This is a genomic window from Micromonospora sp. DH13 (assembly GCF_020873825.1).
GTDB lineage: Bacteria > Actinomycetota > Actinomycetes > Mycobacteriales > Micromonosporaceae > Micromonospora > Micromonospora haikouensis.
This window is the reverse complement of the sequence record NZ_JAHWGR010000021.1, coordinates 1-57,421: the sequence shown is the minus strand read 5'-3', so window position 1 is coordinate 57,421 and position 57,421 is coordinate 1. Positions and strand designations below refer to the sequence as shown.

The following is a 57,421-nucleotide window of genomic DNA, read 5'->3' as shown; positions in this document are numbered from 1 at the left end:
TCGGCGTCCTGTGCCAGAAATGGTTTCACCTCATGGGGAGGGGTACGACGCGGTGTTCGATTACGACGGCCGGACCGGCTACGAACCGATCAGCGACACCGACCGCAAGGAGTTCCACGAGCAGGGCTTCCTCCTGCTGCGGAACGTGCTGACGGAGGACCACCGGGCCGCCCTGGAGGAGGCCGTCGACCGCGTGTACGCGGAGGAGAAGGCCAAGGGCAACACCACCAAGGACGGCACCCTGCACCTGCTGGGCTTCCTGGAGCGCGACGAGCTCTTCGGCCAGCTGCTGACCCACCCGATCGCCTTCCCGTACATGTGGGGGCTGGCCGGCTGGAACATCTACACCCACCACAACCACCTCGACGTCACCCCGCCGGCGCTGGAGCCGGAGAAGCCGTACTGGGGGTGGCACCAGGACGGGTACCGGCAGAACTCCGACCCGGAGACGATGGACCCGAACCTGCCCCGGCCGATGTTCTCGCTGAAGGTGGCGTACGTGCTCTCCGACCTGTCGGAGACCGGCCGCGGCGCGACCAAGGTGATCCCGGGCAGCCACCTGTGGAACTCGCTGCCCCGGCCGGCGGACCTCACGGTGCACAACCCGGACCCGGAGGGCACGGTGGAGATCACCGCGAACCCGGGCGACGCGTTCATCTTCGACCGCCGCCAGTGGCACTCCCGGTCGACGAACCTGTCGAACATCACCCGCAAGATGCTCTTCGTCGGCTACACCTACCGGTGGATCCGGCCGCTGGACGAGCTGCACATCGACACCGACGGCGAGTGGTGGGCCAACCGGACGCCGGTGCAGCGCCAGCTCTGCGGCGAGGGCACCCACACGGCCAACTACTGGGGCATCAACTGGAACGGGTACATCGACGACGAGATCCCGCTGCGCAAGGAGCTCAAGGAGCGCGGCCTGCTCGACCGCAGCATCCCCTGGCTCCGCTGACGGTGTAAGGAAGGGCCCCCTGTTAACGCATTCCGCATAGCAGGGGGCCCTTGTTAACGCCTGGGCACGGCGCGCGGCGCTCTGGCGCGGCGCTCGGCGCCTGGGGCGCGGGCCCTGGGGCCGCCGGGGCGGTCAGGCGTCGGGCGTGGCGAGCCGGCGCGCGACCTTCCGCCGCAGCGCCTCGGGCAGCTCGGGGACGTCGAGCAGCCGGGGCAGCAGCTCCGGTTCGAGGGTGCTCGCCCGGAACACCTCGCCGACGGTCACGCCGTGCGCCGGCCGCTCCACCACCTCCACCGGGTCGCCCGCGCCGACCTCGCCCTCCCGCAGCACCCGCAGGTACGCCCCCGGGGCGGCGCGCACCGTGAACCGCCTGATCAGGTCCGGTACGCCCCAGAACCCGGCGAACGTCCGGCACGGCGTGCGCGGCTTGGTGACCTCCAGCAGGGCCGTCCCGATCTGCCACCGCTCGCCGACGACCGCCCCGGTCACGTCCACCGCGTACGTGGTCAGGTTCTCACCGAAGGCACCCGGCCGGATGTCGCGGCCCAGCTCGGCCGCCCACCACGCGGCGTCCTCCTCGGCGTACGCGTAGACGATCTGGTCGGGGCCCCCGTGGTGGGCCCGTTCGCCGATGAAGTCGCCGGCCACCCCGTCGACGCGCAGCAGCACCGGCCCGTCCACCGGCCGCTTGTCGATCCCGCTGCGGCCGCTCGCGTCGCCCGCCCACTCCGCCTCGGTCACCACGCCGAGGTTCACCGTCACCAGCCTGCCCGTCATGGCGACAGCCTACGGCGGCATCGCGGCCCGCCGATGCCCCGCCCGACGCCGCCCGTCTGCCCGACGGGGTGTGAGAAGGGGGCCCTTCTCGACAGAATGCGTTAACAAGGGGCCCTTCCTTGCACCTCAGCCCTTGACGGCGCCCGCCACCAGGCCGGAGACCATCCGACGCTGCACCAGCAGGAAGAAGACGATCACCGGCAGGGTGAACAGCGTCGAGGCGGCCATCACCGGCCCCCAGGCGGTGTCGTCGCGGCCGAAGAAGAACGTCATCGCCACCGGCAGGGTGTAGCGGTCCTGGTCGTTGACGAAGGTGAGGGCGAAGATCAACTCGTTCCAGGCGGTGATGAAGGAGAAGATGCTCGTGGCCACCAGGCCCGGCGCGACCAGCGGGAACAGGACGCGGCGGAAGGTCTGGGCGCGGCTCGCGCCGTCGATCGCCGCGGCCTCCTCCAACTCCTTGGGCACGGCGGCCACGAAGCCGCGCAGCATCCAGACCGCGAACGGCAGCGAGAAGCCGAGGTACGTCAGGACCAGGCTGGGCAGCGTGTTGTAGAGGCCCAGCCGCTGGATCATCAGGAACAGCGGGATGACCAGCGCCTCCAGCGGGATCATCTGCACCACCAGCAGCATGATCAGGAAGCTGGTGCGCAGCTTGAACCGGAACCGGGCCACCGCCGTCGCGGCGAGCAGCGCGACGAGGCCGCTGAGCACCACGGTCGACACCGCCACGAGCACGGAGTTGAGGAAGAAGTCCAGGAACGTGACGCCGGGGATGAGGTTGCCGGTGAGGATCTCCCGGTAGTGCTCCAGCGTCGGCGCGGTCGGCACCGGCCGGGGCGTGGCCGAGAAGATCTCCCGGTTCGGCTTGAGCGACGTCGCGATCATCCAGTAGACGGGGAACGCCGCGAAGAGCGCCACCAGCAGGCCCGCCCCGTTGAGGGCGACCCGCTTCACCACCGCGCCGCGCTTCACGCGTCCTCCTCCTGCTTGAGCACCATCCGCACGTAGAGGCCGGTCACCACCAGCAGGATCAGCGTGAGGATGACGGCGATCGCCGCGCCCAGGCCGTACTTGGGGGGCGGGGAGAACGCCTCGGCGTACGAGTAGATCGACAGCATGAACGTCGGCCGGTCCTGGGTGCCGCCGGCCAGCACGAACTGCTGGGTGAACACCTTGAAGTCCCAGATCGTGGAGAGCACCACGAGGATGCCGAAGACGGGCCGCAGCAGCGGGAAGGTGATCTTCCAGAAGACCTTCCACGGGCCGGCCCCGTCGACCCGGGCCGCCTCGTGCAGCTCGCTCGGCACGCTCTTCAGCCCCGCCAGCACGCTCACCGCGATGAACGGGAACGAGTGCCAGACCACCACGAGGGTGAGGATCGAGAAGAACATCAGCGGCGAGTTGAACCAGCCGTACCCGGTCCAGTCGGCGCGGCCGAACAGGGCGTTCGACAGCCCGTCGGGCAGGGTGTTGAACAGCCAGGTCACCAGGCCCGAGGTGTCGTCGAACAGCCACTTCCACACGATGGTGCCGGTCAGCGCCGGGGTGGCCCAGGCCAGCATCACGCAGCTCGCGACGAAGGTGGCCATCCGCTTGCCGAGCCGGTTGAGCAGCAGCCCGACCAGCGTGCCGAGGATCATCGTGAGGGCGACGTTGGCCACGGCGAAGAGCACCGTGTTGCGCAGCACCGTGCGGAAGAACGGGTCGCCGAGGATCTCGGCGTAGTTGCCGAGCCCGACCCACGGCCAGTCCCGGTCGCCGCGCAGTTGCCGGACGTTGTCGAGCCGGAAGAAGGACATCGCCACGACCTGGCCGAGCGGCCACAGCAGCAGCACGCCGATGATCGCCAGGCAGGGCAGGAGCAGCAGGTAGGGCAGGCGGTCGACCCGGCGACGCCGCCGCGCGGGGGTCTCCCGCGCGGCAGGCGTCTCCGGTGCCTGGGTCAGCATGGTCACTTCGCGTTGAGGATGCTTTCCATCTCGGCGGCCGCGTCGGCGGTGGCCTGCTCGACCGTCTTCTGACCCTTGATGACCGAGCTGTTCATAGCCTGGGTCACCGTCTTGGTGCGGCTGACCTCGACCCACTTCGGGGTGAGCGGGGTCAGCCTGGTGTTCTGCAACGAGGTGGCGAACGCGGCCATGATCTTGTCGTTGGCGTACTCGCCGCCGCCGACGAGGTCGGAGTAGACCGGGAAGAAGCCGAGGCTGCTGGCGAACTCCTTGTCCTTCTGCTTGCTCAGCAGCACGGTCAGGTAGTCCCAGGCGAGGTCCTGCTTCTTGCTGTCCTGCCACAGGGCGATGTCCGAGCCGCCGGCGAAGGCCGGGGCCGGCTTGCCGTCCGGGCCGGGGATGGGGAAGGTGCCCCAGACCTTCTCGATCTCGGGGTTGTCCTTCTTGATGGCGCCGGCCTGCCAACTGCCGGCGAAGGCCATCGCCGCCTTGCCGGTGGCGAACTGGGTGCGGGCGTCGATCTCGTTCCACCCGGCGGCGGCGGGCGGGGCGACCTTGTGCACGGTGACGAGGTCGGTCCAGAACTTGACCGCCTGCTGGGCCTGCGGGCTGGTGTAGCCGGACTTCCAGGTGTCCCCCTGCTGGGTGGCGATCTCGCCGCCCGCGCCCCAGAGGAAGGAGTAGAAGGGCAGCTCCGAGTTGCCCGGCAGCGCGATGCCGTAGGTGCCCGGCTTCTTGGCCTGCACGGCCTTGGCGGCGGCGACCAGCTCGTCCCAGTTCGTCGGCGGCTTGACGCCGGCCTCGGCGAACCAGTCGGTGCGGTAGTAGAGGGCGCGGACGCCGGCGTACCACGGCACGCCGTACTGCTTGCCGTCGAGCTGGGCGTTTCGGACGAGGTCGGGCAGGATGTCCTTGCCCTCGGGCCAGGCGGCGAACTTGGCGGTGACGTCGGCGAGCGCCTCCTGGGCGGCCCAGCCCTGGGTCTCGGTGTTGCCGAGCTCGGTCACGTCGGGGCCTTCGCCACCGGCGAGGGCCGCCTGGAACTTCTTCGGTGCCTCAAGCCAGGGGATGTACTGGACGACGACGTCGGTGTCGGGGTGCTTCTTCTTGAACTCGGCCTCGACGCCGTCGAGGAACGCGGTCTGCGCCTCGCTGCCCTCGCCCATCATCCAGACGGTCAGCTTGCTGTTGTCGGCGGCCTCGTCGTCGCCCGAGCCGCCGCAGCCGGCGAGCACCATCGCGGCCGACGCCACCACGGCGGTGACCGGGGCCAGCCGTTTCCACCTGTTCACGCCACATCTCCCTCGCGCCGTCCTGGCACTAACCTTCTCTGCCGCACCCTAGTAGGAAAAATTCCTTTACGACAGGGGGCGGGCGGGGGCGAGGCGACCGTACCGCAGGCGAGGAACCCGGGGGCAGCCCGACTTCGGGGCAAAACCGGGCGTACGCGCGCGAACGGGCGCCCGGCCGCGGAGGCCGGACGCCCGTTCGTGCGTGCGGGGTGCTTACCGGTGGGTGACGCTGCGGCGACCGCCCACGCCCGCCACGATCGCCACCGCGATGGCGGCGACCACGACCTGGACGAGCAGCTCGGCCCAGTCGATGCCGGAGGTCTCGGTGGCGATGCCCACCGCCCGGGCGAGCACCGTGCCGAGCAGGGCCGCGCCCACGCCGATCAGCATGTGCAGCCAGATCGGCATGTTCTGCCGGCCCGGGACGACCAGGCGGCCCAGAGCGCCGACGATCAGACCGACGATGAGCGCGGTGATGATTCCGACAACGGTCATGGTCGTTCTCCTCAGAAAGCTTAAAAGGTTTGTTCACTGTCGCGACCATCAAGTTCCCGGGCCGCCGGAAATTCAAACCCGTCATCGCGGCATGCGGTCAGAAAGCTGCCGCCGGGACACGTCCCCGCAGGCCAGGAGCGCCGGACAAAATGCGAACGGGCGCCCGACCGCAATGGTCGGACGCCCGTCGAGCCAGCGATGTGTCGTTACCGGTGGGTGACGCTGCGGCGGCGGCCCACACCGGCGACCAGGGCCACGGCGATGGCGGCCAGCACGACCTGGACCAGCAGCTCGCCCCAGTCCACGCCGGCGGTCTCGGTGGCGATGCCCATGGCCCGGGCGAGCACGGTGCCGAGCAGGGCCGCGCCGATGCCGATCAGCATGTGCAGCCAGATCGGCATGTTCTGCCGACCCGGGACGACCAGGCGGCCCAGAGCGCCGACGATGAGACCAACGACGATGGCGGTGATGATGCCCCAAACGGTGAGCTCCACGGTCGCCCTCCTCCTCAAGAAGTGTCACAACGGTGTGTTGAAGCTGTCGTGACCGCTAAGTTCCCGAGGGCCCGAAATTCCAAACCCGGCCGGGGCGTCGCGCCCGGCCGGGTTCGTGTCACACCACCGAGGACACCCTCACTTCTTGCCGGCGGCCTTGCCGTCGCCGGAGTCGGACGAGAGGGCGGCGATGAAGGCCTCCTGGGGGACCTCGACCCGGCCCACCATCTTCATCCGCTTCTTGCCCTCCTTCTGCTTCTCCAGCAGCTTGCGCTTGCGGCTGATGTCACCGCCGTAGCACTTGGCGAGCACGTCCTTGCGGATCGCCCGGATGGTCTCGCGGGCGATCACCCGGCTGCCGATGGCCGCCTGGATCGGCACCTCGAACTGCTGGCGCGGGATCAGGTTGCGCAGCTTCGCGGCGATGGTGACGCCGTAGTTGTACGCCTTGTCCTTGTGCACGATGGCGCTGAACGCGTCCACCGGCTCGCCGTGCAGCAGGATGTCCACCTTCACCAGGTCGGACGCCTGCTCGCCGGAGGGCTCGTAGTCCAGGGAGGCGTACCCCTTGGTGCGGCTCTTGAGCTGGTCGAAGAAGTCGAAGATGATCTCGGCCAGGGGCAGGGTGTACCGCAGCTCGACGCGGTCCGCCGAGAGGTAGTCCATGCCGAGCAGGCTGCCCCGGCGGCCCTGGCACAGCTCCATGACCGCGCCGACGTAGTCGTTCGGGGTCAGGACGGTGGCCCGCACCACCGGCTCGTACACCTCGGCGATCTTGCCGGTGGGGTACTCGCTCGGGTTGGTCACCACCAGTTCCTGGCCGTCCTCCGTGATGGCCCGGTAGACCACGTTCGGGGCGGTGGAGATCAGATCGAGGTTGTACTCCCGCTCCAGCCGCTCCCGGATGATCTCCAGGTGCAGCAGGCCGAGGAAGCCGCAGCGGAAACCGAACCCGAGCGCGCCCGAGGTCTCCGGCTCGTAGTCGAGCGCGGCGTCGTTGAGCTTGAGCTTGTCCAGCGCCTCGCGCAGGTTGGGGTAGTCGGACCCGTCGATCGGGTAGAGGCCGGAGTAGACCATCGGCTTCGGGTCCTTGTAGCCGCCCAGGGCCTGGGTCGCGGGCCGACTGTTGATGGTGACGGTGTCACCGACCCGGGACTGGCGGACGTCCTTCACGCCGGTGATCAGGTAACCCACCTCGCCGACGCCCAGCGCGTCGGCCTTCACCATCTCCGGGGAGATGACGCCGATCTCCAGCAGCTCGTGGACCGCGCCGGTGGACATCATCTTGATCCGGTCCCGGGCGCTGATCCGGCCGTCGATCACCCGGACGTAGGTGACCACGCCCCGGTAGACGTCGTACACCGAGTCGAAGATCATCGCGCGGGCGGGCGCGGCGGCGTCGCCGACCGGCGCGGCGAACTGCCGGACGATCTCGTCGAGCAGGTGCGGCACGCCGATGCCGGTCTTGCCGGAGACCCGGATGCAGTCCGCCGGGTCGCCGCCGATCAGGTGGGCCAGCTCCTCGGCGTACTTCTCGGGCTGGGCGGCCGGCAGGTCGATCTTGTTGAGCACCGGGATGATCCGCATGTCGTTCTCGAGCGCCAGGTAGAGGTTCGCCAGGGTCTGCGCCTCGATGCCCTGGGCGGCGTCGACCAGCAGCAGCGCGCCCTCGCAGGCGGCCAACGACCGGGACACCTCGTACGTGAAGTCGACGTGCCCCGGGGTGTCGATCATGTTGAGGACGGCCTGCTCGCCGGCCCGGTCGCCCTCCCGGATCGTCCACGGCATCCGCACGGCCTGGCTCTTGATGGTGATGCCGCGCTCGCGCTCGATGTCCATCCGGTCCAGGTATTGCGCGCGCATCTGCCGGGGGTCGACCACGCCGGTGAGCTGCAACATCCGGTCGGCCAGGGTCGACTTCCCGTGGTCGATGTGGGCGATGATGCAGAAGTTCCGGATGCGCGCCGGGTCGGTGGCACCAGGAGCGTTCGCGCCGGAATCGAGCGTCGGTGGCACAGCGGTCCGTTCTGGTCGGCTGACGTGAGCGGGCCGGCGCGGACGCCAGCCCCCTCTATGCTCCCACGTCGCCCCCGGGGCGGTCGGATCACTCCTCCCGGCGTCCCACCGGGCCGCCGGGCCCGCCCCGGCCCGTCACTCCGGCTCACCCCCGCCGGCCCCGGCTCACCCCCGCAGGCAGGGCTCACTCCCGCGCAGCACGGCTCACTCCTGCAGGACGCGGCTCACTCCTGCGGGGCCTCGACGAACAGGGCGGCGAGCTTCGGCAACTGGCGGCGGGCCTCGTCCTCGTCGTCGAAGTCCCAGAACTCGCCCAGCTCCGGGTAGGGAACCTCCTCCACCGGCGGCAACTCGGCGGCGGTCGCCTTCCGGTACGCCTCCTCCGCGACCGTCAGCATCGCCTCCGCCTCGAACTCCTCGCCGGTGAGCGCCGCCTGACGGATCTTCGGCAGCTCGGCCAGCGAGTCCGGGTCGGCCACGGCACGGGCGAAGACCTGCCGACCCTGGGTCATCAGCCAGCCCCGGAAGTATTCGAACCCGTCGTCCGACGCGCCGCCGTTGATCAGGTAGGCCGCACCCCAGAGCTCGGCCCGGTGGGACGCCGCCATCACCCGGCGCTGGTGCCGCGCGTACCCGATGATGTCGGCGGCGTCGCGCTCGGCCAGCAGCGCGACCGCCCGGGCGGCGACCGCGCCGGCCGCGCCGCCCCCGCCGGCCCGGGCCTGGTCGATCAACTGCCAGAAGTCGTCGGTCCTCATGGTCTGGCAGTCTGGCAGAGCCGTCCGACGCCGGCGGGCGACACGGTACGGCGGGAGTGGGCGGGGTGGGGCAGCATGGGCGGGTGACCCCGATCGCGCTCCCCCCGGTGTCGTACGACGCGACCGCCCACCGCCCCTCCTGGGCGGAACTGCCGGCGGGGCTGCGGGCGGCGGTGACCGCCCGGCTGGGCGCGCCCGTGTCGGAGGTGAAGGTGGCCGGCGCCGGGTTCACCCGGGGCTTCGCCGCCCTGGTGGCGGGTGCCGACGGCCGGCGCGTGTTCGTCAAGGCGGCGTCGCTGACCGAGCAGCGTCACCTCGTCGACTGGTACGCCCGGGAGGCCGCCGTGCTCGACCGGCTCCCCGCCGGCCTGCCGGTCCCCCGCCCGCGCTGGACGGTCTCGGCGGCCGGCTGGTACGCCCTCGGCCTGGACGCCATCGACGGCCGGACGCCCACGCTGCCCTGGGCCCGCGCCGACCTCGACGCCACCCTGGCCGGGTACGCCGAGGTGGCGGCGGCCCTGGCCGACCCGCCGCCCGAACTGGTCGCGCTCGGCCTGCCCCGGCTGGCCGACCTGGCCCGGGAGGACATCCTCTGGTGGGGCGAGGTGGCCGCCGGCCGGGAGCCGGCCCCGGACCTGCCGCCCGGGGCGCGGCGGCGGCTGCCCGACCTGGTCACGCTGGAGTCCCGCCTCCCCGGGTACGCCGAACGCGGCGGGCTCGCCCACGGCGACCTGCGCCTGGACAACGTGCTCGTCGACCCGGCCGGGCGGGCCTGGTTCTGCGACTGGAACTGGCTCTGCCACGGGCCGGCCTGGTTCGACCTGGTCAGCCTGCTGATCACCGCCCACGCCAGCGGACTGGACGCCGACGCGCTCTTCGCGGGGCACCCGGCGACCGCCGGGGCACCCACGGACGCCCTCGACGTGACACTCGCCGCGCTCTCGGGGTACCTGCTCACCTCGGCGGCCTCCGGCCCGACGGACGCGTCCCCGCACCTGCGGGCCCACCAGCGCTGGAGCGGTGAGCAGGCCCTCGGCTGGCTCGCCGCCCGACAGGGCTGGGACCTCGCCGCCTGACGCCGTGGGGCTCGCTCGCCGCCCGACCGCGTGGGGCTTCGCCGCCCGACCGCGTGAGGCTCGCCGTCAGGCGGGGGTGGGGCTTCGCCGCCCGCCCGCGTGGGCTTCGGTGCCTGGCCGCGTGAGGCTTGGTGCCGCACGGGGCTGGGCCGCGTCACCCGGCGGGGCCCGGCCTGCCGTGCCCTGCGGACACTGTCCGGCCTGCAGTGCCGGGCCTACGGTGCCCGGCCTGCGGTGACCGGTCCGGTGGAGGCCCGGCCGGCGGGGGCGCGAAGGGCTGTTTTGGCTCGTCCCGACGGACCTGGTAACCTGGCTCTTCGCGCAGCGATGACGCATGCTCGTCGCGCGCACAAGCAGACCAACCCGAGCTATCAAGACGAGGCTGTCGCGTGGCGAACATCAAGTCCCAGATCAAGCGCAACCGGCAGAACGAGAAGCGCCGGCTGCGTAACAAGTCGGTCAAGTCGTCGCTGAAGACCGCCATCCGGAAGTTCCACGAGGCCGCTGAGGCCGGTGACGCCGAGAAGGCCGCCGTTCTCATGCGGGACGCCTCGCGCAAGCTGGACAAGGCGGTCAGCAAGGGCGTGATCCACTCCAACCAGGCGGCCAACCGCAAGTCGGCGATCGCCAAGCGCGTGGTCTCGCTCTCCGCCTGACGCGGCGAACACAGACCTGAGCCGGAAGCCCCGGGACCACCGGGGCTTCCGGCTTTCCGCGCGCCTGCCCGCCCGGCGCTGGGCCTTCCGGCAACGCAGGCGCTGCCATGTCGGCGACATGGGGCCTTCCGGCGGCGCTGATACCACCATGTCGGCGACATGGAGTCGATCACTTCAGTCCGCCACCGGCCCGCGAGGATCGCGCGTCCTGGAGGATCGCCCCGTCCCCAAGGATCGCCGTCCCGAAGGATCGTCCCGTGCCGAAGGATCGTCCTGTCCCGGAGGATCCCGCTTCCCGGGCCGGCAGTCGGATCACCGGTCGGGTCGGGTCTCCTCCACCCAAGGCGCCGGGCCGAACCCGGCGAACTCGGAGCCGACGAACCGAGGGTCGGCGAACTCGGAGCCCACGAGGCGGGGATCGACGAACCGGGGATCGGCGAACCCGGGGCCGACCGATTCGGAGTCGACGAGAGCGTCGGGGCCCACGCCCGGAGCCACGGACGGTCCGCCAGACCGCACGCTGCTGATGGCGACCCGGCCCCGTGCGCCAGCCGCACCGGCTGCGCCAGCCGCGCTGGCGTGGCCGCCGGCACCGGGCACAGTGGCGCCGACGTTCCGGGCCGAGGCACCAGGGTTCCCAAACGGGACACCGGCACCGCCGAACGGGGCGGCCGCACTCCGCACCGAGGCGCGGCCGACGACGGGCTCCAACTGCCGGCGGAAGCGGTCCCGCTCCTGCTCGGGCACCAGGGCGGCCGTCCGGACCACCAGCTCCGCCACCATGTCGTTGAGCTTGACCATCACGGCCACGGCGGCGGGCAGGACGAGCACCGCCCACCAGGTCACCAGCTCGGCCAGGGCGAGCAGGGCGGCCAGCGAGACGGCCCCCTCGAAGAAGAGGAAGCAGAGCACCCCCCCGGGGTTGACGAACCGCAGGCCGAGGGCCCGGGCGTAGAGGGGGCGGTACCGCTCCTCCTCGGTGGGCACGGTCGCCCACGACGCCCGGACCGGCCGGTTCACCGGGCGCCGCCCTGCCGGGCCGCCGCAACCGAGAAGACCGCCCGCTCCAGGGCGTACGCCCGGTCGTCCGAGCCGCCCTTGACCGCCGCGTTGCACTCGGCGGCCGCCTGCATCGCCCGCACCAGTCCCTCCGGCGTCCAGCCCCGGGCCCGCTGCTGGGCGCTCTTGACCTTCCACGCCGGCATGCCGAGGCTGCTGGCCAGCTGGTACGGGTCGCCCCGCCCCGCCGCTGCGACCCGGGCGACGGTACGTACGCCGTCGGCCAGCGCGTCGGCGATCGGGACCGGGTCGACGCCGACGTGCAGCGCCCAACGCAGCGCCTCCAGCGCCGCCGGGATGTCGCCGACCATGGTGGCGTCCGCGACGGTGAAGCCGGTCACCTCCACCCGCCCCTTGTAGTAGCGGGCCACGGTGTCGGCACCGATCCGGCCGTCGGTGTCGGCGACCAGTTGGGAGCAGGCGGCGGCCAGCTCGCGCAGGTCGGTGCCGACCGCCGCGATGAGCGCCTCCGCCGCGTCGTCGGTGCATCTGCCGCCGGCCCGGCGCACCTCGTCGCGGACGAAGGCCACCCGCTCGCGGTGCCCCTTGAGCTTCGCCGCGGGCACCACGGTCGCGCCGGCCGCCCGCAGCCCGTCCGCGAACGCCTTGCCCTTGGCCGCCCCGAGGTGCAGCACCACGAGGTGGACCTCGGGGTCGGGGTTCTTCGCGTACGCCAGCAGGGCGGCGACCAGGTCCTTGCGGGCGTCCTGACCGGAGCGCAGGACCAGCACCCGCCGGCCGCCGAACAGCGACGGGCTGAGCATCTCGGCGATCTCGCCGACGGCCAGTGCTCCGGCCTGGTATTCCCGGACGTCCACGCCCGCGTCGACGGCGCGGACCCGGGCCACCGCTTCGGTCACCGCGCGCGTGGCGAGCAACTCCTCGTCGCCGAGGACCAGCAGAATGGGGGCGAGGTCGGGCGCGGTCACGCCGCCCATGTTCGCACGTCCCCTCCGCCGCGCGTGCCTGCTCGTCGAGCCCCGTGACGCCAGACCCCGCACTCAACGCAAATCTAGACATTCAACTCTCTACACCATCAATGCCGCCAATGCCCTGGGGTCTCACGGGCGTTGTCCGGGCGGCACGCCCCTGACCACCACGGCCATGCCGTCGCCGCCACTGCGGACCACCGCCACGTCCCCGTCGGTGTCGGTGCGCAGCACCCGGGCACCGCCGCGCACCAGCCGGGCGAGAACGGCGGCGTTCGGGTGCCCGTACGAGTTGCCGGCGCCGACCGGCACCAGCGCGACGCTCGGCCGGACGGCGTCCAGGAACGCCGGGTCCTGGTACGCCGACCCGTGGTGGGCGACCTTCAGCACGTCGGCCCGTACGCCGCCGGACGGCATCCGGTCGAGCAGAGCCCGCTGCTCCTCCGTCTCGGCGTCCCCGGCGAGCAGGATCCGCACCCCGGCGACCGTGGCCCGCAGCACCAGCGAGTTGTTGTTCGGATCGGACCGGGTGCCCCGCAGCGGATACGGCGGCCCGAGCACGACCAGTTCCACCCCGCCGGCCCGGTACGCCCACCCGGCCGGGGCCGGAGCCAGCACCGCCCCGCCCGCCGCCGCGGCGGCCCGCACCAGGTCCCGCCCGGCGGCGGGCTCGGGCCACTGCGGGGTGCGTACCGCCGCGACCCGGCGCCCCCGGAACACCCCGGCGACCCCGCCGGTGTGGTCGACGTGGAAGTGGCTGAACAGCAGCAGCGGCACCTCCCGTACGCCGAGCCGCCGCAGGCAGCCGTCCACCGCCGCCGGGTCCGGACCGGCGTCGACCACCACCGCCCGGCCGACGGCCACCGGCAGCACCAGCGCGTCGCCCTGGCCCACCGCGCACGCCACCGCCACCCAGCGGTCGGGCGGCCAGCCGCCGGCGACGAGGCGGACCGGCAGGGTGCCGGCGACCACCGCGACGGCGACCACCACCACCAGCCGGCGCACCACCGGCCGCCGGGTGGCGACCAGCAGCGCCACGGTCAGCCCGGCCAGCAGCAGCGCGCCCGGCACCCCGTCCGGCCAGGGCAGCGTGCCGGCGGGCAGCCGGGCACCGTACCGGGCGACCGTGACGAGCCACCAGGCCGGCCAGCTCGCCAGCCACGCCGCCAGCTCCGCACCGGGGGACCAGACCGGGGACAGCACCGCCGCCGCGACGCCGAGCACCGTGGCGGGCGCGATCGCCGGGACGGCCAGCAGGTTCGCCGGGACCGCCACCAGGCTCACCGTGCCGGAGATCCCGGCGACCACCGGGCCGCAGGCGAGCTGCGCGGCGGCCGGCACGGCCAGCGCCTCGGCGAACCCGGGCGGCACACCCCGCCGGCGCAGCCCGTCGCGCCACCCGGGGGCGAGCAGCAACAGCCCTGCCGTGGCCAGCACGGACAGGGCGAACCCCGGGTCGCCGGCCAGTTCCGGGTCGAACAGCACCAGCGCCGCCACCGCCGCGGCCAGCGCCGGCAGGGCGGCCCGGGGCCGGCCGGCGGCCAGCGCCGCCAACCCGATCGCGCCCATGGTGGCGGCGCGCACCACGCTCGGCGAGGGGCGGACCAGGATGACGAAGCCGACCAGGGCCAGTACGCACAGCCCGGCGGCCACCCGTGGACCGGCCCTGGCCCACCGGGCCAGCAGGAGCACCGCGCCGACGACGATCGCCACGTTGGAGCCCGAGACGGCGTTCAGGTGGGTCATGCCCGTCGTGCGGAAGTCCTCCTCCACGGCCGGCAGCAGTCGACTGGTGTCGCCGACCACGAGGCCGGGCAGCAGCCCGCCCTGCTCGTCGGGCAGCGGCTCGCAGACGCGTTGCAGACCCGCCCGGAGGGTGCCGGCGGCCCGCTGCGACCACGGGGGCGGTCCGTGCGGCGTCGGCGCGCCGCGCACGGTGAGCACCGCGGCGGTCAGGTCACCGCCGCGCGGCGCGCCGAGTCGCCCCTCGGTGGTCAGCCGCTGCCCGGGCAGCAACGCCCGCCACGCCGGGTCGGTGGCGAGCAGCAGGACCCGCAGGGACGCGACGACCCGCACGCCGTCGGGGCCGGTCAGGGCGACCGACTCGGCCCGCACCAGCAGGGTCGCGGGGCGGCCCGCGACGCCCCGGAGCGGGCGCGGGTCGGCCCGTACGACCAGGTCGGCGGTGACCGTGGCCCGGTCGTCGACGAGCGCGCGGACGGCGGGGGCGTCCCGGACGCCGAGCCGGGCGGCCGTCGCCGTCGCCCCGCACACCACGCCGAGCAGCACGGCCACGGCGATCCACCCGTGCCGCCGGACGGGGCCCGCAGGGCGTCCCAACCAGCCGAGCAGGTGCGCCGCGACGAGCGCGGCCAGCCCGGCCGCCCCGGCGGCGAGCAGCGCCGCCGACCGGGCGCTCAGGTGCAGGCTCGCCAACGCGGCCAGCCAGGCGGCCACGGCCAGCCCGGCCAGCCGCAGGTCGGGCCCGTCCCCGGCACCGGCGACCCGCTCGGCCGGCGGATCGCCCGCTGTCCCGACCCCGGCCAGCAGAGCCCCGGGTGCGGTGACGACCGCGCCGCCGTGGCCTGCCGACGCATCCGCCGCCGGCGCCCCCGCGCTCCCGCTCACACCGTCACCAGTTCCTTGAGCTGCTCGTACCGGGAGTCGCCGATGCCCTCCACCTGGCGCAGGTCGCCCACCGAACGGAACCCCCCGGTGCGGTCGCGGTGGTCGAGGATGCGCTGGGCCAGCACCGGTCCCACCCCGGGCAGCGTGTCGAGCTGGGCGAGGGTGGCCGTGTTCAGGTTGATCAACCCGGCCGGGGCCGCCCCACCCCCGGCGGCCGGCTGCCCAGGTGCGGCCGGGGCGGCACCCGGCTGACCCGGCGGGGCGGTGACACCGACCAGGATCAGCTCGCCGTCGACGACTTTGCGGGCCGGGTTGAGCAATGCCACGTCGACGCCGGGCAATGCGCCGCCGGCGGCCTGCACCGCGTCGCCGACCCGCGCGCCCGCCGGCACCCGGACCAGCCCGGGGCGGCGTACTTTGCCGGCGACGGCCACCACCAGCTCACCGCCCGGCGTCGGGGCGGCGACCGGCGCTTCCGCCCCCGGTGTCGCGTCGAAGCCGGCGGCGGCGGACGGCTCGGCCCGGACGGGTTCGGCCTGCGGGCGGGAGCGCCACGCCCAGAAGCCGGCGGCGAGCACCACCGCGACAGCTACCGCCGCCAGCGCACGCACGCCCCGCCGGCCGGGGTCGAACGCGCCGGGCCCCGGCAGCCGCGACGACCACGACGCGGACGCCGGTTCGCCGTCGGGGCCGAGCGTCGACTCGCCGGAACGCCCCGAATCGTCGCCGCCGAGCAGGCCGCCGCGCCCCAGACCACCGCCCCCGGGTGAACCGGCGCGCCCCAGACCGTCGTCTCCGGCCGAGCCGGACCGGCCCAGGCCACCGCCCCCGAACGAGCCGGACCGACCCAGAGCGTCACCCCCGAGCGAGCCGGACAGGCCCAGAGCGTCACCCCCGAGCGGGTCCCGGACGGGAGACGACGCGCGGGCGATCCGTCGGCCCGAGCCGGGGTGCCGTTCCCCCGGCCAGGGCACCGGCCGCTCGATCATCGACCCGTCGGCGAGCGGCCACCGGTCCTCCGGCGGCACCACGACGGCCCGCCCCACAGCAGGCCCACCCGTCGGTCCCGGTGCCGGCGGCCGTCCGGCCGCCTCGGGCCGCCCGCCCGCCGGTGGCGCGACCGGCTCCGCCGGCACGGCCGGGCGTACTGCGGGTGTAGCCGGCGACGGGTCGCCCGCCAGCCATCGCAGTCGCCGCCGTACGACCGTCTCCTCGTCGTCTGACACGGCGCGAGGTTAGGCCGGCACAAGGCCCCTCCGAGGCCCACCGACCACCGCCTGTGGACAACGAAGGCCCTTGTGGACAACCGCCTGATCATGCCCACCATGTGCTAAGGCAGCGAAACCCCACCCCACCCGGCAGCCCGCGCCCCCAGCCACCCGGTGATCAAGAAGTTTGCGTCACCGTCGAGATCAATCCTGACGCTTTTCTCTTGATCGACGGGTCGGGGGTGCCGGGGGTGGTCGGTGATGTCGTATTCGACTCAGCTCCCTATGCAGCAGGGGAAGCACTCCCGCACCGACGGTCCCCGCCACCTGGTCCGGGACCAGTGGCCGGACCTACCACCGGGACGGCAGGCGACAGCGCTCGGCGGCGGGATCTGCGGTCAGTGGGCCTCGGGGTCCAGGCCGAGCGCGGCCCGACCGCCGTCGACCGGCAGGGTGACGCCGTTGACGAAGCTCGCCTGCGGCGAGAGCAGGTACGCCACCGCCTCCGCCACCTCGTCCGGGCGGCCGATGCGGCCCACCGGGTGCAGCCGGCCGAGTTCCGCCTCGACCCGCGCCGCATCGGCCGGCGGGAGGCCGGCGAGGAACGTCTCGTGCCGCTCGGTCACCACCGAGCCCAGCGCGACGGCGTTAGTCCGGATGCCGTGCCGGCCGTGGTCGACGGCCAGCGCCCGGGTCAGCCCCTCCACGGCGGCCTTCGCCACGGAGTACGGCAGTGCGCCGGGGACTGCCCGACGGGCCTGGTGGGAGGAGACGTTGACGATCGCCCCACCACGCCCGGCGGCCCGGAACCGACGGACGGCCGTCGCGGCGCCGACCACGGCCGGCCGTACGTTGAGCCCGATCAGCTCGTACAGCTCGGCGGGGTCGGTGGAGTCGGCCACGCCATCACGGAACACCGCCGCGTTGTTGACCCAGCCGGCCAGCGGTGCGGCGCGTTCGGCGAGGTCCGCCGCGCGGGCGGCGTCGTCCGCGTCACCGGCGTCGCCGACGACGGCGCGCACCCGGTCCCCGGCGGGGTGCGTCCGGGTCCACTCCGTCGTCGCCGGGTCGCGTTCCAGCACCACCACCGTGTCACCGGGGGCGAGCAGCCGCTCGACGATCGCCCGGCCGATCCCCCGGCCCCCGCCCGTCACCACGAAGGAGCCACCCATCAGCGTGCCTCCACCTCTCCGTCAGGCCCCGAGCCGACCGGCCCCGAATCGACCGAACCCGCACCGGCCGGGCCCGAGCCGGATTCCCGCCCGCCCAGGCCGGGACGGCGGTGCACGACGACGCAGGCCAGCCCCGGGCCGGCGTGCGCGGCGACCACCGCGCCGGCCTCCGTGACGTACGTCGAACGGACCCGGCCGCCGAGCCGCTCGGTGAGCGCGGCGAGGAGCTGCTCGGCGCGTTGCGGGGCGGCGAGGTGGTGCACGGCGAGGTCGACGTCGGCGTCGCCGGCCGCCTCGACGGCGAGGTCGACCAGGCGGGCCACGCCCCGGCTGGCGGTGCGCACCTTGTCCTTGAGCACGATCGCCCCGTCCGGCATGTGCATGATCGGCTTGACCGACAGGGCGGTGCCGAGCAGCGCCTCGGCGGCCCCGATCCGGCCGCCCCGGCGCAGGAACTCCAGGGTGTCGACATAGAAGTAGATCGTGGTGCGGTCGATCGCGTCGGCCGCCGCGCGGCGTACCCCCGGAAGGTCGGCGCCCACGGCGGCGGCCTCGGCGGCCGCGAGCGCCGGGAAGCCGAGGCCCATGCCGGTGGAGCGGCTGTCGACGACCGCGACCCGGTCGCCGCCGACCTGCGCGGCGGCGAGCCGGGCGGCCTCGACGGTGCCGGACAGCTCGGCGGACAGGTGCACCGAGACCACCGCGTCGGCACCGGCGTCGAGCAGGTCGCGGTACGTCCGCGCGAACTGCTCCGGTGCCGGGCGGGAGGTGCTGACCGAGACCCGCCGGCCGCCGAGCGCCCGGGTGGCGTCGTCGGGGAACGTCTCGACGCCCTCCAGCCCCTCCGCGCCGTTGAGCACCACGGTCAGCGGCACGACGGTGAGCCCGCGCTGGCGCACCAGCTCGGGCGGGAGGTAGGCGGTGGAGTCGGTGACGACCGCGACGGGCATTCCGGCACCGTAGCCGATCCGGGCCCAGGCCGCCGGGGCCACCTGGCCCGCCCGCCCGGGAACAGTGGCCCGGGACGCCGCCGGGTCAGACCGCCTCGGCTGCCGCCGTGGTGGTCAGCACGCCGACGTTGTGCGCCCGCAGGTGCCAGCCCCGCGTGCCACTGTCGCGCAGCTCGGTCCAGTGGCAGTTGCGCAGGGCACCGATCGCCCGCAGCACCGCGTGGTCCCAGCCGAGCAGGTGCCCGCAGCCCTGCCGGGCCGCGCCACCGTGGGTGGCGATCACGATCGTCGCGCCGGGCGCGGCGTCGGCCGCGTCCTGCAGGGCGCCGCCGACCCGCTTGCCGAGGTCGTCGAGGCTCTCGATGTCGGCGCCCGGGTCGGGGTGGCCGGCCCGCCAGCGGGCGTGCTCGTCGGGGTAGCGCTGCTCCGCCTCGGCGAGCTCCAGCCCCTGCCACCGCCCGAAGTACCGCTCGCGCAGCCGGGGGTCGGCACGCACCGGCAGGCCGGTGAGCGCGGCGAGGGCGGCGGCGGTGTCGGCGGCGCGGCGCAGGTCGCTGGCCACGATCGCGTCGGGGCGCAGGGCCGCGAGCAGCGGCGCGGCGGCGGCGGCCTGCTCGCGGCCGAGGTCGTTGAGGGGTATGTCGGTCTGGCCCTGCACCCGGCTCGCGGCGTTCCAGTCAGTGTTGCCGTGCCGCCAGACGATCAGTCGGGTCATTCGGCCGGTGCGGTGCCGGCGGCGGCGTCGGCCTCGACCAGGTCCCGGTCGACGAACGGGATCTGCGGGCAGTCCTTCCAGAGCCGGTCGAGGGCGTAGAACTCGCGCTCCTCGGTGTGCTGGACATGGACCACCATGTCGACGTAGTCGAGCAGCACCCAGCGCCCGCCCCGCTCGCCCTCGCGCCGGACCGGCTTGGCCTTCTCCGGCAGCTCCAGCAGCCGCTCCTCGATGGCGTCGACGATGGCCAGCACCTGACGCTCGTTGGGGGCGGCGGCGAGCAGGAACGCGTCGGTGATGGCGAGCTGGTCACCCACGTCGATGATGACGATGTCCTGCGCCTTCTTGTCGGCCGCGGCCTGGGCGGCGGCCATCGCCAGCTCGTGAGCGCGTTCGGAAACTGTCACCGTTCTCCTTCGATCAACCGTGCGACCCTCCAAGCGTCTCACACCCGTCGGCGTGACGACCTGTCGGTTCTGGCCGGTTTCGGGGACGAACGACCGCATATCCGGCGCGATCACTGCTGATAGAGGCGCCGTTTCGCGATGTACTGCACCACACCGTCGGGCACCAGATACCAGACCGGTTCGCCCCGGGCCACCCGGGCGCGGCAGTCCGTCGACGAGATGGCCATCGCGGGCACCTGCACCAGGCTCACCGTGTCGGCGGGCACGTGCTCGTCGGTCAGCTCGAACCCGGGGCGGGTGACGCCGATGAAGTGGGCCAGCGCGAAGATCTCGTCGAGATCCTTCCAGGACAGGATCCGCTCCAGCGCGTCCGCGCCGGTGATGAAGTAGAGCTGCACCTTCGGCCCGTACTCGGCGTGCAGGTCGCGCAGCGTGTCGACGGTGTACGTCGGCCCACCCCGGTCGATGTCGACCCGGCTGACCTGGAACCGGGGGTTGGACGCGGTGGCGATGACGGTCATCAGGTAGCGGTCCTCGGCCGGGGTGACCGGCTGGTCCGCCTTCTGCCACGGCTGCCCGGTCGGCACGAAGACGACCTCGTCCAGCCCGAACCGGTCGGCCACCTCGCTGGCCGCGACCAGGTGACCGTGGTGGATCGGGTCGAACGTGCCGCCCATGATCCCGACCCGCCGGATGTCTTCCCGCACCCGCAGATCGTATGCGGGCCGCGCGCGGCGGTGCCCCCGACCCGGTTCTCGACCCCTCCCCGACCCGGGCCGCGGGCGCGGCCGGGGCCAGGGGAAGGCCGAAGACGGGACGGAACAGGGCGTTACGGTCCCCGGGCCGCGGCGGATCAGGCCGAGGCGGCGGCCACGGCGGTGCGGGCCACCAGGGCGCGGCGCAGGTCGTCGTCGGCGTCGGTGACCACCCGGCGCAGGCCGGGCGTGACGTCGTCGCGGGCCAGCAGCGCCGCGGCCAGTTCCCGGGTGGGCTGTGCCACGGCGTAGCGGGGGTAGGCGTCGGCCGCGACCTGGTCGGCGACCCAGGGGGTACGCCTGCGCGCCGCCGCCGGCATGTCGGCGAAGTACCGCTCGACGTACGGCCCGGTCAGCTCGGCCTGCTCGGGCTGCCAGAACCCCTGCGCGGCCGCCTCGACCAGCCGGTTGGACAGCTCGGTGTTGCGCACCACGATCTCCCACGCCGCCGCCTTCGCGGCCGGGTCGGGCAGCGCGGCCCGGCACCGGGCGGCTCGCTCGGCGCCGGTGGCGCTCGGGTCGGCCACCCTTTCGGCGGCGATCTCGGCCTCCCCGGCCGCGCCGAGCACCACGAGCCGGCCCAGCAGCGCCCAGCGCAGCTCGGCGTCCACGGCCAGCCCGGCGGGGACGCCGTCGCCGGCCAGCCAGCCGGCGAGCAGGTCGGCGTCGGTGCTGGCCCCGATCAGGGCCCGGGCGGCGGCGAGCTGCCGCGACCCGCCCGGCTCGGCGGCGGCGAGCAGGCGCTGGCCGGCACCGGCGAGCCGGAGCAGCGCCGCGTCCCGGGCGAGGGGGTCGAGATAGCGGTCGACCAGCGGCCGGACGGTGCGCAGCACGTCCTCCACGATGATCACCTCGGTCTCGCCGGGGAGGGCCGCGGCGACCAGCTCCACCAGGGCGGCGACGGGCCGCTCGCCGTCGGTGGCCGCGTCCAGCGCCTCGCCCCACAGCAGGGCCCGGGCCAGCGGGTCGGCCAGGGTCGGCAGCACCAGCGGCACCGCGTCGACGGAGGCGGGGTCGAGGCGGATCTTGGCGAAGGTGAGGTCACCGGCGTTGGGCAACAGCAGCTGGGCGGCCGGCTGCCCGCGTAGCCCGGCGAGGACCGTCCGGCCGCCGTCGGAATCCGGGTCGAGGTCGACCTCGTCGCGGGTGACGGTGCCGTCGGCGGCGTACCGGGCGACGCCGACGCGGTGCGGGCGCAGCACCGGGTGGCCGGCCGGGGCGGTCTGCACGATCGCCGCGTCCGCGTACCGGCCGTCGGCGTCGAGCGTCACGTCGGCCCGCAGGGTGTTGACCTGGGCCCGGCGCAGCCAGCGCTCGGCCCAGCCCGACAGGTCCCGCCCGGCGGCGGTGGAGAGCGCGCCGAGCAGGTCGGTGAGGGTGGCGTTGCCGAACCGGTGCGCCGCGAAGTGGGCGTTCAGCCCGGCCAGGAACGCGTCGTCGCCGAGCCAGGCGACGAGCTGGCGCAGCACGCTGGCGCCCTTGGCGTACGAGATGCCGTCGAAGTTGAGCAGCGCCAGGGCGGCGTCGGCGACCTCCTCCGGCGCGACGGGATGGGTGGAGGGACGCTGGTCGGCCGCGTACCCCCAGCCCTTGCGGCGCAGGGCGAACGTCGTCCACGCCCGGTCGAACCGGGTCGCCTCGGCGGTGACCCGGGTGCCCAGGTACTCCGCGAACGACTCGTTGAGCCACAGGTCGTCCCACCAGCGCATGGTGACCAGGTCGCCGAACCACATGTGGGCCATCTCGTGGGCGATGGTGGTGGCCCGCAGCTCGCGCTGGGTGTCGGTGACCGCCGAGCGGAACACGAGGTCGTCGCGGAAGGTGACCAGGCCCGGGTTCTCCATCGCGCCGGCGTTGAACTCCGGCACGAACGCCTGGTCGTACTTGCCGAAGGGGTAGCGCTCGGCGAACAGCTCGTGGAACCGGTCCAGGCACTGGCGGGTGACGGTGAGGATCTCCTCGACGTCGGCGTCCAGGTGGGCGGCGAGCGAACGCCGGCACCAGACGCCCAGCGGGATGCCGTCGTGCTCGGCGCGGCGCACGTGCCAGGGCCCGGCGATCAGCGTGACGAAGTACGGCGCCAGCGGGGCCGTGGGGGCGAACTCCCAGCGCCCCGGCCGGGGCGTCGCGGCCAGCGCGCCGTTGGCGGCGACCGTCCACTGCGGCGGCGCGGTGACGGCGAGCCGGACCGGGGCCTTCAGGTCGGGCTGGTCGAAGGCGGCGAAGATGCGCTGCGCGTTGTCCAGGAAGGACATGGCGTAGAGGTAGGTCTCGCCGTCGGCGGGGTCGACGAACCGGTGCAGCCCCTCGCCGGTGTTCGAGTAGGCCATCTCGGCCTCGACGACCAGCGTGTTGGCCTCGGCGAGGCCGGTCAGCGGCAGCCGGTTGCCGGCGAGCGTCGCCGGGTCGAGGGGCCGCCCGTTCAGGCGTGCCCCCAGCAGTTGCGCGGGCAGCACCTCGACGAAGGTCTCCGCGCCGGGGGTCGCCCGGAAGCGGATGGTGGCGTGCGAGCGGAACCGCTCGTCGCCTGCGGTCAGGTCGAGGTCCACGTGGTAGGACTCGACGGTAATCAACGCGCCACGCGCGGTCGCCTCTACACGGCTCAGGCTCGGCATCCGCTTATCCTGCCCGATGGGGAACCACACTCGTTTCCCGTCACGGCATGCGATGGAGGAAGCAACAATGGGTCAGCACCCCAAGGGCGACTTCGACCTGTCCCGGGCGGTCTGGCAGCGGGCCGAGGGGGACACCTCGGAAGGCGCGGTCGAGGTGGCCTTCGTCGACGACCTGATCGGCATGCGCAACTCCGCCGAGCCGGACGGCCCGGTGCTCGTCTTCACCCAGGCCGAGTGGGACGCGTTCGTCGCCGGCGCCCAGGACGGCGAGTTCGACCTGGACTGAACCGGGCCGCCGGGCCGCGACCGCCTGTAGCCCGCGGGGACGGCACGCCGACGTGCGTCCCCGGGAGCGGCAGCCGGTCACGGCCCGGCCCCAAACCTCCCAAATCGCCCGAAACGCCCGTCAGTCGCCGTCGCCCCAGCCGAGGCCGCCGGGGCCCGGGGCGTGATGGAAGCCGGGGTGACCGGCCACGTCGGCGCAGCGCTCCCCGTCGGGGCCGATCGCCCCGCAGAACAGCCGCTCGGCCCGGTGCCAGGCGTCGGCCGGGGACAGCGCGGCGGCCCCGAGGGCCAGCTCGGGGCGGAGCACGCTCAGCCCTTCGGCGTACGTCACGGCCAGCTCGCGGGCCAGGTCGGGCCCGGCGGCGGCGAAGCCGAGATGCACGGTGAACCAGCGCGGTGGGCGCTGCTCCCGGCGGGGCCGGGCGAGCAGCGGGCCCACCGGCTCCCCGCCGCCGGCCCGGCCCGCGCCCAGCGCGTCGACCGCCCGCCGCTGTCGCCAGTATCGCGACGCGTTCTCCCGCATGTGTCCTCCCCGTCGTGACTGCCCGGACGCTCCCGCCACCGGCGGCCCGAGCGCCCCGGACCGACCGGTCGCCGGCCCGTGCGCTCCAGATAACCAGGTTCCCGGCGCCCTGGGAGGGGCCAGCCGGCGCCCGCCGCGCGGACCGCCGTCGCGCCGTCGGCCTCCGCAAGCCTCGACCGGGCTCGGCCGGGCTGCGGGGATTCGGCCGCCGCGACGTGGGTAGACGAACCCCCACCGCGCGGTGCCACCGGGCGGGGAACGTCAGGAGGGGTCCGATGGCCAGCATGCCGGCCGACCGCAGCCCGGACAGCACCCTGGCCCTGCTGCGGGAGGGCTACCGGTTCATCGGCGACCGCTGCGACCGGTACGGCACCGACATCTTCCAGACCAGGCTGCTGCTCGAACCGACCATCTGCCTGCGCGGCCGACCGGCGGCGGCGATCTTCTACGACCCCGAGCGCTTCGTCCGGGCGGGCGCGGCGCCGAAGCGGATGCAGCGGACCCTCACCGGCGTGGGCGGGGTGCAGGGCCTCGACGGGGCAGCCCACCACGACCGCAAGGCCATGTTCATGTCGATCATGACGCCGTCGGCGGTCCGGCAGCTCGGCCAGCTCTTCGACGACGAGTGGCGGGCCCGGGTGCCGGCCTGGGAGCGTGCCGGCCGGGTGGTGCTGCACGACGAGGTGGCCCCGCTGCTCACCCGGGCCGTCTGCGCCTGGGCCGGTGTGCCGCTGGCCGACACCGAGGTGGCCCGGCGCACCGCCGTCATGCGGTCGATGATCGAGGGGCCCACCGCGTTCGGCCCCCGGCACTGGCGGGGCCGGGTCGGCCGCCGCCGCGGCGAGCGGTGGCTCGGGGAGGTCGTCGAACGCGCCCGGGTGGGCGTCCTGCCGGCCCCGCCGGGCAGCGCGCTGCGGGCGATCGCCGAGCACCGGGACGGCCGGGGGCAGCTGCTGCCCCGCCGGATCGCCGCCGTGGAGCTGCTCAACGTGCTGCGACCCACCGTCGCTGTCGACCGTTTCGTGGTCTTCGCCGCGCTCGCCCTGCACGACCACCCGCAGTGGCGCGACCAGGTGCGCGGCGACGACGACGCCACCGAGTGCTTCGTACAGGAGGTACGCCGCTACTACCCGTTCTTCCCCGTCGCCGCCGCCCGGGTGCGGCGCTCCTTCGACTGGCAGGGGCACCACTTCCCGCAGGGCCGGCGGGTGCTGCTCGACCTGTACGGCACCAACCACCACGAGGCGCTCTGGCCCGAGCCGGAACGGTTCCGCCCGGAGCGCTTCGCCGGCTGGCGCGGCGACCCGTACGCGCTGGTGCCGCAGGGCGGCGGCGAGCACCTGACCGGCCACCGCTGCGCCGGCGAGTGGATCACCATCGAGCTGCTGAAGCGGGCCGTCACCAACCTGACCACGACCATGCGCTACGAGGTCCCGCCGCAGGACCTCGCGATCGACCTACGGCGGATGCCCGCCCTGCCGCCGAGCGGCCTCGTCATCGCCGACGTGCGCCGCACCGCCTGACCCCGGTGCAAGGAAGGGCCCCCTGTTAACGCATTCTGTTGTACAGGGGACCCTTCCCAACCCGGGGCCGCGAGCTGCGGCGGGATCTCCTCCGTCAGTACCGCACCTGGTCGCGGGACTGCTGCGCGTGGTCCTTCACGTCGTGGGCGGCCGACCGGGTGTCGTCGCGAACGGCGTGCACGGCGTCCTGGGCGGTGGCCTTCACCGACTCGCCCGCGTGCTGCGCCGGCTCGCGCAGCTCCTCCCTCAGCTCGCCGGCGACCTCGCCGAGCTTCTCCTTCACCGCGCCGGCGTGCGCGCCGGCCCGCTCCTTGACCTGGGCGGCCACCTGCTGCTCGCGGCGGCTCGCCGGGATCAGGGAGGAGACCAGCATGCCGACGCCGAAGGCGATCAGGCCGGCGGCCAGCGGGTTGCCCTCGGACTTCTCCCGCAGCACCTGCGGCGCCCGCTGGGCGGCGTCGCCGACGGTGGAGGCCGCCGAGTGCGCCTTGTCGCTCACCGTGGACGCGGCCGACGACGCCCGGTCGGCCACCGCGTGGGCGGCGTGTCCGGTGCTGTGGCCGTAGTCGGAAGCGGTGCCCATGACCTTGTCCCTCACATTCTGCAGCGCGTTGCGCGCCCGCTGCTTGCGGTCGTCGACGATGCGGCCCGGGCTGACCTTGTACGCCAGGGCGTCCACGTCGGTGCTGAGGCTGTTGCGGGTGGCCTCGATCTCCCGGCGGATCTGGTCGGGATCGGTGCTCATCGGGTGACTCCCTCCGGGTGGGGCTTGAGCGCGTCGGGAATGCGCTGCACGCTGTCGTTGGTCTGCCTGAGGCCGCGTACGCGCTGGGCGTGCTTCTTGGCCAGGGAGTAGAGGACGGCGGCGATCGCGCCCCACAGCACGGCGACGATCAACGCGGCCCAGCCGGCGTCCAGCACGTTGGACAGCCCGGCCCAGAGCGCGATCGACAGGAACAGCGCCACCATGTACCCGCCGAAGCCGGCGCCGCCGAACAGTCCGGCGGCCTTGCCTGCCTTCCTGCCCTCCTGGCGGATCTCGGCCTTGGCCAGCTCCACCTCCTGGCGCATCAGCGTGGACAGGTCGGTGCTCACCTGGCGCAGCAGCTCACCGATCGAGCTGCTCCTGACCTCGTCCGCGGTGTGCGGGGCACCCGCGGGGTGGTACCCGGAGTCGAGTCCGGGGTCCTGCGTCGGCGCGGTCATGCCGTTTCCTCCCTTCGGCTGGCTCGACGGCTCACGGGCGGGAAGCGCCGCTGGACGGCACGCCCGGCAGCGGGTCGGTCTGGGTCACCGGGGGCAGCGGCGTCCCGGTGCCGTCCGCCGGGTCGGCGTAGCCGGTGGTGGTGCCCGGGTCGGGGTAGGCCGCGCCCTGGCCGGTGTGGCCGGCCTCGGGGGTCGGATCGAGGTAGCCGCCCGGGGGGATCTGGTCCGGCACGGCACGCTGGGCCGGCGGCGTCGGGATGACGGCGGTGCGCTCCGGGTCGTACGCCGGGGTCGAGCCGCCGCCGGGGCCGTCGGACGCCGCGGACAGCCCCCTGGTCAGCCGGCCGGCGAGCACGCCGAGCACGGCGGCGCCGACGAGGAAGGTGCCCGGGTTACGGCGGGCGTAGTCCTTGACCTCGGTGAGGATGTCGCCGGGCTGCCGCTCCTCCAGCCAGCCGGCCACGCCGTTGACGCGCTCGGCGGCCTGGTGGGCCAGCTCGGTCACCGGGCCGGACTGGCCGCTGTTCTGCGCCATCGTGCGCATCTCGTCGGCCAGCGAACGCAGCCCGCCGGCCGCCCGGCGCTGCTGCTCCCCGGCCTGCCCGGCGAACTGGTCGCGGGCCTCGCCATAGAGGTTGCGGGCCTGCCGCGCGGCCTCGCCGACGACCTCCCGGCCCTGCTCCCTGGCGGTCTGCGCCACCGCACCGCCCGCGTGCACGGCCTCCGAGCCCACCTGGCGGGCCTGATCGCGTACGCCGTGGCCGTTGCTCGACTCCTGCCCGTACGTGGACGTCGTGGGTGAGAGATCGTAGGTCATGATGTCCCTTCCGCTCGATAAGTCGTCGCGGTAGTCAAATCAGGGGATTCGCCGGCGTTCATCCTGCCGGCGTCTTTTGACCTACCCTCGCTCCGAGGGCCCACACCTGATTCCCGGTTTCTCTGCGGAACGTGTCGCCGCGCACACACAATGGAGGATCGTCGGGGGCTGCTGATCCATGGAGGTGACATCGATGGCGCGTGACCGGCAGCGCCCACGGGCCCGGGTGCAGGTGGCCGCCGTCGCGGTGGCCGTGCTCTTCCTCCTGCTCGGGGTGCTCGGCTTCGTCCCGGGCATCACCACCGGATACGACGACCTGACCTTCGCCGGGCACCACTCGGGCGCCGAGCTGCTGGGGCTGTTCCAGGTCTCGGTCCTACACAACGCCCTGCACCTGATCTTCGGGCTGGCCGGGCTGGCCCTGGCCCGCAGCGTCGCCGGGGCCCGGGTCTTCCTGGCCGGCGGCGGCGCACTCTATCTCGGGCTCTGCCTCTACGGGCTGTTCGTCAAGTTCGCCGAAAACGAGCACGGCGCGGCCAACTTCATCCCGCTCAACGGCGCGGACGACTTCCTGCACCTGCTGCTCGGCCTCGGCATGCTCGCCCTGGGCCTGCTGCTGTCCAACCGGGTGGGCACGGGCGGTCGGCTGGACGACCCGATCGACCGCCCCTGACCGGGCCGCCCCGCCCGGCCGGCGCGCGCCCGCGAAGTCAGGCGGCCACCGGGAGGCGCTTGGCGAAGCAGCGGCTGTACGGGTTGTCGACGTACTCGCCGTACACGGGGATGGGGGCGTACCCGCAGGAGGTGTAGAGGCCGATGGCCGCCGGCAGGTAGCTGCCGGTCTCCAGCCGCAGCTCGGCGTACCCCTGCTGGAAGGCCAGGTCCTCCAGGGCGGCCAGCAGCTGGCGGGCGATCCCCCGGCCCCGGAAGGCGGGCCGGACGTACATCCGCTTCAGCTCGCCGGTGCGCGGGTCGAGCTCCTGGATGCCGCCGCACGCGACGGCCCGGCCGGCGTCGACGACGGCGAGGTAGCGGATGTCGTCGTGGGTGACGGTCACCTGCCCGTCCAGCCCGCCGTCGGCCTCGCGCAGCTCACGCTGCTGCGCCACGACCAGGGTGGCGATCTCCGGGTCGGTCGTGGGCCGCGATTCGATCAGCATCCCGTCAAGCTAGGCGCGGCGGATTTCCGGCAGGTTTCCGGCGGGCGACCCGCCGGCGGAGGCCCCGCGAGCGGTCGTCGTCGCGTCGCCGGGCCGCTCCCCGTCGCCGCCTACTTCTCGTCGCTCGCCCACTGCTCGTCGTCGAGGTCGTCGGCGAGGTCGTCGTCGGCGGTCGGCTCGTCGTCGGTGACGTCGGCCCCCAGCTCGTCGGCGGGCCGCACCCGGCGGGCCTTGCGCGCGGCGAGCCGCTCGGCGGCCGAGGGGCGGCTCGACTTCTCCTCCAGCCGCACGTCGGTGCCCCGGTTGCCGGGGACGAAGTCGACACCCGCGTAGAGGGTGGGCTGCCAGTCGAACTCGCGCTCGCCGATGCGCACCAGGTCGCCCGGGTTCGCCCCGGCCTTGGCCAGCTTGTCCTCGACGCCGAGGCGGGCCAGCCGGTCGGCCAGGTAGCCCACGGCCTCGTCGTTGTCGAAGTTCGTCTGCCGCACCCAGCGCTCCGGCCGCTCGCCCCGGACGGTGAACGATCCGTCCGGCTCGGCGGTGATGGTGAAGCCGGTGTCGTCGACCGCCCTCGGGCGGATGACGATCCGGGTCGGCTCGGCCGGCGGGGCGGCGGCGCGGGCCTTCTCGACCAGCTCCGCCATGGCGAACATCAGCTCCTTGAGGCCCTCGTGCGTCGCCGCGGAGACCTCGAACACCCGCAGGCCACGGGCCTCCAGGTCGGCGCGGACGATGTCGGCGAGGTCCCGGCCGTCCGGCACGTCGATCTTGTTGAGGGCGACGAGGCGGGGCCGGTCGGTGAGCCCGCCGTACTGGCTCAGCTCCGACTCGATGGCGTCGATGTCTGCCAGCGGGTCCCGGCCCGGCTCCAGCGTCGCGGTGTCGATCACGTGCACCAGCACCGCACAGCGCTCGACGTGCCGGAGGAACTCCAGCCCGAGGCCCTTGCCGGTGGCCGCGCCGGGAATGAGGCCGGGCACGTCGGCGACGGTGAAGGTGTGGTTGTCGACCCGGACCACGCCCAGGTTCGGCACGAGGGTGGTGAACGGGTAGTCGGCGATCTTCGGCTTGGCGGCGGAGATGACCGAGATCAGCGACGACTTGCCGGCCGACGGGAAGCCGACCAGGCCCACGTCGGCGACGCTCTTGAGCTCCAGCACCACGTCGAGCTGCTCGCCGGGCTCGCCCAGCTCGGCGAAGCCGGGGGCCTTGCGCCGGGCGTTGGCCAACGAGGCGTTGCCCCGGCCGCCCCGGCCGCCCCGGGCCACCTCGAACGTGGTGCCCGCGCCGACCATGTCGGCCAGCACCTCGCCGCCGGGGGTCTGCACGACGGTGCCGTTGGGCACCTTGAGCACCAGGCCGCGCCCGTTCGCGCCGTCCCGGTTCGAGCCCGCGCCGCCCTTGCCGTTCTCGCCCTTGACGTGCGGGTGGAAGTGGAAGTCGAGCAGGGTGTGCACCTGCGGGTCGACGACCAGGGTCACGCTGCCGCCGTGCCCGCCGTTGCCGCCGTCCGGGCCCCCGAACGGCTTGAACTTCTCCCGGTGGATCGAGACACAGCCGTGCCCGCCGTCGCCGGCCTGCAGGTGCAGGACGACCCGGTCCACGAACATCGTCACGTCGTCAATCCTTCCAGCGGGAGACGCCCCGCACGTACGAGAAAAAGCGAAGCGGGCCGGGACCAACCGGTCCGCGGCCCGCGACGCGTCGAAACTACTGCTGCGGCACGATGCTGACGGTCTTGCGACCGCGCTTGGTGCCGAACAGGACCGAGCCGGCGGCCAGCGCGAAGAGCGTGTCGTCGCCGCCGCGGCCGACCAGGTCACCGGGGTGGAACTTGGTGCCACGCTGCCGGATGAGGATCTCACCCGCGCTGACGACCTGACCACCGAAGCGCTTCACGCCGAGTCGCTGGGCCGCGGAGTCACGGCCGTTGCGCGAGCTGGACGCACCCTTTTTGTGAGCCATCTGAGGACGACCTACTTCCCGCTGGAGATGCCGGTCACCTTGACCTGGGTCAGCGGCTGGCGGTGACCCTGGCGCTTGTGGTAGCCGGTCTTGTTCTTGAACTTGTGAATCTTGATCTTCGGGCCCTTGGTGTGCGCGGCGATCTCGCCGGACACCGCGACCTCGGCAAGCTTCGCCGCGTCGGTCACCAGGTCGTCACCGTCGACGAGGAGCACCGCGGTGAGCTTCACCGCGTCGCCGGGGGCACCGGCGAGCTTCTCGACCTCGATCACGTCGCCCTCGGCGACCTTGTACTGCTTGCCGCCGGTCTTGACGATCGCGTACATCGGAGGCGGACTCCCTGTCGTTGAGGCTGCTGGCGGTCGTTCCCTCGGCGGCTCGCCGGGTAGCAGAAGCGCGGCGGCGCGGGCACGCGGGAACTCGGCACACCAAAGTGCGCCGCAAGATAGCGTACGCCATCGGCGGGGCGACACCCAAACCGGGGTGCGCCGTCCCGCCGGCCGGCGGGGAGCCGGTCAGCGGGCGCAGAGCTGGTCGAGGCGCTGCTGGAGCTCGTCCAGCTCCTCCTCGTCGATCGCGTCCACGTCGGTGCCGAGCATCCCCACCTCGGTGGCGAGGTCGGCCAGGAGCGTCCGCAGCTGCGGGTCGGTCGCCCGGGTCGACTGCTCCCGCAGCGCCGTCCGCCAGCCGGTCAACGCCGCCTCCGCCCGCTTGCGGGCGGCCTCTGCCGTAGCGCTGTCGCTCGCGCCGACCGCACCGATCATCCGGCCCAGCTCCGCCACGTACGTGCGGACCGCCGCGCCGCTGGCCTGCTGGGCGGCGGCGCAGACCTCCGGGGCGTTCCCCCCGGCCGCGCCGCTCGCGGCGGGCGGCCCGCCCGACGCGCCGGGTGCCGCGCCCCCGCCGCCCGGGGTCGCCCCGCCGACCGCCGCCGGGGAGGAGCCGCCCGGGGAGTCGGCGGGGTCGGAGCCGGAGCGCTCGGCGGAGCAGGCCGCCGTGGCGGACAAGACGACCGCGGCGACGGTGAGGGCGAGCAGACGACGCATTCTTCTTCTCCTGACCGGGGGTGGCCGATCCTAACCGGGGTCCGGCACGCGACAGGACCCCCGCCCCGGTGCTGTCACCCGGGCAGGGGCCCTGCGAAACGCGCGGCCGGTCAGCCGGTCACGGGCGGGTACGCCGCCGGGTGCCACCCCGGCGGGAGCGCCGCCGGCCGCCACCGGTGTCGCCGCCGTCGCCGTCGCCCTCGTCGTCGCCGAGCGCGTCCGGATCGTCGGCACCCGCCAGCCGGGCGGACTCGCCCTGCTGGCTGTCCGCCACGGCCGGCGCGGCGGCGGTGTCCGCCTCGTACCGGGACAGGTCGTAGCCCATCGTGTCGTGGTAGTCGGCCTCGGTGTCGGCGTCGGCCGGCGCCTCGACCACCTCGACCACCGTGCGCTCCGGGGCCGCGCTCTTGCGCGCCCGACGCCGCGACGACGCCCCGCCGACCGACTCGGCCGGGGCCGGTGCGGCGGCGGGGGCCGCCGAGGCGACCGCCTTGACCTTGTCCCCCGCGCCGCCGCCCGAACGGGGCTTCTCCGGCACCGGCTCGGTGTGGATGATCAGGCCCCGCCCCTTGCAGCACTCGCAGGGCTCGCTGAACGCCTCCAGCAGCCCCGCGCCGATCCGCTTGCGGGTCATCTGCACCAGCCCGAGCGAGGTGATCTCGGTGACCTGGTGCTTCGTGCGGTCCCGGCCGAGGCACTCCGTGAGCCGGCGCAGCACCAGCTCGCGGTTGGACTCCAGCACCATGTCGATGAAGTCGATCACGACGATGCCGCCGATGTCGCGCAACCGGAGCTGGCGGACGATCTCCTCGGCCGCCTCCAGGTTGTTCCGGGTGACCGTCTCCTCCAGGTTGCCGCCGGAGCCGGTGTACTTGCCGGTGTTGACGTCGATGACGGTCATCGCCTCGGTGCGGTCGATCACCAGCGAGCCGCCGGAGGGCAGGAAGACCTTCCGGTCCAGGCCCTTGAGGATCTGCTCGTCAATCCGGTACGTGGCGAACACGTCGGTCGTGCCGGCGTGCCGGCGCACCCGGTCGACCAGGTCCGGCGAGACGTGCGAGAGGTAGGACTCGACCATCCCGTACGACTCGTCGCCCTCGATCACCAGCTCGCGGAAGTCCTCGTTGAACAGGTCCCGCACGACCCGGATGACCAGGTCCGGCTCCTCGTAGAGCAGCACCGGGGCGCCGCCGGAGGCGGCCTTGGCCTGGATGTCCTCCCACTGGGCCTGCAGGCGCTTGACGTCGCGGGCCAGCTCGTCCTCGCTCGCCCCCTCGGCGGCGGTCCGGACGATCACGCCCGCGCCGTCCGGGACCAGCTTCTTGAGCGCGTCGCGCAGCCGCTTACGCTCGGTGTCCGGCAGCTTGCGGCTGATGCCCGAGGCGTTGCCGTTCGGCACGTAGACCAGGTGCCGGCCGGAGAGCGCGATGTGGCTGGTCAGCCGGGCGCCCTTGTGCCCGATCGGGTCCTTGGTGACCTGCACCAGCACCGAGTCGCCGGAGCGCAGGGCCTGCTCGATCGACCGGGCCCGCCCCTCCAGGCCGGTGGTGTCCCAGTTGACCTCGCCCGCGTACAGGACGGCGTTGCGGCCGCGCCCGATGTCGACGAAGGCCGCCTCCATGCTCGGCAGGACGTTCTGCACCTTGCCGAGGTAGACGTTGCCGGCCATGGTGCCGGAGGAGTTGCGGGTGACGTAGTGCTCGACCAGCACGCCGTCCTCCAGGACGGCGATCTGGGTGCGGTCACCGCGCTGGCGGACGGCCATCACCCGGTCGACCGCCTCCCGGCGGGCCAGGAACTCGGACTCGCTCAGGATCGGCGGGCGGGTCCGGCGCTGCTCCCGGCCGTCCCGGCGGCGCTGCCGCTTGGCCTCCAGCCGGGTCGAGCCGGAGACACCCTGCACCTCGTCGACGGCCTTGCGCGGCTCCCGGATCTTGACGACCGTCGGCACGCCGTCGTCGGCGCCCCCGTCGGTGTCCCCGGCGCCCCGGCGGCGGCGACGCCGCCGACGACGGGTCAGCCCGTCCCCGCCCTCGTCGGTCTCGCCCTCGCCCTCGTCCTCGTCGCCCTCGGCTTCGGGCTCCTCGGCCTGGGCGGCCTCCTCGGCCTCGTCGTCGTCGGCCTCGTCCGCGCCGCCCTTGCCCCGGCCCCGGCCCCGGCGTCCCCGGCGGCGACGCCGACGGGCGGCGCTCTCCTCGTCTTCCTCGTCCTCGGCGGCCTCGGGCTCCTCCGCCTCGGCGGCCGGCTCCTCCTCGACCTCCGGCGCCTCGGCCTGCTCGACCGGCTCGACCTCGCGCCGGGCGCGGCGACGCCGGCGGGGCGGCTCGGGCTGCTCCTCGACCGGCTCCGGCTCCACCGGCGTCGACACCACGACCCGGGCGACCGGCGGCTCGTCCGGCTGCGGGGCCATGAAGAGGACGGTCGGCGCGGAGAGAACGGCCCGCCGCCGGCGGGTCCTCGGCTCGGCGGCCTCGACCGGCTCGCTGGGCGTGGCGGGCTCGGCGGCCACGGCGGGTTCGCTGGCCTGCGCGGGCTCGGCGGGCTCGGCGGGCTCGATGATCTCGGCAGCCTCGGCGGTGCCGGCCGGCAGTTCGACGGCACCGGAGACGGCCACCCCGGGCGGCACCTCCCCGGAACGGTTCTCGGCGCCGCTGGACCGGCGGCGGCCACGCCCGGCGGCGGCCCGGCCGGAAGCGGCCGGCTGGCTGGCCTCGGTCGCGCCGGCTGCCGGCTGGTCCACGGCACCGCCGGCAGCGGCAGCATCCGGCTGGGCTGCGGCAGCGGACGGCGGCTGGGCTGCCGGCGGCTCGGCCACGGCCGGCGTCGGCGCGGCCTCCGTCGGCTGCTCGCCCGGCGCGGCGGCCTCGGCCGGCTCGGCGGCCGGGGCCTCCGCCGGGGCCGCGGCGGCCTTGCGGCGGCGGGTCCGGGTGACCTTGACCGGGGGTACGACCTCCGCGCCGGCCTCCTCCGCGGCGGCGGCGACGATCGGCTCCGCCGTCGCCTTCGCGGTGGTCGCCTTCCGGCGTCGACGCGGCGTCTTCGGCGCCTCCTCCAGCTCACCGGCGACCGGGGCGAGGACCTCGGCCTGGGGGGCCTCCCCGCTGGCCGAGCCGGCGGAGGTGGACGCCTCCACCGGAGCCTCGGTCTGCTCCGGCTGGTTCAGCGGGGTGGCCCGCCGACGGGTGGCCCGCTTGCGGGGCGGCGGGGCCGGCGCCTCGGCGGCGGCATCCCCGGCGGCCTCGCCCTGCGCGGCGGTGGGCCCGCCGGCCGGGGCCGCCCCCTCGGCGGTGGGGCCGCCCGCGGTGAGATCCGCCGTGCCGGTGACGGTGTCACCGCCGGCGCGGCCGGTGTCGGTGGTGCGGTCAGCGGTGTCGCCGGCCGGCTGGGAACCGGTCCGTTCGCCGCCCTCGGGCTCGTTCTCGAGCATGGACGTTCTCCAGTTCTGGCTGCCCCGGGCGCGGGTGAGCGCTGCCACGCAGGGTCGCCGCAAAAGTGTTTCCGCCGGGCGCGCGAGCTGCGCGACCGCCGAAGTCTGCCTGCCAGAACGCTGACCGTCGGTCAACGCTCACACGATGGCTGCCCCGTCGCGATCCGCGTCCAACGGATCGACGATCTCGCCCTGTGCGGTCAACGTGCCCTGCGCCAGCCGGATCACCCTCGGGGAGACCGGCGGCTCCAGGTCGGCCACCGCGCGCAGGCCGGAAAGGACGTCATCGGGTCGCACGGACGGGGTGACCTGCCGGACGACCAGTTCGAGTATCGCACACGACACGCCCGGTGCCCCGGAAGGCGTCTCGACGGACCGGATCACATCGATCTTCATGACTGCCGCGCGGGCATCGAAGGTGCGCCGCCCCTGCTTCGTCATCCGCTCGACCTGAACCTCCCCCGCCGCCGCGAAAGCGGCCACGGCGCGCTCCAGCACGGCCGGCTCCACCTCCGGCAGCTCGATCCGCCAGTACGACGCCTCGATCCGGTCGGCCAGGCTGCCCCCGGCGGCGACGACCGCGTCGAGGACGTCGAGCCCGGGCGAGAGCGCGGCGTCCAGCGCCGCCCGGAGCTGCCCCGGGTCGACCGGCTCCCGCAGCCCGATCTCCAGGTACTCCGCCTCGCTGGCCACCCCGGTCGGGGCCGCGCTGGCGTACGAGATCTTGGGGTGCGGGGTGAAGCCCTGGGAGAAGGCGATCGGCACCCCGGCCCGCCGCAGCGCCCGCTCGAACGCGCGGGCGAAGTCGCGGTGCGAGGTGAACCGCAACGGCCCACGCTTGGCGTACCGGATGCGGACGCGCTGGACGACCGGCGCCTGCCCGCCCTCCGGCTGTGGTTTCCTACTGATCGTCGTGCTCCTCGGATCGGTTGATCATCCCGCGCGGGGGGATCACTGCGGGGTGGGGGCGGGAATCCGCAGCCCGGCACCGTTGACCGGGGTCAGTGGGAGCAGCTTCCTGCCCGTGGGGCCGATCTGGATCTCGGTGTCCATCGACGGGCAGACGCCGCAGTCGAAGCACGGGGTCCACCGGCAGTCGTCCTGCTCGTACTCGGACAGCGAATCCTGCCAGTCCTGCCAGAGCCAGTCCTTGTCCAGGCCCGAGTCCAGGTGGTCCCAGGGCAGGACCTCCAGCTCGTCGCGCTGGCGGGTGGTGTACCAGTCGAGGTCCACGCCGAAGGCCGGCAGCACCTCGGTCGCGGCGTCCACCCACCGCTGGTACGAGAAGTGCTCGCTCCAGCCGTCGAACCGGCCACCGTTCTCCCACACCCGCCGGATGACCGCGCCGACCCGGCGGTCGCCCCGGCTGAGCAGGCCCTCGATCAGCGACGGCTCGCCGTCGTGGTAGCGGAAGCCGATCGCCCGGCCGAGCGAACGGTCGGCGTTGATCGCCTGCTTGAGCAGCCGCAGCCGGTGGTCGATGACCTCCGGCCGCTCCATCGACGCCCACTGGAACGGGGTGTGCGGCTTCGGCACGAACCCGCCGATCGAGACCGTGCAGCGGATGTCCTTGCTGCCGGTGGCGGCCCGGCCCGCCCGGATCACCTCGTGCGCCATGTCCGCGATCTCCAGGACGTCGGCGTCGGTCTCGGTGGGCAGGCCGCACATGAAGTAGAGCTTCACCTGCCGCCAGCCGTTGGTGTACGCGGTGACGACGGTGCGGATCAGGTCTTCCTTCGACACCATCTTGTTGATGACCTTGCGGATCCGCTCCGACCCGCCCTCGGGGGCGAAGGTCAGACCGGTGCGCCGGCCGTTGCGCGACAGCTCCTGCGCCAGGTCGATGTTGAACGCGTCCACCCGCGTCGACGGCAGCGACAGCGACACGTTGGTGCCGGCGTACTGCTCGGCCAGGCCCGAGCACATGTCGCCGATCTCCGAGTGGTCGGCCGACGACAGCGACAGCAGACCCACCTCGTGGAAGCCGGAGAACTCCAGCCCCTGCTGCACCATCTGCCCCACCGTCGTGATGGACCGCTCCCGCACCGGCCGGGTGATCATGCCGGCCTGGCAGAACCGGCAACCCCGGGTGCACCCCCGGAAGATCTCCACCGCGTACCGCTCGTGGACCGTCTCGGCCAACGGGACCAGGGGCTTCTTCGGGTACGGCCAGGCGTCCAGGTCCATCGTCGTGCGCTTGTGCACCCGGAAGGGCACGTCCGCCCGGTTCGGCACCACCCGCTGGATCCGGCCGTCGGGCAGGTAGTCCACGTCGTAGAAGCGCGGCACGTAGACGCTCTCCGTGCGGGCCAGCCGCAGCAGCAGCTCGTCCCGGCCGCCCGGGGAGCCCTCGGCCTTCCACTCCCGGACGATCGCCGTGATCTCCAGGACGGCCTCCTCGCCGTCGCCGAGCACGGCGGCGTCGACGAAGTCGGCGATCGGCTCCGGGTTGAACGCGGCGTGCCCGCCGGCCACGATGACCGGGTCGGCGTCGGTGCGGTCGGCCGCCAGCAGCGGAATGCCCGCCAGGTCGATCGCGGTGAGCAGGTTGGTGTAGCCCAGCTCGGTGGAGAACGAGACGCCGAACACGTCGAAGTCGCGCACCGAGCGGTGGGCGTCGACGGTGAACTGCGGCACGCCGTGGGCGCGCATCAGCTTCTCCAGGTCGGGCCAGACCGCGTACGTCCGCTCGGCCAGCACGTCCGGCAGCTCGTTGAGCACCTCGTAGAGGATCTGCACGCCCTGGTTGGGCAGGCCCACCTCGTACGCGTCGGGATACATCAGCGCCCAGCGCACGACGACCTCGTCCCAGCCCTTGACCACCGCGCCCAGCTCGCCACCGACGTACTGGATGGGCTTGGTCACCTGGGGCAGCAGCGGCTCCAGACGGGGCCAGATCGACGGCTCCACGGCGGGACGCGGCGTGGTGGACGGAACGCTCATGATGCCCAAGGGTACGCGTCCGCCCGCCGGCCGCCGCGTCGCGCCCACCGCGCCCGCCCGGCCCCAGCCGGAAGAACGTCCGGTCCCGCGGCGCGGCCCGGTCACCGCTGCGGGATCTCCCGGCTCCCGGCGTGGGCAAGCGGGCCGCGAGCCTGGTCACGGTCGCCCCGGACGTGGGCGGATCGCCGCCGGTGGCACGCCGGTACTAACCTCGGACCGGCGCGAGAGGAGATTGCCGCGATGCCGCACCCGCAGCCGGGAGCAGATCGACCGGCCGACGGGGGCACCCCGGCCGTCGACCAGGACCAGGGCCCGGCGGTCGCCGGAGAGGCGGCCCCCTCCCCCGTACCATCGCCCGTCGCACCGACCCCGCACGGCCCCGCCGAGCCTGCCGACAGCGGGCAGGCCGACACCACGCAGGCCGGGCAGACCGACACCGAGCAGGTCGACACCCAGCAGGTCGGCACCCAGCGGGTCGAGCCGGTCGATGCCGTGCCGGTCCCCTCCGCCGAGCCGGCGACCGGCACGACGGCGACCGACGACACGACCGCGACCGACACGACGGCGACCGGCTCCACAGCGACCGGCTCCACGGCGACCGACGACACGACGGCCCCGGTCGAGACGGCGGCCATGGAGCACGCGCCGACCGACCCGGAGACGCCGACCGACGGAGAACCGAGGACGAACGGCGCGACCGGCGCCGACGGAGAGCCGCCGACCGGCGGTGCGACGAGGGCCGACGGTGCGGTGAGGGCCGACGGTGCGGTGAGGGCCGACGGCGCGGCGACCGACGGGGCGACCGGCGACGGAGCGGTGGCGACCGGCGACGGAGCGGTGGCGACCGGCGACAGCACGGAGGTGACCGACGGGGCGATCGACCACGGAACCGACGCGACCAGGACCGCCGCGCTCCCCGACGGCGGGGCCGCCGAGGCGACCGTCCCGGTCGCGGACGCCTCGCCGGAGCCCGGTTCGTCGCCGGAGCCGGAGCCCACCCGGGTCGATCCTGCCGGTGCCCACGGGGCACCTGCCGCGCCGCCTCGACCGGTCGGCTCCGCCACCCCGGCGCGCCCCGGCCCGGACCCGACCCGGATCGCCCCCACCCCGCCGCTCCCCGGCCCGGACCCGACCCGGGTCGAGCCCACGCCGCCGCGGCCCGCCCTCGGCCGGGCCGGTGTGACCTCGCCGGCCTTCGCCCCGGGCCGCGCCAGGGCCAGCAGGCCGACCCCCACCCAGGACCCGACGAGGATCGAGGCCCACCAGGACGCGAAGCTGGGCCCGCGCCCGGACGCCACGAGGCTGGATCCCGGCCCGGACGCCCCGGAATCCGCCGCACGCCCGGACGCCACGAAGCTGGACGCGCGTCCGGACCGGACGACCGTCGACCCCGCCGCCGCCGAGCCGCCCGCGCTCCGCTTGCGCGGGTCCGCGTCGGTCCCGCCGCCGGCCCCGCGCAAGCGGAGCTGGGGGGAGTCCGCCGTGTTCACCCCGCCTGCCCCTCCACCGTCGACCCCGCCCCCGGCTCCGCTGCCGCCCGCACCGGTCGGGCACGGGCCGCTGCCGCCCCCGGAGAGCCAGGTTCCGGTGGACCCGTGGGCCGGCGTGGACACCGGCAGTTGGGACCTGCACGCCGCCGAACTGCCCCCGCTGCCGCCGACCACGCCGTACCCCGCGACGCCACCCACCCGGCAGTACCCGGGGCCGGCGGCCGGCTCGGCACCCGTCGTCGGTCGCGGCACCCCGGCGGCGTCCCACCCGGTGACCCCGCCGCAGCCGGCCCGGCCCGTGTCGCCCGCGGCCCGGCCCGTCAGCCCACCGCCGGCCGCCCGGTCCGCCCCGCCGCCCATGGCCCGGCCGCTGCCGCCGGCACCCGCCCGGCAGGTGTCGCCGCCCCGGCAGGTGTCGCCTCCGCCGGCCCGACAGGTGTCACCCCCGCCTGCGGCTCGCCCGGTGGCACCGCCCCCACCGCCTCCGCAACAACGCCGGCCCGCCCCTCCCCCGCCCGCGCCGAAGGCCCCCCGCCGACGCCGGCGGCGCTGGCCGTGGGTGCTGCTGTTGAGCATCGCCTGCTGCTGCGGCTGCCCGGCGTACTGGGTCAAGCCGATGTGGGAGCAGTATCCGGCGAAGGCGGCGCTGCCTGCGCAGATCGCCGACCTGTCGCTGCGCGAGGACGCCCGCAGCAAGGCCACCGCGAACCAGCTCGAGGCCGAGACGCGCGAGGCGCACCTGCTGGCCGAGGACACCTTCGCCGGCGTGTACGCCTCGTCGGCGGGCAAGCCCGTCGTCGTGTTCGGCGGCACCGGCTTCCGGTTGACCCCCGAGAGCGACGCGGACGACGAACTGGCCCGGCTCAAGCCGCGATACCAGCTCGGCGATCCGCAGGTGGTCGACACCGACGTCCGGGGGCGGTTCGCCCGCTGCGCCGTCGGCGCGCTCGACGCCACCGCCGTCGTGGTCTGCACCTCGGTCGACCACGGCAGCCTCACCACCGGGATCTTCACCCAGCTCTCCGTGGACGACAGCGCCCGGCTGCTCGACGAGATGCGCGAGCAGATCATCACCCCGGAACAGGTGGGCTCCAGCGCGACGTGACGCGCCCCGCCCGGCGGGCGGGCGACGGGAGGCGGACCAGCGGGCGGCGGGTCCGCGCCGGTGGTCTCGGGTGCTCGGGTTTTCCGGCTTCCGGGCCGGACGGCGGCCGACCCGGGCCACAATCGGGGCATGTCGCGGCGTTGGCTCTTCGCCGATCAGCTGGGGCCGCACTTCCTCGACGACCGCCGCCAGCCGGTCCTGCTGATCGAGTCGAAGGCGGTCTTCCGCCGCCGCGTCTACCACCGGCAGAAGGCGCACCTGATCCTCTCCGCGCTGCGCCACCGCGCCGCCGAGCTCGGTGCGCAGGCCACCTACCTGCGCACCGAGACGTACGCGGAGGGGCTGCGCAAGGTCCGCGAGCCGGTCGAGGTGTGTCATCCCACCTCGCGCCGGGCCCTGGAGTTCGTCCGGCGGCGGGACGGGGTGACCGTGCTGCCGCCGCGCGGCTTCGTCACCAGCCTGGACGACTTCGCCGAGTGGGCCGGTGGGCGGCGCGGCGCGCTGCGGATGGAGGCGTTCTACCGGTTCGCCCGCGAGCACCACCGGGTGCTGGTCGACGGCGACGAGCCGGTCGGCGGCCGGTGGAGCCTGGACGTCGAGAACCGGGAGCCGCCGCCGAAGGACGGCAGGCTCGCCGTCCCCGCCGCGCCGGTGCCGAAGGAGGACGACATCGACGCCGAGGTCCGCGCCGACCTCGACCGCTGGGAGCGGGAGGGCATCCGGTTCGTCGGCCGGGACGGGCCACGGCGCTTCCCGGCCACCACGAAGGAGGCCCAGGCCCGGCTGCGCCACTTCCTGCGGCACCGGCTGCCGGCCTTCGGCCCGTACGAGGACGCGATGCTCTCCACCGACCCGTGGCTGGCGCACAGCATGCTCTCCTCCTCGTTCAACCTCGGCCTGCTCGACCCCCTCGACGCGATCCGGGGCGCGGAGAAGGCGTACCGGAGCCAGGGCGCGCCGCTGGCCAGCGTGGAGGGCTTCGTGCGGCAGGTCCTGGGCTGGCGGGACTTCGTCTGGCACCTGTACTGGCACTTCGACGCCGGTTGGCGGCGCAGCAACGCGCTCGCGGCCCGCCGCGCGGTGCCCGGCTGGTTCCAGGAGCTGGACGCCGACGCGGTGCAGGCGCACTGCCTGTCGGACGTGCTGGCCGGGGTGCGCGACCACGGCTGGGTGCACCACATCCCCCGGCTGATGGTGCTCGGCAACTACGCCCTGCAGCGCGGCTGGCGGCCGGCCGAGCTGGTGGAGTGGTTCCACACCCGCTTCGTGGACGGCTACGAGTGGGTGATGACCGCCAACGTGGTCGGCATGAGCCAGTACGCCGACCTGGGCCGGATGACCACCAAGCCGTACGTCTCCGGCGGCGCGTACGTCAACCGGATGAGCGACTACTGCGGCGGCTGCCGGTACGACCCGAGGAAGCGGCTCGGCGCGGACGCGTGCCCGTACACGGCGGGGTACTGGGCGTTCCTGGACCGCAACCGGGACCGGATCCCGGCGAACGCCCGGATGGCCCGCACGATGAAGCAGCTGGACCGCCTCGCGGACGTCGACCGGGTCGTGGCGCAGGAACGCCGCCGCGGCAACGACGCGCCGTGACGACCCGCCCCGCAGAACCGACCCGCCCCTTGGGAACGGCCGTAGAAACGGCGCGACCCGGGAGGCCGGGCGTGCTCGGGCGGGTCAGGCCCCGGCCGGGGGCTCGCCGGCGACCGGCGCGTTCGCGCGCGGCGGGGCGTAGCGCGGGACGTACTCCTGACCGGTGAGCTTCTGGATCTCGCTCATCAGCTCGTCGGTCATCTCGCGCAGCGACGTCCGGTCGTCGGGGCGACCGGTGAAGTCCAGCGGCTTGCCGAACCGGACGATGATCTTCGACTTGCCCGGCCGGGGCACCCGGGCGCCGATCGGCTGGGCCTTGTCGGTGCCGATCATGCCGACCGGGATGATCGGCACGCCGGCCGCTACGGCCAGCCGGGCAGCGCCGGTGCGCCCCCGGTAGAGCCGCCCGTCGGGCGAGCGGGTCCCCTCCGGGTAGACGGCGACCAGGTCGCCGCCCCGCAGGGCCGGGATCGCCGCGTCGAACGCGGACAGCGCGGCCCGACCGCCGGCCCGCTCGACGGGGATCGCCCCCAGGCCGGTGAGCACGAACTTGGAGAAGGCACCCTTCACGCCGGTGCCCTTGAAGTATTCCGACTTCGCCCAGAACGCCAGGTGCCGGGGCACGACCGTGCCGAGGAACAGCTCGTCGGCGACCGAGAGGTGGTTGCCGGCGAAGATCGCGCCCCCGGTCTCCGGGATGTGCTCGAGCCCCTCCACGGTCGGTCGGAACGCCAACCGGAGCGTGGGTGCCACGGTGAGCTTGCCGATGGTGTAGAGCAGCGGCACTGGTCCTCCGGGGTCGTGCTGGGACAGGCGGCCGTGCGGTGACGGCCGGTCGGGCCGGTAACCAGCGGTCGGGCCGATACCGGCGGTCGTACTGGCACGGGTGTTGTCACGTTAGCCGACGCTGTCGAGCCCGCCCGCACGGGTCGCCGCCGCGCCCGCTCCGTGGCCGCCCCGCCCCTTCCTGGCCGCCGCGACCTTTCCTTGCCGCCGCGACCGTTCGATGGACGCCGCAGCCGATGGCCGGCACCGCCCCGGGCCGTCACACGACGCGGCCCGGGGCAGTTAGGAGGGGCCCCTTCCTATACAGAAAGCGTTAACAGGGGGCCCCTCCTTACACCTCAGGCGCGGCGCACCGCGACCGTCACGCGGTCGCCGTCGCCGACCTCGCCGGCGAAGCCGGGCCGGTCGGCCCGGTCGGCGAGGTCGGCGTCCTCCGCCACCACCTCGATCGAGTCGGCGAGCACCTCGCGGGCCACGAAATCCCGGTACGCCGCCACCGCCGCCCGGACCTCCGCCGACGCCGACAGCGTCAGCGCGATCCGGTCCGACACGTCCAGGTCGGCGTCGCGGCGGGCCTGCTGCACCACCCGCACCACGTCGCGGGCCAGCCCCTCGGCGGCCAGCTCCGGGGTGACCTCCGTGTCGAGCACGACCACGCCCTCGCCGCCGGGCAGCGGCGCGGAGTGCTCGGCGTCGGCGGCGACCAGGCGCAGCTCGTACTCGCCCTCGGCGAGGGTGACCCCGGCGGCGACGGGGGCGCCGTCGACCAGCTCCCACTCGCCCGCCTTGACCGCCTTGATCACCTGCTGCACCTGCTTGCCGACGCGGGGCCCGAGCGCCCGGGGCACCACGGTCAGCACCTGCTGGCAGTAGCTGGTGACCTCCTCGGAGAACTCCACGACCTTCACGTTGACCTCGTCGGCGACCAGGTCGGCGAACGGCCGCAGCTGCGCCGCCACCGGCGAGGCCACGGTCAGCTTCGACAGCGGCAGCCGCACCCGCAGCCCCTTGGCCTTGCGCAGCGACAGCGCCGCCGAGCAGACGTCCCGGACGGCGTCCATCGCCGCGACGAGGTCGTGGTCGGCGGGGAACTCCTCGGCCGCCGGCCAGTCGGTCAGGTGCACCGACCGCTCGCCGGTGAGGCCACGCCAGATCTCCTCGGCGGTCAGCGGCGCCAGCGGCGCCACCACCCGGCACAGCGTCTCCAGCACCGTCCAGAGCGTGTCGAACGCGTCGGCGTCGCCGGACCAGAACCGGTCGCGGGACCGGCGGACGTACCAGTTGGTCAGGGCGTCGAGGAACGACCGGACCGTCGCGCAGGCCCCCGAGATGTCGTACGCGTCGAGCTGCGCCTGCGCCGTGGCGACCAGCTCGTTGGTCTTCGCCAGCACGTACCGGTCGAGCAGGTGGGTGGAGTCCACCCGCCGCTTCGCCGTGTAGCCGTCGGCGTTGGCGTAGAGCGAGAAGAAGTACCACACGTTCCACAGCGGCAGCAGCACCTGCCGGACGGCGTCGCGGATCGACCCCTCGGTGACCGGCATGTCCCCGCCGCGCAGCACCGGCGACGACATCAGCATCCAGCGCATCGCGTCGGAGCCGTACGAGTCGAAGACGTGGTAAACGTCCGGGTAGTTGCGCAGGCTCTTGGACATCTTGCGCCCGTCGGAGCCGAGCAGGATGCCGTGGCTGAGGCAGTTGCGGAACGCCGGCCGGTCGAACAGCGCCGTGGCCAGCACGTGCATGGTGTAGAACCAGCCGCGGGTCTGCCCGATGTATTCGACGATGAAGTCGCCCGGGTAGTGGTGCTCGAACCAGTCGCGGTTCTCGAACGGGTAGTGCACCTGGGCGAACGGCATCGAGCCGGACTCGAACCAGCAGTCCAGCACCTCCGGCACCCGGCGCATCGTCGACTTGCCGGTCGGGTCGTCCGGGTTGGGGCGCACCAGGTCGTCGACCGCCGGCCGGTGCAGGTCGGTCAGGCGTACGCCGAAGTCCCGCTCGATGTCGTCGAGCGAGCCGTAGACGTCGAGGCGCGGGTAGTTCGGGTCGTCGGACTTCCACACCGGGATCGGCGAGCCCCAGAACCGGTTGCGGCTGATCGACCAGTCCCGGGCGTTGGCCAGCCACTTGCCGAACGAGCCGTCCTTGATGTGGCCCGGCGTCCAGTTGATCTGCTGGTTCAGCTCGACCATCCGGTCCTTGAACTGCGTCACCGCCACGAACCACGACGACACCGCCTTGTAGACCAGCGGGGTGTCGCAGCGCCAGCAGTGCGGGTAGGAGTGGGTGTAGGTGTCCTGCCGCAGCACCACCCCCCGCTCCTTCAGCTCCCGGATCACCGGCTTGTTGACGTCGAAGACCTGCTCGCCCTGGTACGGCGGCACGAGCGCGGTGAACCGGGTGTGGTCGTCGACGGTGACGACGGTCGGGATGCCGGCGGCGTTGCAGACGTTCTGGTCGTCCTCGCCGAAGGCGGGGGCGAGGTGCACGATCCCGGTGCCGTCCTCGGTGGTGACGAACTCGGCCCCGAGCACCTGGTACGCGTTCTCGCCGGCCCGGGAGACCAGGAAGTCGTACAGCGGGGTGTAGCGGCGGCCGACCAGGTCGCGGCCGTACACGGTCCCGAGCTGCTCGTACCCCTCCAGCTCCTTCGCGTACGCGCCCAGCCGCGCCGCGCCCACGACGAACCGGTCGCCGTCGCGCTCCAGCACCGCGTACTCGATGTCGGGGCCGACGGCGAGCGCCAGGTTCGACGGCAGCGTCCACGGCGTGGTGGTCCACACGCCCAGCCGGACCGGCCCGCGCAGCAGCTCGGGGGCGGCGTCGTCGGCGGTCAGCTCGAACCACACGGTCAGCGTGGGGTCGTGCCGGTCCTTGTAGACGTCGTCCATCCGGGTCTCGGTGTTCGACAGCGGGGTCTCGCACCGCCAGCAGTACGCGAGCACCCGGAAGCCCTCGTAGACCAGGCCCTTGTCGTGCAGGGTCTTGAAGGCCCACATGACGCTTTCCATGTAGTCCAGGTCGAGGGTCTTGTAGTCGTTGGCGAAGTCGACCCAGCGGGCCTGCCGGGTGACGTACCGCTCCCAGTCCTGGGTGAACTCCAGCACCGAGGTGCGGCACGCCTCGTTGAACCGGGCCACGCCGAGGTCGAGGATCTCCGCCTTGCTGGTGATGCCGAGCTGCTTCTCGGCGACGACCTCGGCGGGCAGGCCGTGGCAGTCCCAGCCGAAGCGCCGCTCGACGTGCCGGCCCCGCATGGTCTGGTAGCGGGGCACCGCGTCCTTGACGTACCCGGTGAAGAGGTGGCCGTAGTGCGGCAGGCCGTTGGCGAACGGCGGGCCGTCGTAGAAGACGTACTCGTTCTTGCCGTCGTCCCCGGCGGGGCGGGCCTCGACGGACGCCTCGAAGGTCTTGTCGGCCGCCCAGTGCTCCAGCACCCGGCGCTCGACCGCGGGCAGGTCGGGGCTCGCCGGGACGCCGGCGGCGGTCGGGTCGTGCAACGGATAGGCCATCGGGGGTCGCTCTCCTCGCGCAGCTCACTCACGTGTGGGTCTGCGAGGACGAGCCCTTTTCCGGTACGCCGTCACCGGCGCGCCGGGGCAGGCCCGCGGTACCACCCCGCTTGGCGGCCAGGATCGACCGCCCGCTCGTTGCCGGCTGTGACGGGCCGGACCCGTCCGGTTCTACTGGGCCGGGTTGCGCCGGCTGTTCTTCCGGAGGCTCACCGGTGATGGCCGGGTCGTCGCCTTACTGAGGGTCAAGGATACGCGATCGGCGGCGGCGCCCGCCGCCGACTTAACTGCCCCGCCCGGCCCCGGGCGGTTACCGTCTCGCGCGCCACGGCAACCGCCCGCGGACCGGGTCGGGATCAGGTCAGCGGCCCGGGGCGGGCAGGGTGGTGGTCCAGAGCGACCCGCCGTCGCGGTCGCGCAGGTGCACCGTGAACGCGCCCGACTCCCCGTCGATGGCCACCTCGCCGAAGTGCTGGAAGCCCTCGGCCGGCGACGTGTTCGCCCGCGGCGGGGCGTTGACGAAGACCGCCTTCGGGCCGAACGTGCCGTCCAGGGCGTTCGGCCCGAACGCGCCCGCGTGCGCCGGCCCGGAGACGAACTCCCAGAACGGGGTGAAGTCCGCCACCGCCGCCCGCGCCGGGTCGTAGTGGTGCGCCGCCGTGTAGTGCACGTCGGCCGTGAGGAACACGATCCCGGTCACCCCGGCCCGGTGCGCCGAGCCCAGCACCTCGGCGAACTCCAGCTCCCGCCCGGCGGGCGCGCCGGGGTCGCCCTGCGCCACGCCCTCCTGCGCCGACCCGTCCGGCACCACCAGGCCGATCGGCAGGTCGTTGGCGATCACCTTCCACGTCGCCCGGGACCGCTTCAGCTCCCGGACCAGCCACGCCCGCTGCTCCCGGCCGAGCAGGCCACGCTCCGGGTCGGCGTACGTGTTGCCGTCGTTGGGGTCCTTGTAGGTGCGCATGTCCAGCACGAACACGTCCAGCAGCGGCCCGTACGACAGCTTCCGGTACAGCGGCCCGCCCGCCGGCACCGGCAGCCACTCGCCGAACGCCTGCCGGGCCCGCGCGGCGAGCACGTCCACCCGCTGCTCGGTGTACCGGGCGTCGGCCAGGACCTCGCCGGGATACCAGTTGTTGGTCACCTCGTGGTCGTCCCACTGGTTGACCTGCGGCACCTCGGCGACGAACGCCCGCAGGTGCTCGTCGAGCAGGTTGTACGCGAACTGCCCCCGGTACTCGGCGAGGGTCTCGGCGACCTTGCTCTTCTCCGGGGTGACCAGGTTGCGCCAGATCCGGCCGTCGGGCAGCGTCACCGTCTCGGCGAGCGGCCCGTCGGCGTACACGGTGTCGCCGCTGCACAGGAAGAAGTCGGGGCGGACGGACCGCATCGCCTGGAAGATCCGCATCCCGCCGAAGTCCGGGGCGATGCCCCACCCCTGCCCGGCGATGTCGCCGGTCCAGACGAACCGCACGCCCCGCCGGCCGTGCGCGCCGGGCGCGGTGGCGAACGAGCCGACCAGCGGCTCGCTGCGTACCCCGTGCCGGTCCAGGCTCTCCACCGACACCCGGTAGTGCAGCCGCTCGCCGCACGGCAGGCCGCGCAACCGCACCCGGCCGGTGTGATCGGCGGACGGGTCGAGCACCGGGCCGCGCAGCAGCCGCGCGCCGCGCAGGTCGGGCCGGCGGCTCACCTCCACCCACATCCGGCCCGGCCGGTCGGCGCGGGTCCACACCAGCGCCGAATCGGCCGTGACGTCGCCGCTCTGCACGCCGTGGGTGAGCACGGGCCGGCCGGAGGGCCGCCAGGCGGGCGCGCCTGCCGGCGGGGTCGCCCCGGCGCCGGTGGCCTGGGCGCCGGCCGCGCCGAACAGGGCGCCGCCGGCCAGGCCCGCCCCGGTCGCGAGGCCGGCGCGCAGCAGGGTACGTCGGTCGAGAGAAGTCATCTGTCCCCTCCACGGGAAGTTGGTCACCAGTGGTGTACCGGGGGCAGGTGTGCTGTCGCGGCGGGCCGGATGACCGGCGGGGGAAGGCCGACTGACCAGTCGGGGGCGCCGTGCCCCCGCGCGCCGCCGGGATGACGCGCGTCACACCGCGAGCCGTCACATCCGGGCCCTCGCCGACCGTCGTGACGGGTGCATGCTCACGACGATGGGAGGCACGATGAGCCGGATCGACCTGACGGCGGTGGCGCCGGAGGCCTACCGGGCGGTGGCCGGGCTGGAGCGCTACGCCCGGGACAACGTCGACCACACGGTGCTGGAGCTGGTGAAGCTCCGGGCGTCCATGCTGAACGGCTGCGCGTTCTGCGTGGACATGCACAGCCGGGAGGCGCTCGCGGCGGGCGAGTCCAGCCGGCGGCTGTTCGCCGTGGCCGCCTGGCGGGAGGCGCCCTTCTTCGACGAGCGGGAACGCACCGCGCTCGCGCTCACCGACGCGCTCACCCGCCTCGGCGAGCACGGGGTGCCCGACGACGTGTGGGACGCCGCCGCGAAGGTGTGGTCGGACAAGGAGCTGGCGGACCTGACGGTCGCGATCGCCACCATCAACGTGTGGAACCGGATCGTGGCGGCCACCCGACGCCGCCCCTCGACGCACGAGTGACGGCACCGGGGGCGCGGCTGGCCGGGAGCGGGTGCGGCCCCGGCCGCGCGCCGCTTCCGCCGGCGGAGCCGGGCCGGGCGACGGCAGCCGACGCGACGGGGGCGGCCGGCGCGCTCGACGCGCACCGGCCGATGCTGCTCGGGCTGGCGTACCGGCTGCTCGGCAGCCTGCACGACGCCGAGGACGTGCTCCAGGACGCCTACCTGCGGTGGCTCGGCGCCGACCGGGCGGCCGTGGCCGAGCCGCGCCGTTACCTGTCCCGGGTGGTCACCCGGCTGGCGATCGACCGGCTCCGCGCGCGGCAGGCGGCCCGGGAGACGTACGTCGGTCCGTGGCTGCCCGAGCCGGTGGCCACCGCGCCCTCGCCCTTCGGGCCGCCGGTCGAACCGCCCGTCGGGCCACCCGAGCACGCGGAGCTGCGCGACTCGCTCTCGCTGGCGCTGCTGCACCTGCTGGAGCGGCTGACCGCGCCGGAGCGCGCCGTCTACGTGCTGCGCACCGCGTTCGCGCTGCCGTTCGCGGAGATCGCCGAGATCCTCGGCCGGTCGGCGGCGGACTGCCGGCAGCTGCACCACCGGGCGACGGACCGGGTCGCCGCGGACCGCCGCCGCTTCACCGCGGGCCCGGGCGAGCAGCGGCGGCTGCTCGACGCGTTCCTCGCCGCCGCCCGCGACGGTGACCTGGCCCGGCTGACCGCCCTGGTGGCCGACGACGTCACGGCGTGGAGCGACGGCGGCGGGCGGGTCCGGTCGGCCCGCAACCCGGTGCGCGGGGCGGACCGGGTCGCCCGCTTCTTCGCCGGCGTCCACGGGCCCCGCAGGCGGCAGCCGCCCCGCCTCGCCCCGACCGAGCTCAACGGCCAGCCGGGGGTCGTCATCCACTGGCCCGACGGCCGGCGGTACGCGCTGGCCGTGGCCGCCGCCGACGGCCGGATCACCGGCCTCTACCTGGTCGGCAACCCGGACAAGCTCGCCGGGCTGGCGGCGTGAGGCGACCGGGCGGGCGGCACCGCCGCCCGCCGGTCGGATACCCGTCAGTCCGGCTCGGGAACCCGTCAGTGCAGCTCGGGGAACCAGAGCGCGATCTCGCGCTTGGCGCTGTCGGTCGAGTCGGAGGCGTGCACCAGGTTCTCCCGGTTGGACAGGGAGAAGTCGCCGCGGATGGTGCCGGCGGCGGCCCGGCGACCGTCGGTGCTGCCGATCATGCCGCGCACGACCTCGATGACCTGGTCGCCGGCGAGCACGAGCGCCACCAGCGGGCCGCCGGTCATGAAGCCCTTCAGCGGCGGGTAGAACGGCTTGTCGACGTGCTCGGCGTAGTGCTGGTCGGCGAAGTCGCCGTCCATCGTCCGGGACACCATGGCGTCGATCCGCAGGCCCTTGCGCTCGAAGCGGGAGAGGATCTCGCCGACCAGGCCACGGCGGACCGCGTCGGGCTTGATCAGGACGAGGGTGCGCTCGTCCGGGCTGCTGCTGGACACGCTGGGTTCCTCCTGTGCGCGGAAGGCGGCTCGGCTGGGTACGGTCAGCCTAGCGACCCGGTCCCGGCGCCGGCGCGGCGGCTGCTCTTTCCCTGGGTCGCCGATCCGGCCTAGCCTGGCCCTTGACTCCAGGGAGGTCCACTGTGGCTAACGGGAACCGACCCATCGCGCCGGTACGCAAGCTCATCGCCGCGGTGCTCGGCACCGTGGCGACCTTCGTGGTCCTGTTCGGGCTGGGCATGACCAGCTGGGCGATCGTGGCGCTCGGCGTGGCGCTGGTGGTGCTGGCGATCGCGCTGGCCACCGTGCGCGGCGGCGGGCGCACCTGGGTCGTCGGCGTCGGGCACGTGCACAGCGCCTCCGAGCCCCCCACCACGTATGCGTTCGGCCGCTGCGAGCTGCAACTGGTCATCGACGCGCCGGGCATGCCGCCCCGGTCGAAGAAGATCATCGAGCCGAGGGTGCCGGTGGCGAAGTGGCCGTCGGTCGGCCAGTCCCTGCCGATCCGGGTGGCCCTGGACGACCAGCGCCACGTCCGGGTCCTCTGGGACGACGTGCCCACCCACGCGGAGACCGCCGCCGCGGTGGCCGCCGACCTGCCGCCCGAGTTCGGCGGCCCCGACCCGGTCGACGAGGTGCTCATCGGGCAGGAGGCGCCGCCCTGGGCCGACCGGGGCCCGGACGACGACTACCACGACGACCCGCGCGACCCGTCGGCACCCGACCCGCTGCGCGACGACCTCCAGCCGCTGCACGACGACCTCGGCCCGCTGCCGGAGGACCGGGAGCCCGTCGTGATGCACCACCGCCCCGGCGGACCGGTCGTGCTGGAGGGGACGCTGGTGGAGCCGAGCGCCGGCCAGTTGCCCCGCCGGGCGACCCCGGCCCCCCGTTCCCCGGCCGAGGAGCGCTTCGCGGCGACCGAGGAACGGTTCGACCCGGCCGACGAGCGGTTCGAACCGACGGTGCCGGTGGAGACCATCGACGCGGGCCCCGCGCCCGCCGACCCGGTCGACGCGCGCCCCTCCCTCGACCCGATCGACGTGCCGCTGGACGACCCGGGCACCCGGCCGGCGCCCCTGGACCAGGCCGAGCTGGACGAGGCGATCTTCGGCTACGACCCGGAGGCCGAGCCGGCCGACGCCGCCGCCCCGATCAGCGGCGTCGGCATCACCCTGCTGGTCACCGACCTGGGCCGCTCGCTGGAGTTCTACCGGGACACGCTCGGCTTCACCGAGGTCGACCGGGGCTCCGGCAACGCCGTGCTCGCCTCCGGGGCGACCCGGCTGGTGCTGCGCGAGGTCGCCGGTGCCGCCCCCATGAGCCGCCGCCTCGTCCACGTCAACCTGGAGGTCGACGACATCCAGGGCGCGTACGAGCGGATGCGCGACTCCGGCGTCCGCTTCACCTACGCCCCCCGGGTCGTCAACCGGGGCACCAAGCTGGAGGTGTGGGCGGCGGCGTTCCGCGACCCGGACGGCCACGGCGTGGCCCTCACCCAGTGGCGCACCCGCGCCGACGCCTGAGGCGCAAGGAAGGGCCCCCTGTTAACGCATTCGGTAGAGCAGGGGGCCCTTCTTAACACCCACCGGCGGCTCAGCGGCCGAGGATCACCCGGCGCACATGCAGGGCGTAGCCCCAGACCAACGCGAAGATGATGCCGAGCGCCAGCAGCGACCAGTGCAGCAGCCCGGCGAGCATCAGCGCCCCCTGGAGCACGGTGCCGGCGTGCCACGCCCACGGGCGGCGCATCATGCCGGCGAGCGCCACCGCCGCCATGGCCAACAACACGATCACCGCGACGGCCGCGCCGCTGAGCTCGCCGCCGACCACCCGGATCGGCTGGATGGCGAGCAGCAGCACCAGCGCCTCCAGGCCCAGCGTCCCCGCCCCGAGGCCACGCACGGCCCCCGCGGGGTTACGCAGCCCGGACCGCCGCTGCCCCGCCGTCTCGCCGCCCGAGCCCCCGTCACCGCCCCCACCCGCAGTGTCGCCGCCCGAGCCCAGCCCGTCGCCGCCCGAGCCCGCCCCGTCGTTCGCGTCCGCGCCGGACCGGCCGGGCCCGGCCGGCGACGAGGGGTCCCTGGGGGACGTCATCGCTTGAGCAGCCGGCGGGCGTCGGCCACGGTCACCACCGAGCCGGTGATCAGCACGCCGACCCCGGCCAGTTCGCCGGGCACGTCGGACTCGGCCTGGGCCACCGCCGCCTCGATCGCGTCGGGCATCTCCTCGGCCACCTCCACCCGGTCCGCCCCGAAGACCTCCCGGGCCAGCTCGGCCAGCTCCTGCTCCGGCATCGCGCGGGGCGAGGAGTTGCGGGTGACCACCAGGTGGTCGAGCACCGGCTCCAGCAGCTCCAGCAGGCCCGCCGCGTCCTTGTCGCCGAGGACGGCGAGCACGCCGACGAGCTTGCTGAACGCGAACTCCTCCTGCAGCGCGGTGACCGTGGCGGCCATCCCGTGCGGGTTGTGCGCGCCGTCGAGCAGGATCGTCGGGGCGGTGCGCACCTTCTCCAGCCGGCCGGGCGAGCTGACGGCGGCGAACCCCTCCCGGACGGCCTCGACGTCGAGCTGCCGCTTCGCCCCCGCCCCGAGGAACGCCTCCACGGCGGCGAGCGCCACCGCCGCGTTCTGCGCCTGGTGCGCGCCGTGCAGCGGGACGAACATCTCCTCGTACACCCCGCCGAGTCCCTGGATGTCCAGGACCTGGCCGCCGACGGCGACCGACCGGCGCAGCACGCCGAACTCGGACCCCTCGCGGGCGACGGTCGCGCCGACCTCGGCGCAGCGCTCCAGGATCGGCCGGGCGGCCTCCTCCTCCTGCGCCGCGCAGACCACCGTGGCCCCCTTGTGGATGATTCCGGCCTTGTGCAGGGCGATGTCCTGGAGCGTGTCGCCCAGCCACTCGGTGTGGTCGAGCCCGATCGGGGTGAGCACCGCCACCCCGGCCTGGATCACGTTCGTGGCGTCCTCCGCGCCGCCGAGCCCCACCTCGACCACGGCGACGTCCACCGGGGCGTCGGCGAACGTCGCGAACGCCAGGGCCGTCGTCATGTCGAAGTACGTCAGCGGCTCGGCGGAGCGCTGGTCGACCAGCTCGGCCAGGGGGGCGATCTCGCGGTACGTGGCCACGAACCGGTCCTCGCCGACCGGCTCCCCGTCGAGGCTGATCCGCTCGCGGACGCTCTCCAGGTGCGGGCTGGTGTAGCGGCCGGTGTGCAGCCCGAACGCCCGCAGCAGCGAGTCGATCATCCGGGCGGTCGAGGTCTTGCCGTTGGTCCCGGTGAGGTGGATCGACGGGTACGCCCGCTGCGGGCTGCCGAGCAGGTCGAGCAGCGTCTCGATGCGGTCCAGCTCGAAGTGCATGCGGGTGAAGCCGCGCCCGTTGAGCGCGGCCTCCACCTCGGCGAACTCGGTGCGGCCACCGTCGCCCCCACGGGCGCGGTCGGTGCGGTCGGTGCGGTCGGTCACGAGGGCAGCGCCTCCAGAGCGGCGTCGATGCGGACCAGGTCGGCCTCGGCGGTGGCCAGCCGCTCGCGGATCTTGGCGACCACCGGCTCCGGGGCCTTCCCCACGAACGCCGGGTTGTCGAGCTTCGCCCGGGCCTGGGCGACCTCCTTCTCGGCCGCCGCCCGGTCCTTGGTGAGCCGGGCCCGCTCGGCGGCCACGTCGATCGACCCGCGGGTGTCCAGCGCGACGCTCACCTCGCCGGGCATGGCGAGCGTGGCGCTGGCCTGGAAGTCGTCGGCGGGCGGGTCGAGCCGGACCAGCGACCGGATCAGCCGCTCGTGGCCCGCGATGCCCGCGCCGGCCAGGCCGTCGAGCCGCGCGACCACCCGCTGGGTGGGCCGCAGGCCCTGGTCGGACCGGAAGCGCCGGATCTCGGTCACCACCCGCTGGACGGTGCCGACTTCGCCCTCCGCGGCGTCGTCGATTCCGGTACGGTCGGCAGCCGGCCAGGCGGCCGTCATGACCGTCTCCCCGCCGGTGAGGGCGATCCACAGCTCGTCGGTGACGAACGGGATCACCGGGTGCAGCAGCCGCAGCAGCTGGTCGAGCACGTGCCCGAGCACCCGGCGGGTGGCGTCGGCCCCCGGCCCACCCTCGGCGAGCACCGGCTTGCTCAACTCCACGTACCAGTCGCAGACGTCGTCCCACGCGAAGTGGTAGAGCAGGTCACAGACCTTCGCGAACTCGTACGCCTCGAACTGCTCGTCCACCTCGGCGGTGACGTGCGCCAGCCGGGACAGGATCCACCGGTCGACGGTGGAGAGCTCCCCGGCCGCCGGCAGCGGCCCGTCGACGTGCGCGCCGTTCATCAGCGCGAAGCGGGTGGCGTTCCACAGCTTGTTGCAGAAGTTGCGGGAGCCCTGGCACCAGTCCTCGCTGACCGGGACGTCCTGGCCGGGGTTGGCGCCCCGGGCGAGGGTGAACCGGGTCGCGTCGGCGCCGAACCGGTCGATCCAGTCCAGCGGGTCGACCACGTTGCCGAACGACTTCGACATCTTCTTGCCGTGCTCGTCGCGCACCATGCCGTGCAGGGCGACGACGTCGAACGGCTGCCGGCCGTCCATCGCGTAGAGGCCGAACATCATCATCCGGGCGACCCAGAAGAACAGGATGTCGTAGCCGGTGACCAGGACGCTGGTCGGATAGAACTTCGCCAGGTCCGGCGTCTGCTCGGGCCAGCCGAGCGTGGAGAACGGCCACAGCCCGCTCGAGAACCAGGTGTCCAGGACGTCCTCGTCCTGGTGCCAGCCCGCGCCGGTCGGCGGCTCCTCGTCGGGGCCGACGCAGACGATCTCGCCGTCCGGGCCGTACCAGACGGGGATGCGGTGGCCCCACCACAGCTGGCGGGAGATGCACCAGTCGTGCATGTTGTCGACCCACGCGAAGTAGCGCTTGGCCAGCTCGGCCGGCTCGATCTTCACCCGGCCGTCGCGCACCGCGTCACCGGCCGCCTTCGCCAGCGGGCCGGTGTTGACGAACCACTGCAGCGACAGCCGCGGCTCGACCGTGGTCTTGCACCGGGAGCAGTGACCGACGGCGTGCACGTACGGCCGCTTCTCGGCCACGATCAGGCCCTGCTCGCGCAGCGCGGCCACGATCGCCGGCCGGGCCTCGTAGCGGTCCAGGCCCTGGAACGGGCCGTGGGCGGTGATCACCCCGCGCTCGTCCATGATCGCCAGGGCCGGCAGGCCGTGCCGCTGGCCGATCTCGAAGTCGTTCGGGTCGTGCGCCGGGGTCACCTTCACCATGCCCGTGCCGAAGGCCGGGTCGACGTGCTCGTCGGCCACGATCGGGATCCGCCGGCCGGTCAGCGGCACCTCGACCTCGGTGCCGATCAGGTGCTGGTACCGCTCGTCGTCGGGGTGCACCGCCACGGCGGTGTCACCGAGCATCGTCTCGGCCCGGGTGGTGGCGACCACCACGTCGGCCGAGTATCGGATCGAGACCAGCTCGCCGTCGTCGTCGGTGTGCTCGACCTCGATGTCGGACAGGGCCGTCAGGCAGCGCGGGCACCAGTTGATGATCCGGTTGGCGCGGTAGATCAGCCCGTCGTCGAAGAGCTTCTTGAACATGGTCTGCACGGCCCGGGAGAGGCCGGCGTCCATGGTGAAACGCTCCCGGTCCCAGTCGACGGCGTCGCCGAGGCGACGCATCTGGCCGAGGATCGCGCCGCCGGACTCGGCCTTCCACTGCCACACCCGCTCGACGAACTTCTCGCGGCCCAGGTCGTGGCGGGACAGGCCCTCCCCCGCGAGCTGCCGCTCCACCAGGTTCTGGGTGGCGATGCCGGCGTGGTCCATGCCCGGCAGCCACAGCGCCTCGTAGCCCTGCATCCGCTTGCGCCGGGTCAGCGCGTCCATCAGCGTGTGCTCGAACGCGTGGCCCATGTGCAGCGAGCCGGTGACGTTCGGCGGGGGGATGACCACGGTGAACGGGGGCTTGTCGCTCTGGGCCGACGCCCGGAACCGGCCGCCGGCTACCCACTGCTCGTACCGTCGCTGCTCTACCTCGCCCGGCTGGTACTGGGCGGACAGGGTCGGGGCGTCGGGGCGTCGGGCATCCAGTCTCTCGGTCACCCTCAAAGTCTACGGAGCGCTTCCGAGGACCTGACGTGCGCCACCTGTTGTTCGCGTACGGTGTCGGCTATGTCCGACGCGCATCTCACGCAGCGTTCGCTCGCCGACGAGCCCGAGCCGATCGACCTCACCGAGGAACCGATCCGGCTCGGCAACCAGGACCCGGAGGACGGCCCCGGCCGCGCGCCCCGATCCCGGCGCCGGCGCATCGTCCTCGCGGTGGTGTTGGCGGCCGGCCTCGCGGGGGTGGGCGCGCTCGGCATCGCCGGCTGGCGGGTGGCGCAGCAGAAGGACACCGAGCTGTCGAGCCCCGACACCGTCGCCGGCCTGCGACGGGACGACAGCGAACGCGCCCGCAGCACCGCCGAGTACCTGCGCGACGGGTTATCCGCCGACATCGACCTGGACCGCAGCTTCGGCACCGTCTACCGGGACCCGGCGGACGACAAGCGGTCGGTGCTCATCTTCGGCGGTACGACCCTGCTCTGGCAGCCGGAACGCGACCTGGACACCCTGTTCCGCCTCATGACGGACGAGACCGGGAAGGTCACCGGCCTGCGGGAGGTCTCCCCCGGCCGGTTCGGCGGGGTGATGAAGTGCGGCACGACCAGCGGCGAGGGCGGTGACTTCGCGATCTGCGGCTGGGCCGACCACGGCAGCGTCGCGATGGCGATGTTCCCTGGCCGGCCCGTGGACTCCGCCGGTGACCTGCTGCGCCAGATCCGCGAGGGGATCCAGACGCGCTCCTGATCCCGCCCGGGGATCCGCGATCCGCTGGCGGCTCCCCGGGCCGGTTCCGGCAAGCGGGTTCGTCGCCGCATCTGGTCCCGGACGCGTTTCAGGGCCACCCCGGTTGGGGTGGCCCTGAAACGAAAGAATGTCCGGCGGTGTCCTACTCTCCCACACCCTCCCGAGTGCAGTACCATCGGCGCTGGAGGGCTTAGCTTCCGGGTTCGG

The 57,421-nt window shown here is 74.0% G+C and carries 49 protein-coding genes; 12 read left to right on the top strand and 37 right to left on the bottom strand.

Annotated features, from left to right (window positions below):
- The first annotated feature begins 52 nt into the window (after positions 1-52).
- Entirely contained in the window at positions 53-955 is a 903-nt protein-coding gene (locus LPA42_RS20220) for a phytanoyl-CoA dioxygenase family protein (protein ID WP_228986774.1), read from the top strand.
- Positions 956-1,087: 132 nt separating this feature from the next.
- Here LPA42_RS20220 and LPA42_RS20215 read toward each other — a convergent pair whose 3' ends face one another.
- The 8 genes from LPA42_RS20215 to LPA42_RS20180 all read right to left on the bottom strand — a co-directional run bounded on the left by LPA42_RS20215 (position 1,088) and on the right by LPA42_RS20180 (position 8,739).
- Positions 1,088-1,732, bottom strand: coding sequence for an MOSC domain-containing protein (locus LPA42_RS20215; protein WP_077938736.1), 645 nt, complete (start codon positions 1,730-1,732; stop codon positions 1,088-1,090).
- A 126-nt stretch (positions 1,733-1,858) separates the two neighbouring features.
- Entirely contained in the window at positions 1,859-2,692 is an 834-nt protein-coding gene (locus tag LPA42_RS20210) for a carbohydrate ABC transporter permease (protein ID WP_043969224.1), read from the bottom strand.
- An 11-nt stretch (positions 2,693-2,703) separates the two neighbouring features.
- The gene (locus LPA42_RS20205; RefSeq protein WP_077938735.1) at positions 2,704-3,690 is read right to left on the bottom strand and encodes a carbohydrate ABC transporter permease; all 987 of its coding nucleotides are present in this window, start codon (positions 3,688-3,690) and stop codon (positions 2,704-2,706) included.
- Positions 3,687-4,976, bottom strand: coding sequence for a sugar ABC transporter substrate-binding protein (locus LPA42_RS20200; protein ID WP_043966767.1), 1,290 nt, complete (start codon positions 4,974-4,976; stop codon positions 3,687-3,689). Before LPA42_RS20200 ends, LPA42_RS20205 begins: the two co-directional genes overlap by 4 nt.
- 213 nt (positions 4,977-5,189) lie before the next feature.
- The gene (locus tag LPA42_RS20195) at positions 5,190-5,471 is read right to left on the bottom strand and encodes a GlsB/YeaQ/YmgE family stress response membrane protein (protein WP_077938734.1); all 282 of its coding nucleotides are present in this window, start codon (positions 5,469-5,471) and stop codon (positions 5,190-5,192) included.
- A 206-nt stretch (positions 5,472-5,677) separates the two neighbouring features.
- The gene (locus LPA42_RS20190) at positions 5,678-5,965 is read right to left on the bottom strand and encodes a GlsB/YeaQ/YmgE family stress response membrane protein (RefSeq protein WP_043966762.1); all 288 of its coding nucleotides are present in this window, start codon (positions 5,963-5,965) and stop codon (positions 5,678-5,680) included.
- 138 nt (positions 5,966-6,103) lie between these two features.
- Positions 6,104-7,981, bottom strand: coding sequence for a translation elongation factor 4 (gene lepA / locus LPA42_RS20185; protein ID WP_077938733.1), 1,878 nt, complete (start codon positions 7,979-7,981; stop codon positions 6,104-6,106).
- Positions 7,982-8,205: 224 nt separating this feature from the next.
- A complete protein-coding gene (locus tag LPA42_RS20180; protein WP_077938732.1) occupies positions 8,206-8,739 on the bottom strand; it encodes a DUF4240 domain-containing protein in 534 nt (177 codons plus the stop codon).
- A gap of 83 nt (positions 8,740-8,822) precedes the next feature.
- Here LPA42_RS20180 and LPA42_RS20175 point away from each other — a divergent pair, with 83 nt between their 5' ends.
- Both LPA42_RS20175 and rpsT read left to right on the top strand, forming a co-directional pair.
- Positions 8,823-9,815, top strand: coding sequence for a phosphotransferase family protein (locus tag LPA42_RS20175; RefSeq protein WP_228986773.1), 993 nt, complete (start codon positions 8,823-8,825; stop codon positions 9,813-9,815).
- A gap of 389 nt (positions 9,816-10,204) precedes the next feature.
- Positions 10,205-10,471: a 30S ribosomal protein S20 gene (gene rpsT / locus LPA42_RS20170; protein WP_043966753.1), complete on the top strand. Its 267-nt coding sequence runs from the start codon at positions 10,205-10,207 to the stop codon at positions 10,469-10,471.
- A gap of 312 nt (positions 10,472-10,783) precedes the next feature.
- On the opposite strand, the gene LPA42_RS20165 is transcribed toward rpsT, so the two are convergent.
- The 10 genes from LPA42_RS20165 to pepN form a co-directional block, all read right to left on the bottom strand.
- Positions 10,784-11,458 carry a hypothetical protein gene (locus LPA42_RS20165; protein WP_228986783.1) on the bottom strand — a complete coding sequence of 225 codons (675 nt, stop codon included), beginning with the start codon at positions 11,456-11,458 and terminating at the stop codon, positions 10,784-10,786.
- A gap of 29 nt (positions 11,459-11,487) precedes the next feature.
- Positions 11,488-12,468, bottom strand: a complete 981-nt coding sequence (gene holA / locus LPA42_RS20160) for a DNA polymerase III subunit delta (protein ID WP_077938731.1) — start codon at positions 12,466-12,468, stop codon at positions 11,488-11,490.
- 123 nt (positions 12,469-12,591) lie between these two features.
- Entirely contained in the window at positions 12,592-15,009 is a 2,418-nt protein-coding gene (locus tag LPA42_RS20155) for a ComEC/Rec2 family competence protein (protein ID WP_077938750.1), read from the bottom strand.
- Positions 15,010-15,083: 74 nt separating this feature from the next.
- Positions 15,084-16,133, bottom strand: a complete 1,050-nt coding sequence (locus tag LPA42_RS20150) for a ComEA family DNA-binding protein (protein ID WP_308291155.1) — start codon at positions 16,131-16,133, stop codon at positions 15,084-15,086.
- Between the two features lie 560 nt (positions 16,134-16,693).
- Complete coding sequence (locus LPA42_RS20145) at positions 16,694-17,467, bottom strand: SDR family NAD(P)-dependent oxidoreductase (RefSeq protein WP_077938730.1); 774 nt, start codon at positions 17,465-17,467, stop codon at positions 16,694-16,696.
- Positions 17,467-18,417, bottom strand: coding sequence for a DegV family protein (locus LPA42_RS20140; protein WP_077938748.1), 951 nt, complete (start codon positions 18,415-18,417; stop codon positions 17,467-17,469). The genes LPA42_RS20145 and LPA42_RS20140 overlap by 1 nt, the downstream gene beginning before the upstream one ends.
- An 85-nt stretch (positions 18,418-18,502) precedes the next feature.
- On the bottom strand, positions 18,503-19,132 hold the full coding sequence (locus tag LPA42_RS20135) for a histidine phosphatase family protein (RefSeq protein WP_077938729.1): 630 nt from the start codon (positions 19,130-19,132) through the stop codon (positions 18,503-18,505).
- On the bottom strand, positions 19,129-19,539 hold the full coding sequence (gene rsfS / locus LPA42_RS20130) for a ribosome silencing factor (RefSeq protein ID WP_043966746.1): 411 nt from the start codon (positions 19,537-19,539) through the stop codon (positions 19,129-19,131). The genes LPA42_RS20135 and rsfS overlap by 4 nt, the downstream gene beginning before the upstream one ends.
- A gap of 110 nt (positions 19,540-19,649) precedes the next feature.
- Positions 19,650-20,246, bottom strand: coding sequence for a nicotinate-nucleotide adenylyltransferase (gene nadD, locus LPA42_RS20125; protein WP_077938728.1), 597 nt, complete (start codon positions 20,244-20,246; stop codon positions 19,650-19,652).
- A gap of 146 nt (positions 20,247-20,392) precedes the next feature.
- Entirely contained in the window at positions 20,393-22,909 is a 2,517-nt protein-coding gene (gene pepN, locus LPA42_RS20120) for an aminopeptidase N (RefSeq protein ID WP_077938727.1), read from the bottom strand.
- A 67-nt stretch (positions 22,910-22,976) separates the two neighbouring features.
- Between pepN and LPA42_RS20115 the strand changes: the two genes are divergently transcribed.
- A complete protein-coding gene (locus LPA42_RS20115; protein WP_013287999.1) occupies positions 22,977-23,195 on the top strand; it encodes a DUF397 domain-containing protein in 219 nt (72 codons plus the stop codon).
- Between the two features lie 120 nt (positions 23,196-23,315).
- Here the strand turns inward: LPA42_RS20115 and LPA42_RS20110 are convergent, their stop codons facing one another.
- Entirely contained in the window at positions 23,316-23,717 is a 402-nt protein-coding gene (locus LPA42_RS20110; protein WP_077938726.1) for a hypothetical protein, read from the bottom strand.
- A 275-nt stretch (positions 23,718-23,992) separates the two neighbouring features.
- Here LPA42_RS20110 and LPA42_RS20105 point away from each other — a divergent pair, with 275 nt between their 5' ends.
- Complete coding sequence (locus LPA42_RS20105; protein ID WP_077938725.1) at positions 23,993-25,240, top strand: cytochrome P450; 1,248 nt, start codon at positions 23,993-23,995, stop codon at positions 25,238-25,240.
- A 94-nt stretch (positions 25,241-25,334) separates the two neighbouring features.
- Here LPA42_RS20105 and LPA42_RS20100 read toward each other — a convergent pair whose 3' ends face one another.
- From LPA42_RS20100 to LPA42_RS20090, 3 genes are read right to left on the bottom strand one after another with little or no spacing between them, the layout of a single operon-like run.
- Complete coding sequence (locus LPA42_RS20100) at positions 25,335-25,985, bottom strand: DUF3618 domain-containing protein (RefSeq protein ID WP_077938724.1); 651 nt, start codon at positions 25,983-25,985, stop codon at positions 25,335-25,337.
- On the bottom strand, positions 25,982-26,446 hold the full coding sequence (locus LPA42_RS20095; protein ID WP_077938723.1) for a phage holin family protein: 465 nt from the start codon (positions 26,444-26,446) through the stop codon (positions 25,982-25,984). Before LPA42_RS20095 ends, LPA42_RS20100 begins: the two co-directional genes overlap by 4 nt.
- A 31-nt stretch (positions 26,447-26,477) precedes the next feature.
- Entirely contained in the window at positions 26,478-27,263 is a 786-nt protein-coding gene (locus LPA42_RS20090) for a hypothetical protein (protein ID WP_077938722.1), read from the bottom strand.
- A gap of 193 nt (positions 27,264-27,456) precedes the next feature.
- On the opposite strand from LPA42_RS20090, the gene LPA42_RS20085 reads away from it, so the two are divergent.
- Entirely contained in the window at positions 27,457-27,936 is a 480-nt protein-coding gene (locus LPA42_RS20085; protein WP_077938721.1) for a DUF4383 domain-containing protein, read from the top strand.
- A gap of 37 nt (positions 27,937-27,973) precedes the next feature.
- Here the strand turns inward: LPA42_RS20085 and LPA42_RS20080 are convergent, their stop codons facing one another.
- From LPA42_RS20080 to LPA42_RS20045, 8 genes are all read right to left on the bottom strand, one after another.
- Complete coding sequence (locus tag LPA42_RS20080; RefSeq protein ID WP_043966731.1) at positions 27,974-28,423, bottom strand: GNAT family N-acetyltransferase; 450 nt, start codon at positions 28,421-28,423, stop codon at positions 27,974-27,976.
- A gap of 110 nt (positions 28,424-28,533) precedes the next feature.
- Positions 28,534-30,039 (bottom strand): GTPase ObgE, encoded by a 1,506-nt coding sequence (obgE, locus tag LPA42_RS20075; RefSeq protein WP_077938720.1) that lies wholly within the window; start codon positions 30,037-30,039, stop codon positions 28,534-28,536.
- Between the two features lie 94 nt (positions 30,040-30,133).
- The gene (gene rpmA, locus LPA42_RS20070) at positions 30,134-30,388 is read right to left on the bottom strand and encodes a 50S ribosomal protein L27 (protein WP_043966727.1); all 255 of its coding nucleotides are present in this window, start codon (positions 30,386-30,388) and stop codon (positions 30,134-30,136) included.
- A gap of 11 nt (positions 30,389-30,399) precedes the next feature.
- Positions 30,400-30,714 carry a 50S ribosomal protein L21 gene (rplU, locus tag LPA42_RS20065; RefSeq protein WP_007072512.1) on the bottom strand — a complete coding sequence of 105 codons (315 nt, stop codon included), beginning with the start codon at positions 30,712-30,714 and terminating at the stop codon, positions 30,400-30,402.
- Positions 30,715-30,903: 189 nt separating this feature from the next.
- Positions 30,904-31,434, bottom strand: a complete 531-nt coding sequence (locus LPA42_RS20060) for a hypothetical protein (protein WP_077938719.1) — start codon at positions 31,432-31,434, stop codon at positions 30,904-30,906.
- A 118-nt stretch (positions 31,435-31,552) separates the two neighbouring features.
- Entirely contained in the window at positions 31,553-34,861 is a 3,309-nt protein-coding gene (locus LPA42_RS20055) for an Rne/Rng family ribonuclease (RefSeq protein WP_077938718.1), read from the bottom strand.
- Positions 34,862-34,999: 138 nt separating this feature from the next.
- Positions 35,000-35,713, bottom strand: coding sequence for a TIGR03936 family radical SAM-associated protein (locus LPA42_RS20050; protein ID WP_077938717.1), 714 nt, complete (start codon positions 35,711-35,713; stop codon positions 35,000-35,002).
- A 99-nt stretch (positions 35,714-35,812) separates the two neighbouring features.
- Positions 35,813-37,804: a TIGR03960 family B12-binding radical SAM protein gene (locus LPA42_RS20045; RefSeq protein WP_077938747.1), complete on the bottom strand. Its 1,992-nt coding sequence runs from the start codon at positions 37,802-37,804 to the stop codon at positions 35,813-35,815.
- A gap of 240 nt (positions 37,805-38,044) precedes the next feature.
- Between LPA42_RS20045 and LPA42_RS20040 the strand changes: the two genes are divergently transcribed.
- The gene (locus LPA42_RS20040) at positions 38,045-40,399 is read left to right on the top strand and encodes a hypothetical protein (RefSeq protein WP_228986771.1); all 2,355 of its coding nucleotides are present in this window, start codon (positions 38,045-38,047) and stop codon (positions 40,397-40,399) included.
- 129 nt (positions 40,400-40,528) lie between these two features.
- Positions 40,529-41,998, top strand: a complete 1,470-nt coding sequence (locus tag LPA42_RS20035; RefSeq protein ID WP_077938713.1) for a cryptochrome/photolyase family protein — start codon at positions 40,529-40,531, stop codon at positions 41,996-41,998.
- An 84-nt stretch (positions 41,999-42,082) separates the two neighbouring features.
- Here LPA42_RS20035 and LPA42_RS20030 read toward each other — a convergent pair whose 3' ends face one another.
- From LPA42_RS20030 to LPA42_RS20020, 3 genes are all read right to left on the bottom strand, one after another.
- A complete protein-coding gene (locus LPA42_RS20030; RefSeq protein ID WP_043966714.1) occupies positions 42,083-42,784 on the bottom strand; it encodes a 1-acyl-sn-glycerol-3-phosphate acyltransferase in 702 nt (233 codons plus the stop codon).
- Between the two features lie 338 nt (positions 42,785-43,122).
- The gene (gene ileS / locus LPA42_RS20025; RefSeq protein ID WP_077938712.1) at positions 43,123-46,296 is read right to left on the bottom strand and encodes an isoleucine--tRNA ligase; all 3,174 of its coding nucleotides are present in this window, start codon (positions 46,294-46,296) and stop codon (positions 43,123-43,125) included.
- A gap of 361 nt (positions 46,297-46,657) precedes the next feature.
- The gene (locus LPA42_RS20020) at positions 46,658-48,241 is read right to left on the bottom strand and encodes an alkaline phosphatase (RefSeq protein WP_077938711.1); all 1,584 of its coding nucleotides are present in this window, start codon (positions 48,239-48,241) and stop codon (positions 46,658-46,660) included.
- Positions 48,242-48,458: 217 nt separating this feature from the next.
- Here LPA42_RS20020 and LPA42_RS20015 point away from each other — a divergent pair, with 217 nt between their 5' ends.
- Both LPA42_RS20015 and sigJ read left to right on the top strand, forming a co-directional pair.
- Positions 48,459-48,899 (top strand): carboxymuconolactone decarboxylase family protein, encoded by a 441-nt coding sequence (locus LPA42_RS20015; protein WP_077938710.1) that lies wholly within the window; start codon positions 48,459-48,461, stop codon positions 48,897-48,899.
- Positions 48,848-49,888 (top strand): RNA polymerase sigma factor SigJ, encoded by a 1,041-nt coding sequence (gene sigJ, locus LPA42_RS20010; protein ID WP_228986770.1) that lies wholly within the window; start codon positions 48,848-48,850, stop codon positions 49,886-49,888. Before LPA42_RS20015 ends, sigJ begins: the two co-directional genes overlap by 52 nt.
- A gap of 65 nt (positions 49,889-49,953) precedes the next feature.
- Here the strand turns inward: sigJ and ndk are convergent, their stop codons facing one another.
- Complete coding sequence (gene ndk, locus LPA42_RS20005; protein WP_077938709.1) at positions 49,954-50,379, bottom strand: nucleoside-diphosphate kinase; 426 nt, start codon at positions 50,377-50,379, stop codon at positions 49,954-49,956.
- A 143-nt stretch (positions 50,380-50,522) separates the two neighbouring features.
- On the opposite strand from ndk, the gene LPA42_RS20000 reads away from it, so the two are divergent.
- Positions 50,523-51,905: a VOC family protein gene (locus LPA42_RS20000; protein WP_077938708.1), complete on the top strand. Its 1,383-nt coding sequence runs from the start codon at positions 50,523-50,525 to the stop codon at positions 51,903-51,905.
- Between the two features lie 70 nt (positions 51,906-51,975).
- Here the strand turns inward: LPA42_RS20000 and LPA42_RS19995 are convergent, their stop codons facing one another.
- From LPA42_RS19995 to LPA42_RS19985, 3 genes are all read right to left on the bottom strand, one after another.
- Positions 51,976-52,476 carry a DUF4233 domain-containing protein gene (locus LPA42_RS19995; RefSeq protein WP_228986769.1) on the bottom strand — a complete coding sequence of 167 codons (501 nt, stop codon included), beginning with the start codon at positions 52,474-52,476 and terminating at the stop codon, positions 51,976-51,978.
- Entirely contained in the window at positions 52,473-53,744 is a 1,272-nt protein-coding gene (locus tag LPA42_RS19990; protein WP_228986781.1) for a folylpolyglutamate synthase/dihydrofolate synthase family protein, read from the bottom strand. The genes LPA42_RS19995 and LPA42_RS19990 overlap by 4 nt, the downstream gene beginning before the upstream one ends.
- 101 nt (positions 53,745-53,845) lie before the next feature.
- Positions 53,846-56,464 (bottom strand): valine--tRNA ligase, encoded by a 2,619-nt coding sequence (locus tag LPA42_RS19985; protein WP_043966699.1) that lies wholly within the window; start codon positions 56,462-56,464, stop codon positions 53,846-53,848.
- Positions 56,465-56,533: 69 nt separating this feature from the next.
- On the opposite strand from LPA42_RS19985, the gene LPA42_RS19980 reads away from it, so the two are divergent.
- Positions 56,534-57,214, top strand: a complete 681-nt coding sequence (locus LPA42_RS19980; protein WP_077938706.1) for a hypothetical protein — start codon at positions 56,534-56,536, stop codon at positions 57,212-57,214.
- The last annotated feature ends 207 nt before the right edge of the window (positions 57,215-57,421 follow it).

Excerpts from the sequence above, each read along its gene's own strand:
- LPA42_RS20215 (WP_077938736.1), bottom strand. The coding sequence starts at position 1,732 with ATGACGGGCAGGCTGGTGACGGTGAACCTCGGCGTGGTGACCGAGGCG.
- LPA42_RS20195 (WP_077938734.1), bottom strand. The coding sequence starts at position 5,471 with ATGACCGTTGTCGGAATCATCACCGCGCTCATCGTCGGTCTGATCGTC.
- LPA42_RS20180 (WP_077938732.1), bottom strand. The coding sequence starts at position 8,739 with ATGAGGACCGACGACTTCTGGCAGTTGATCGACCAGGCCCGGGCCGGC.
- holA (WP_077938731.1), bottom strand. The coding sequence starts at position 12,468 with ATGGGCGGCGTGACCGCGCCCGACCTCGCCCCCATTCTGCTGGTCCTC.
- LPA42_RS20145 (WP_077938730.1), bottom strand. The coding sequence starts at position 17,467 with ATGGGTGGCTCCTTCGTGGTGACGGGCGGGGGCCGGGGGATCGGCCGG.
- LPA42_RS20140 (WP_077938748.1), bottom strand. The coding sequence starts at position 18,417 with ATGCCCGTCGCGGTCGTCACCGACTCCACCGCCTACCTCCCGCCCGAG.
- LPA42_RS20135 (WP_077938729.1), bottom strand. The coding sequence starts at position 19,132 with ATGACCCGACTGATCGTCTGGCGGCACGGCAACACTGACTGGAACGCC.
- pepN (WP_077938727.1), bottom strand. The coding sequence starts at position 22,909 with ATGCCGAGCCTGAGCCGTGTAGAGGCGACCGCGCGTGGCGCGTTGATT.
- LPA42_RS20115 (WP_013287999.1), top strand. The coding sequence starts at position 22,977 with ATGGGTCAGCACCCCAAGGGCGACTTCGACCTGTCCCGGGCGGTCTGG.
- LPA42_RS20110 (WP_077938726.1), bottom strand. The coding sequence starts at position 23,717 with ATGCGGGAGAACGCGTCGCGATACTGGCGACAGCGGCGGGCGGTCGAC.
- LPA42_RS20105 (WP_077938725.1), top strand. The coding sequence starts at position 23,993 with ATGGCCAGCATGCCGGCCGACCGCAGCCCGGACAGCACCCTGGCCCTG.
- LPA42_RS20100 (WP_077938724.1), bottom strand. The coding sequence starts at position 25,985 with ATGAGCACCGATCCCGACCAGATCCGCCGGGAGATCGAGGCCACCCGC.
- LPA42_RS20095 (WP_077938723.1), bottom strand. The coding sequence starts at position 26,446 with ATGACCGCGCCGACGCAGGACCCCGGACTCGACTCCGGGTACCACCCC.
- LPA42_RS20090 (WP_077938722.1), bottom strand. The coding sequence starts at position 27,263 with ATGACCTACGATCTCTCACCCACGACGTCCACGTACGGGCAGGAGTCG.
- LPA42_RS20085 (WP_077938721.1), top strand. The coding sequence starts at position 27,457 with ATGGCGCGTGACCGGCAGCGCCCACGGGCCCGGGTGCAGGTGGCCGCC.
- LPA42_RS20080 (WP_043966731.1), bottom strand. The coding sequence starts at position 28,423 with ATGCTGATCGAATCGCGGCCCACGACCGACCCGGAGATCGCCACCCTG.
- rpmA (WP_043966727.1), bottom strand. The coding sequence starts at position 30,388 with ATGGCTCACAAAAAGGGTGCGTCCAGCTCGCGCAACGGCCGTGACTCC.
- rplU (WP_007072512.1), bottom strand. The coding sequence starts at position 30,714 with ATGTACGCGATCGTCAAGACCGGCGGCAAGCAGTACAAGGTCGCCGAG.
- LPA42_RS20060 (WP_077938719.1), bottom strand. The coding sequence starts at position 31,434 with ATGCGTCGTCTGCTCGCCCTCACCGTCGCCGCGGTCGTCTTGTCCGCC.
- LPA42_RS20055 (WP_077938718.1), bottom strand. The coding sequence starts at position 34,861 with ATGCTCGAGAACGAGCCCGAGGGCGGCGAACGGACCGGTTCCCAGCCG.
- LPA42_RS20045 (WP_077938747.1), bottom strand. The coding sequence starts at position 37,804 with ATGAGCGTTCCGTCCACCACGCCGCGTCCCGCCGTGGAGCCGTCGATC.
- LPA42_RS20040 (WP_228986771.1), top strand. The coding sequence starts at position 38,045 with ATGCCGCACCCGCAGCCGGGAGCAGATCGACCGGCCGACGGGGGCACC.
- LPA42_RS20035 (WP_077938713.1), top strand. The coding sequence starts at position 40,529 with ATGTCGCGGCGTTGGCTCTTCGCCGATCAGCTGGGGCCGCACTTCCTC.
- ileS (WP_077938712.1), bottom strand. The coding sequence starts at position 46,296 with ATGGCCTATCCGTTGCACGACCCGACCGCCGCCGGCGTCCCGGCGAGC.
- LPA42_RS20020 (WP_077938711.1), bottom strand. The coding sequence starts at position 48,241 with ATGACTTCTCTCGACCGACGTACCCTGCTGCGCGCCGGCCTCGCGACC.
- LPA42_RS20015 (WP_077938710.1), top strand. The coding sequence starts at position 48,459 with ATGAGCCGGATCGACCTGACGGCGGTGGCGCCGGAGGCCTACCGGGCG.
- LPA42_RS19995 (WP_228986769.1), bottom strand. The coding sequence starts at position 52,476 with ATGACGTCCCCCAGGGACCCCTCGTCGCCGGCCGGGCCCGGCCGGTCC.
- LPA42_RS19990 (WP_228986781.1), bottom strand. The coding sequence starts at position 53,744 with ATGCACTTCGAGCTGGACCGCATCGAGACGCTGCTCGACCTGCTCGGC.
- LPA42_RS19980 (WP_077938706.1), top strand. The coding sequence starts at position 56,534 with ATGTCCGACGCGCATCTCACGCAGCGTTCGCTCGCCGACGAGCCCGAG.